This is a genomic window from Paenibacillus sp. cl141a (assembly GCF_900109305.1).
Lineage (GTDB): Bacteria > Bacillota > Bacilli > Paenibacillales > Paenibacillaceae > Paenibacillus_AQ > Paenibacillus_AQ lautus_A.
The window spans coordinates 115344-173014 of the sequence record NZ_FNZO01000012.1 but is presented as its reverse complement, the minus strand read 5'-3'; the positions used below and the strand labels follow the sequence as shown (position 1 = coordinate 173014).

Below are 57671 nucleotides of genomic sequence, written 5' to 3'. Positions count from 1 at the left end.
GATCGCTCAGCCGAAAGGTAAAACTGTAACGTCGGTCGATGATGCCGTAGACACTGCACAATCGCTGGGCTATCCTGTGCTCGTAAGACCGTCGTATGTACTGGGTGGACGCGCCATGGAGATTGTATACTCCGACAGCGAGCTTCTGAGCTACATGAAAGAGGCGGTTAAGATCAACCCGGATCACCCGGTTCTGATCGACCGTTACATGCTGGGCAAAGAAGTGGAGGTAGACGCGATCTGCGATGGTGAGACCGTGCTGATTCCGGGCATCATGGAGCATGTAGAGCGCGCAGGGGTTCACTCCGGCGACTCGATTGCGGTATATCCGCCACAATACTTGTCCCAGGACCTGAAGGACAAGATTGTCGAAATTACGATCAAGATTGCCAAAGAGCTCAACACACGCGGACTTGTCAACATCCAGTTCGTCATCTATAAAAACGAAGTGTACGTAATCGAAGTGAATCCGCGTTCCTCCCGGACGGTGCCGTTCCTGAGCAAGGTGACGGGCATCCCGATGGCGAACCTGGCTACGCAGGCGATTATGGGCGGCAAGCTGAAGGATCTCGGATATGAGGAAGGCATGTGGCCGGAAAGCGAGCATGTATCGGTTAAAGTGCCGGTCTTCTCCTTTGCGAAGCTTCGCCGCGTTGAGCCGACCCTCGGACCGGAAATGAAATCGACCGGCGAGGTGATGGGCCGCGACGTGAAGTATGCCAAGGCACTGTATAAAGGCCTCATCGGTGCTGGCATGAAGATTCCTTCAACGGGCGCGATCATCGCCACCATAGCGGATAAAGACAAAGCCGAAGCGGCTGCGCTGCTGAAAGGCTTCCATAAGCTCGGGTATAAAATCATCGCAACCGGCGGTACGGCGGCAGCGCTCAAAGAAGCGGGTCTTGACGTGACGACCATCAACAAGCTGTCCGAAGGCACGCCGAACATTCTCGATATGATCCGCACAGGCGAAGCGAACTTTGTCTTCAACACATTGACCAAAGGCAAAACGCCGCAGCGCGACGGATTCCGAATCCGCCGTGAAGCGGTAGAGAATGGCGTTGTATGCATGACCTCGCTCGATACGGTTCGCGAGCTTCTGACGATGCTGGAGACCATCAACTTCTCCTCTGAAGCGATGCCCGTTTAAAATCGAGAAGGAGGGGTACAGATGAACGCCAGCTACAATGAAATGGCGGGCCGCCTGATGGTGGCCCTGGATTACCCGGATGCCGAGCGTGCACAAGCATTGGTACGTCAGCTGGAGGGCATCCCGTGTTATATGAAGGTCGGCATGCAGCTGTTCTATGCAGCCGGTCCTGACTTTGTGAAAGAATTGAAAGCGAAAGGCTATTCCGTGTTCCTGGATGTGAAGATGCATGACATTCCAAATACGGTCAAAGGCGGCTCGCACAGCGTAACGCGGCTGGGCGTGGACATGTTTAATGTCCATGCCGGCGGCGGCGCGCTCATGATGCAGGCGGCAAAAGCCGGGGCGGAAGCCGCAGTGGCGGACACCCCGGGTCTTGCCATGCCTACGATCATTGCGGTAACGCAGTTGACCAGTACGAATCAGGATGTCATGAATAACGAAATCGGCATTCCCGGCCAGGTGGAGGATACCGTCGTGCGTTATGCTGAGCTGGCCCGGCAGTCCGGACTTCACGGGGTCGTGGCATCCTCTCTGGAAGTGGAAGCCATTCGATCCGCCTGCGGCAAGGATTTCAAAACCGTCATTCCGGGGATCCGCCCTGCCGGTGCGGATATCAGGGACCAAGCACGGGTGCTTACACCTGGGGAAGCGATCCGCAAGGGAAGTCATTACCTGGTTGTCGGCCGCCCGATCACCGAGTCCCATAACCCGAGACAAGCTGCAGAACAGATTATTGAGGAGATGATTCAAGCATGAGTACCATCGCGAATATTCCGCATCAGATCGCATCTTATTTGCTTAAGATCGAGGCCGTTTCCCTAAGACCTCATCAGCCGTTTACATGGACGTCGGGCATCAAGTCTCCGATCTACTGCGACAATCGCCTGACCATGTCCTATCCCGACATTCGCGATTACATTGCTGAATCGTTCGCGGCCGTCATTCGGGAGCAATATCCGGAAGCCGAGGCCATCGCCGGAACGGCTACCGCAGGGATCCCGCACGCGGCCTTCGTATCCCAGAAGATGAACCTGCCGATGTCCTATATTCGGGACAAAGCCAAAGGCCACGGCAAGGAAAACCTGATCGAAGGTTTGATCAAGCCCGGCCAGAAGGTCGTTGTCATCGAGGATCTGATCTCCACGGGCGGCAGCTCCCTGAAGGCGGCGCAAGCGGTCAAGGACGCAGGAGCGGAGCCGCTCGCGGTGCTCGCCATATTCAGCTATCAGCTGGATAAAGCGGTACAAGCCTTCGCCGAAGCGGGAATTCCGCTGCAGAGCCTGTCCAATTACGGTGCACTCATTGATGTAGCGTTATCGGAGAAACGGATTCAAGCAGAGGACGTGGAGCTCCTTCAATCCTGGAGATCGAATCCAACCTCCTTTGGCGTATAGATATTCTTCATCCTCAGGCCGCCGCCTCTGTGAACTTACACAGAGGCGGCTTTTTTGGTTCCCTGAAACAAGATAACGTAATATCAGCCGCGGGTTGACAGTCGAAGGACGGATCGTTACATTAGGACTGTAAGCGGCTGATTTAGCCATAGACATCCGTAAGCCGAATAGAAGGGATCTAATCTACCGATGAACGCAAAAAAAGAAGCGGTGCTTGAGGCCGGAAAGCGGTTGTTTCTGCAGCATGGGATTGTGCAAACCAGCATGGAGCAGATTGCCGAAGCTGTCCCCGTTTCCAAAATGACGATTTATAACTATTATCAGAGCAAAGAGGGTTTGCTGGATCATGTGGTAGATCGCATGGTCGAGGAAATGATGACGCTCTATCGAGGGATCATGGAGCAGGCCAAAGATCCGTTGGAGGCCTTAACCGTGTTCTACAGGGATCAGGAGAAGTTTTCGGCGCTCGTCTCGCAGCAATTTGTGTCGGATCTGGCCAAGTTTCCGGAACAGATGGACAAGCTGCTTGAATTCAATCAGAAATACGTTGTCCCGGAATTCGAAATGCTGATTTTTAAAGGCCAGCAGCTGGGACAGATCCGCAAAGACATATCCCCGCAGGTATTGGTCGCGTTTTTGACTTTTATCAAGGAATTTACGGCGCGAACGGAATGGTACCATGGTCTGGGCAGCTTGAATGCGGTCAGCGAACAACTGATGACAATTCTATATCACGGCATTATCCGGAAGGATGAGCCGCTTAATCCAACATAACCGCTCAAACATTCCAGAGGTGATTGCCAAAGCCCGGGAATGTTTTTTTTATATTTTGCCGCTTGATGGTTTGGGAACCGTCTGATTTGGGTATATGTTCCTATAAATTTAGGGCCAGGATTTGGTAGAGGGGAAGGATACGTCTCACCTATAATAGTAATGATAACTTCGAAAACAAACACAAACTAGGCGGGACTGACCGTAAGGAGGAGAGATCTTTGGAAATTCCGTCCAGGATCCAACTGACCGGCAAGCAATTCTTTGTATTAACCGGCATTGTCGGTGCGCGGGCTGTCATCGGGTTGGAGGACCCCTTTCGCGGAACGCTCTCGGAAGAGATGCCTGTCGAAGTAGCCAAGATTGAGCAGGAACTGCTGGAGAAGGGTTTGATTCAAACGGCCGATAACGAGCCGGTTCTTGTGCAGGAGCTCCTGGAATACATAGAAGTATGCAGCCAGACCTTGTTAACGATTCATATGAGGGTGGCCGATTCGGAGGAAACGTCGAAGGAGTGCTTCATTTATTACAGTTCCATCCTTGTCGTGAAGGCAGATATCGAAATCGGGCCAGGCGGCGAAAGGCTGTATGTGCTGGAAGAGCTGGGAACCCCTTCGGAGGCTTGGCTGAAGATCATCGGTTACCTGCAGCTGGAGGATCGAAAAAATCGCGATACAGGCTCACTGGCCTTGCCTAAGGGCTGGTTCCAGCAATGGATGAACGCCGAGCAAGGGGGGCAGGAGCCTCGGAAGCATTTGCTAGCTCAAGGCTATCCGGAAACGGTCGTTGCTGCCTTGGCTGATTGCGTCAGCCATCAGGAGAGATATGCTACCTTCACGGCATATTATTGTCCGGATCTGAACTGCCGGATTCAGGGAATCGAACTGTTACGAGGAGCGCAATCCAATTGGCTGATTCGCAACGAAGGCGAACAGGACCAAATATGGGGCGCTACGGTAACCGAGATCATCCGGGAACTCGGCGCGGTCATCGAGCGTATTAAGTGATAGACGTTGCATCCTGATCCCGCATACTGTAATTTTTGCCTTTTCGATCAATGACATGGAGGATTGTTAGCTATGACCAAAATACGTGTGGTACCTGAAATGCTGAACCAGCAGGGGGCAGCGGTATCTGATATTGCACGGGAAGTCCAAGCGCTTCAGGAGCGGATGCAGCAGCGCATCCAGAGCATGTCCTGGGAATCGCGTCATCGCGCCCAGGTAGAGCAGCGCCTTGCGCAATGCCGGGCCGCGTGCCAGTCGGTCGTAGGCCGTCTGGAGCAGAATCGCGGCCAGCTTGTGAAGAAAGCGGGGGATTTTTCGCAGACCGACCAATCACTCGGGAACAATCTGAATTTCGGCAAACAATCGGTCGCCCAGGTGAGTCCGCATCTGCTGCTTCAGGCGAGTATGGCACAGAACGGAAATAAGAAGACGGATCCGCCCGTGACGGCGGCGGGCGTCGAATTCAATGCGCTCGCGCCATTCGGCGGCACGGCGGATCAATGGAAGGGCAATCCGCTTGCGGCCGCAGGGGTATTGTTCGGAACGGCAACCGCATCGGGGACGATGTACAAATACTGGGATATGTACCGGAACGGCTTTGGCGTATGGCTTGAGAAAGACAAGCGCGGCAACATGCGTGCCAATGTGACGAACGGCATGCTTGCCAATATCCGCAAAAAATCCTATGCCGAGTACAATTGGCGGAATCACCCCCGAATTCCGAAATACGTCCTGCCCGGCGCAGCCGTGAAGGACTCGCTCAGCTGGAAGGGCGGCAAGCTTGGTTATGCTGGCATCGCCATGCAAACGGTGGGAAATCTGGTTACGAATATCAACGAAAACAAGAGCGGGACGAAAATAGCCGGAGACGCCGTCGTCGACGTGGGTGTCGGCGTGGGAACCGTGGTCGCTTCCGCAGCGGCTGGCGCTAAAGCTGGCGCGCTTATCGGCACGGCGGTCGGCGGTCCGATCGGCACCCTGGCGGGTGCGGCCATCGGCTTCGGCGTGTCGGTCGGCGCTTCCTATGTCATGGACGGCATCAAGTTCGCCGATTTTGACGGGGACGGGAAGAAAGATACCGTAACCGAAGGATTGAAAATGGGGGCGGAGAAGATAGGTTCTACGATAGCCGGATGGTTCAAATAAGGGAGTGTCATAGATGAGCACGAAGATTTCAGAAGAAGAACAGTTTCATTTCCGGCTAATCCCCGCTGAGCAGATTCGGGGCGGCATCGTATGTTTTTTATTCATTATGCTCATCCCCGCGCTGGTCACGCTGGCAGCGCCGATGATGTCGGTTTATTTTTATGCTGCGGCGGCAGTGTGGGTAGCCCTGCTCCTGTGGGGAATTGGCCTGAGCGTAAATCCGTACCGGTCTGAGGTCGGTTTTGTGCTGTACTTGGGGATTTACGGATTGGCGCTGGCGGTCACTTGCCAGCTGGCTATCTTGAAAATGATGTATGACATGGCCGGCGTCGAATCGATCGGATATGGACTTAGCTCGATCGCGGTGATGCTCCTGTTGCTCGTTGCGTTTTATGTTCTGCATGCAGGAGCGCTGCGGCAAGGGACGTACCAGTCCATGGAACGCAAAGGCGGCATAGGCAAAGCAGGCAAAGCAGGCAAAGCAGCCTTGCTGTTGGCAGGGATCGGTTACACAGGGTATTACGTCGTGGTTGCCGTTACCGGGGACCTTGGCGGATTCGTCATGGGCATGGCGGCTTTTTCCATCCTGTTGATTCTCGGCCTGTACATGGCCGTTGTGTTCATCCCTCGATATCGGTTCATCCAGAACAATATGGAAAAGCTGAAGGCTCATTATCCCGTGTTGGGATTGCCTAAGGAGCAGCGGAACGCCGCGTTTCTGAACAAAATGAATCAGGGCCGCGCCCCGGCGGCACCGCATCGTCAGAGTAAGAAAAGGAGAGGATCGTGATGACGCAACAACAGCAGCTGCTGCCAAACGGGTCGATCGTCATTTTGAAGGAAGGCGAGAAAAAGCTGGTGATCTATGGACGCAAGCAAATTTTGGCGCTTGAGCAGCCGCAACTGTTCGATTATCTGGCTTGTCCGTATCCGGAAGGGTATGTCAGCCCGGAGTTTGCTTACGTGTTTAACCATGAGGATATCCAAGAGATTATTTTTACGGGTTACCAGGACGAAGAGGAAGAACAATTTCAGGCCGTACTGGCTGAGACGAAGGCTACTTAGCTTGCCAGGGATTAAGGGAGGAGGATGAGGCGGATCTATGTCAGGACGTATAGAGGTATCGCCCGAGGAGCTGCGCCGCGCGGCGGCAGACATTCGCAGCGGGAGCGAGTACGGCGGGGAATTGGTCGCGAGGCTGTCCCAGGTCATTGAAACGCTGAATGCCGAATGGGAAGGCGTTTCCCAGCAGCGTTTTCGCACAGAGGCCGAAGAGACGAAGGCGCAATTGATGAATTTCATCCAGATGATGCATTCGATGGAGCAGGAGCTGATGAGCATCGCTGCTCGGTTTGCAGAGGCCGACGGCCAATAAGCGAATGGGTCATAACCCGAGACAACAATCAGCTTATACGTATCCCGGCGCGGTATACGGCATGGCTGATTGTTTTTATTATGGAGAGGGATGGAGAACTTTGGGGGACGGCGTTTTTTTTGTGGAAGTTTGGACATAATATGACAGCATTAGATTATCATTTCGGTAAGGAGCCGCATAGGATGAACTGGGTATATTACGGAAAGCTCTATACAAGCAAATTTCAGGCTGGGTGCTTCGCTAAACGTCTGGAGCAGGATGGCTGGCTGTTCGGGTATCATGATCCGCGGATAGTGGAGGTTTATCGTTCCAAGAAGGGGCGTTATGGCGTGCGATTCCTGCCTTGAGGAAATTCCATTAAAACAGTACTTGACTTGATGCAGGGGAATGGTGTATATTTATTCTTGTCGCTGTTTGATACAGCATTGACGCGGGGTGGAGCAGTTCGGTAGCTCGTCGGGCTCATAACCCGAAGGCCGCAGGTTCAAATCCTGCCCCCGCAACCAATTATTAAACGATGTATGTATGACGTCCTTATGTTTATGTGTACATGTATGTTCAGGGCCCTTAGCTCAGTTGGTTAGAGCGGTCGGCTCATAACCGACTGGTCGGGGGTTCGAGTCCCTCAGGGCCCACTTTATGAAAACCCTTGCGATGCAAGGGTTTTTTGCTGTTTACAGGACGGTTTGGCAGACGCCTGCAGATACTGAAAGTATAGGTAATACCCTTAACATTAGCACAATCTGATCATGATTGCCGAAATGTCCAGACTAAGACCGTCTATGTACATAAACTGTACCATTCCACAAAGCAAGGAGGTTAACATCAGTGAGCTACGAAAAAGGCGGTTACAACGGATACGCAAATCCTGTAGGAACTGTTCTGGTTTTGTTTATTCTCTTGGTTATTATCTTGGGAACTTTTTGGATTTAACTAAACACCTGAATGAAGCATCACTGGATTTAAATAATTCACCAAATTACGATACTGCACCCATGTGGTATCCCCAATTACGATAAACGGGGACGGCAACGTCCCCGTTTTTAGCATTTTCATTGTACTTAAACTGAACATTAAACAACGACACCGAAGAGATCAGTGTGGTCGTCTTAGGAACTGAAAAAAATTGTGACAAAGGCCAACAGGTCATAAGCGGTATAAGATTATGGTTCATACGCTGGGTTATCAGTGGATTTCGTTGATAAAAAGGAGGAAGCACAAATGCACAAAAGCACAGTATCAGGAAAGGCAAAAAATACGGTCAAACAACTGCAAACGCCTAGAAGACATAGCGGAATATGGGCAGGTAGCGTTGCAAAGGCAATGAGAACGGTGATTGCCGCACAGAGATCATTGAATGCACAAAATCCGGTTGTTATTAGTCAACAAACTAGAAGAATAAGTACGAACCGAAATTGGGTAAATGCACTAGAAATCGAGCGAAATCCGGCGTGGGTGGCGCCGCAGGCTGGTGAATCGTACGTTTGGGGAAGAAATGACCCAAACGGTCCTGCTGCTGTGGTCGCCAGAAGATTTACGATTAGAGACAATATTGAGAGAGCTAGCTTATTCCTGTCTGTGGATAACTTTGCCATCGTTTTAATCAATGGACGGTCGGTCGTTATCGACAACCCGCAGGGCAATGTTTCATTCTTTAATCCGGGAAGAACTTTTAATATCAGACGCTTCCTTCGGAGAGGCACAAACGATATCGTGATCGCCGCTTTTAACTTCCCGTCAAATGCAAACCGAAGCGGAGATAATCCAGCTGGTGTCCTTGCCCGTATCGAAATTGAACTCCGGTAGTAGCTCAAAGTATCCACCGGCTGAGAAGCGGCCCGTCGAGCGCGGCATTGAGATGCTATCGCTATATTAGCATTCCATCATAACGGAACCGCGGGGAAGTTTTCATTCTTCCCCCGATTCCGGTTGTGGCCGTTTCTTTTTTGTGCGTTTACTTAATTGCTTTGCTATGGTGTAGCCGATGAGATATGCAGCAGATGAGGTGTTTCCGTCGACTGTATATGGAACTAAGGACGCATCTGCAACGATCAAATCTTGAACCCCGTGTACCTTTCCTTTACGGTTAACGACTCCTCCTTCGGATAAAGGAGCCATCCGCAGAAATCCTTGTTGATGGTGATTGTGATCGAAATTTTCCTTGATAAATTCTTCAAGCCTGTCATCGTCATCGATGATATCAAATGTAGGGGATACGAGACGATATGAAGAATCAATCTGTTCCAACTCTATGGCAATATCTTTAATATACGTTCTATAAATTCTTTTTACCGCCTCCATGTCGTCTGGATTTGAGAGGAATCCCTCGTCTGCCAATACGATATTCAGCGGATCTTTGCTTTGTATCCGGATCGTCCCGTTGCTCTTGGGTCGCAAGTACAGAATCGCTATGGTCAATTCTTCCTCGGATCCGATGCCAATGAGTTGGACAGCTCGCTCATCCGGATCGGTGCCAGATGGATCCGGCAAGAAAGCTCCTCCCGTATAAAGTGCGTTGGGGTCTAGGGGAGGGAGAGGATGATCTTGTGAATTGGTAGCAAATACTGCGAAATTTAAGGTATGGTTTTTTAGCCGTTGCCCTACGTTTGGATTGTTGAAGATGACAGGGATTCCAGCCTTTTTCAGCATTTTGGCGGGTCCGATTCCTGACAACATCAACAACTGAGGGCTGTTGATCCCCGCCGAAATGATAACCTTTTTACGGGAATATGCATAGCAGCACTTGCCATCCTTCAAGTATTCAACGCCAATGGCCCGCTTACCAGAGAAAAGAATACGGAGAACCGTTGTTCGAAACTTCACCGTTAGTTTTCTGTTATTTACTCCCCGACCTGTTGCCGTCATAATATCACGAGACAGGAAGGCTGTGGAGGAGCTCTCCCTATCGCCATCAGGCTGTTGGTATAATTGCCAACGGGTGAACGGTCCCATGGGAGTATTCGGATCATTATAGTCAAGAATGGTCCGATAACCTGTTGCCCGCTCGATCGCAGTTGTCAGCTTGTGAGCCATCGGCGTTGGAGTTTCGGGTGCTTGCCGGATGTTAATTCTTCCTCGATACCCGTGTGCATGGATATTTGTGGTTTCCCCGTTATAATTCTCCAATGCTTTGAATCGTCGAATCGCTTTATCGGGTGACCATAGAGGTCCAAGCAGCCGTTCCCACTTTCGGAGCACGGCAGATGTCGGTCTAACATATTGTTCTCCGTTGATTGAAGAACCGCCTCCCGAGAGACGACCTGTCGTCCATTCGAATGCGCGTTCATCGAGTTCCTCTTGGGGGATGCCTTCTCCCTGCCAAAAGTAGTTCGGGAAGAACATTTCCTCAAGCTCAAGTGCAAAGGTTGAATCCTTAATCGGTTTGTCTTTGTCTTGGTTTCCGCCCGATTCTAAAACAAGCACGGAAGTTCGCATGTCATCAGTAAGTGTCTTCGCGATAACGGCTCCTGCCGGGCCTGTGCCTACCACAATGTAATCATAAGTTGATTTTTTCTCCATTAAAGCACTCCTTTTGGAAATGAACTAATTCAGAATATTAATTTGCTCTGAGAACGGTGCCTAATTTGGCAACGTCCAGTTCCGATCAGCGAGATTTGTATTCGGGGACAACTTACGGTACATTTTAATGGAGTCGTTAGGGACATGTACTTCCAAACGCTGAGGCTGGTGGGAAGCAGTTCATTTTCGTACATAGGATGGGGGATCAAGGTGTCAGAGTGGGTATTGAATCAGTCTTGGGGACTGCCCGTGTTGCTTGCCTTCTTAGTGATCGTATTCGTATTCGAGTCAAGGAAAGCTTTTAAGGCATATCAAGAAAAAAGACGGTTTGAACTGGGATGGGCCCTATTGTTTGCGCTTGTGGCTTTATTGGCGATTATAGTCCTGGTGGCTTATTAATACATAACGAAACCTAAAGACCCTGCCGGAAGTTTACGGCAGGGTCTTGTTCTGTCATTGTCTAAGACGGGAGATTATGTTGTTTCAGCGTATGATTATCGCTCATTCATGACAGCTTCCGTAGCAGCCCAGGCTCTGCCGGCACGCATGGCTAAGAAAAAGCAGAGGATGAGGACGATCGAGGCAGAGATGTATGGGAAGTTGATGTCCAAATCAAACAGATAACCTGCGACAAGGGGGCCTGCAATGTTCCCCAGACTGGTATAAGCCGAGTTCAGGCCGGCAACGTAGCCTTGCTGATCCTTTGCCAGCTTGGACATTTGCGTGCCGATGGCAGGACGCAGGATGTCGATTGACAGGAAGACAAGGAACGTCACAAGGAAGATTAGCCAATATTTATGCACAAGCAGCGTTAACAGAATGCAGATTCCCGCTGTGAGCAAGCTGAGCGTAATGACTCTTTTCTCGCCGAACCGGTTCAGGATCCAGCCGAATATCGTTGCCTGCACGACAGCGCCCGCAATGGAGCCAAACGTGATGATCATGGCGATATCTTTAGGAGTGAATCCGAATTTATGATCCACGAACAGGCCGAACACCGTTTCATAATTGGCAAGACCGAACGACAGAACAAATACGATGATCAGACTTAGGAAATACGGTTCCCTGAACGAGTGGACCAGCTGGACCGGAAGGCTCTCCTGTTTCCGTCCCAGAACGGTAGATGCTTCTTGCTTGGCGGATGATTCCGGAAGCAGCAGGAGCGTCACCACAGCCGCAATGCCCCCGGCTACGGCTGCAGCGTAGAAAGGAACACGAATGCCAAACTCGGCGATGAAGCCCCCGATGCCGGGGCCGATAATGAAGCCTGTCGTAATCGCTGCATTAATGAATCCCATGCCCCGGGCACGCTCCTCATTGGAAGTGACGTCAGCCGTATAGGCCATGACGGCGGGCATGATGAGGGCGGCGCCGATGCCGCCCAGCATTCTTGCCGCAAACAGCAGCGTCGGCGTGCTGGCGGCTCCGAATAACCATTCCGATATGGCGAATACAATCATGCCGGAGATGATGATTTTTTTGCGGCCCATGATATCGGACAATCTCCCCGCAAGCGGCGAGAATAGCAGCTGCGTTAATGAAAAGGCGGCAACCAGCATGCCCACCGTGCTTCCGCTGATATGCAGCTCCGTCATATAGGTAGGCATAATGGGGATGACGAGCCCGATGCCGGTGAAAACTAAGAATATATTGAACATGAGGAGCAGAATGGCTCCATTGTTTCGCAATAGTAATGACATGATGATTCCTCCAAAGATAAAAAACGATTTAATGATGGTTTACGTTTTTCTTACTATACTGAACGTTCGGTTTATAATAGAGCATAAAAAAGAGAACGTGTCATTTATGATTTCTTTTCGATGCCGTGCAGGAATACTTGGATGGCCGTATGATAAAGGGCAAGCGGATTTTTTACCTTCGTAATGCGGGACATTTGGCTTAAGCCCACGATGAGGCTTTCAAAAATGAGGGAGAGCTGCTCCACGTTATGATTCTCAAATTCCCCATGATCAATCCCTTGCTGCAGCAACTTTTGATTGAATTCCAGGTGGCTTCGGATAATCCGTACGATTCGCTGCTCTACTTCCTCGGACACGTCTCCATTGTTGTTCATGAATTCGTCGAGAGCTTTGGAGAAGGGGTGGTTCAGATCATCAAACACCAGCTGGTCGGCAATTCCGTACAATTTACCGACGGTATTGGTGTATTGCTGCTCCTTGCTGCTCCATTTCTGTTCCCACTCGAGGTCCCATTCCTCGATCAAATACAGAAACAGCCCTTCCTTGCTTTTAAAGTGATAATAAATATTCCCTTTGCTGCTGCCGGTGGCTTCGACGATCTCCTCGATCGACGTTGATTTGTATCCCTTCTGCATAAAAAGCGCCTTGGCGGCTTCGGCAATGCGTCGCTTGGTATCTTCAGTTTGTTGTTGTTTTTTGTTCACGCACGCACCCCCTTATCCTATAGGCTATCGTCAAATATGCATATACTGAACGTTCGTTCTGTATCTTAACAAATGGGTTTAAAATATTCAAGAGAAAATTCTCTCCGGCGCTCCGGGGTCGAAGCCTGTCCTAAAAAAAATAACCGTTACCTCCAATAGGCAGCGGTCATTGTCTCACATGCGGACGGCTTATTAATGGTTGACTTCGATGAACTTGCGTGATTTCTCATGGTAGGACATCAGCTCGGATACGGTAACAAATGAATAACCTCTTTTTTGCAGCTCCGGCAAAATCACCTTGAGGGCTTCAACCGTCTGCGTACTGCTGGGTACAAAATCGTGCATAAGTACGATATCGCCGTTACGGGCGTTGTCCAGAACCTTTCGGACGATGCGGTTGACGCCGGGCTTTCGCCAGTCGAGGGTATCCTGGTGCCATGACCACAATACAGTCAGCATCCCCAAATCCTTGCTCGTTCTGACAATGGTTTCATTATAGCTGCCCCCGGGCGGGCGAAACAGTACAGTTTTCATGCCGGTGGCTTGATAGATCGCATCTTGCGTTTGATTCAGTTCACTTGATAACTTCGTGACGTTAATATTGTGAAAGGGCGGATGCGTATAGGAGTGGTTGCCGATTTCATGTCCTTCCTGCAGCTCCCGCGCGACGATGTCGGGGTGTTTCTCCACCCGGCTGCCTACAACGAAGAAGGTGGCTTTAGCGTCATACCGCTTTAACAGATCCAGAATTTGAACGGTGTTATGCTTGTCCGGGCCGTCGTCAAAAGTGAGGGCGATCACCTTGTTCTGCGTGGGCACTTCCCACACGATCTCGCCGCGCTCCTCATAATAATCTCTGCCTTTGGAGGCGGAAGGCACGTGCTCCGCATGCACTTGGCAAGGATAACCAAGCATCAGCGCAAGAGCAAGCAATGAAAAGGCTGAGCATGTTCGTTTTTTCATGGCGATGGGTTTCCTTTTCTTCTGTTGTTCTAGTCTCCGCATGATAGCACGCGAGCTTCATTTAGGATGCACGATCATCAAAGAAATTATTCTATAGGAAGCTCTCGCGGGGAAAGCAAGCGCGTCAATTGCGAAGGAGCCCCTGGATTGCTGTCAGTTCCTGCATGTAGAGGAATCAGGGCGATGGCGCTGGTCCATCGAGAAGAATCGTGCTTGCCCCGGGGTGATGCGAAAAATTATGAGTTTCATATATTGACATCATATGGTTGTACATGGTATTATCGATTTTGTCGCTAAGACGAAATGTGCACACCTGGATTTCGGGATGATCTCGCAAAATATTGCGGATTCCACGCGTACCTTCGGGCTTTTCAAGTGAACGTGAACGACGCTAGGAACATGCGCGGATACAATATGCCGGGGTGGCGGAATTGGCAGACGCACAGGACTTAAAATCCTGCGGTAGGTGACTACCGTACGGGTTCGACCCCCGTCCTCGGCATTATAACAGCGTCTGGTATGATGCAAAATAAGTCGGCCCCTGTATGGGTGCCGGCTTATTTTTTAAATCGACGCAAATTCATTAGCGGGCGTTGTTCCTGCGGACCTAAGCGGAAGATGCCGCGTCCCGATTAAAGTGATCGCATTTCTTTTATGATTCCATGCTGACCTGCGTGAGGAGGAGGGAGAGGAGACATGCGGATGTTTAACAATGATTGGGACCTTATCCTGCAGGGAGAAGTGGATAAGCCTTATTTTCAAGCTTTGATGGAACGGGTGGATGAAGAGTACCGGCGCAGTACGGTGTATCCTCCCAAGGAAGATATATTTCGGGCTCTGCAGCAAACATCGTACCAATCGACGAAGGTCGTTATTTTGGGACAAGACCCTTATCACGGTCGCCGGCAGGCGCAGGGACTGAGTTTTTCCGTCTCGCCCGGGGTTGCGATTCCTCCGTCTTTACGCAATATACATAAGGAGCTTTCATCGGATCTGGGGATTTCGGCTCCGAATCATGGATCCTTGCAATCATGGGCGGATCAGGGAGTTCTGCTGCTCAATGCCGTGCTGACGGTTCGCGAGGGCGAGCCGAACTCCCATAAAGGCATCGGGTGGGAGACCTTCACCGATACGGTCATCGCGAAACTGAATGAACGTGAAAGGCCCATGGTGTTTATATTATGGGGCAGTTATGCACAGAAGAAAGGTTCCTTCATAGACCGAAGCCGTCACAAGGTGCTTGAGTCCAGTCATCCGAGCCCGTTTGCAGCGCACAAAGGATTCTTCGGCAGCCGTCCATTTTCAGCATCGAATGCTTTTTTAATGCAAGAGGGTATGAATCCGGTGAAGTGGGACATCCCGAACACGCCGGACGATGGAGATGAATAATCCGCGAGAGGTGACCTTCATGAAGCATTGGATTGGTCGTCATGTTGTCATTCAGCGTCTAGACGGGGCGAAAAGCACGGTTGAAGGTGTGCTGAAAGGGTGGGATCCCGTTCAGGAGAAAGTGATTCTAGGCCCGGGCGAGCTAATCATTCCGTTTCGAGCGATTCATAGGATTATGCCGAGGAACTCCTATCCGGCCCTGAACTCCATCGGTTATGTCGTGAGTCATACCATTCAATTCGATAATGCCGTTTATTTTGGGTCCTGCGTCATGGTATGGAGGGGCAACCAGCTGGTGTCTTCCCAGGCTATCCTGACATCTCACGATGAGGATACCGTCACACTGTCGAATGGCACGATATTGCGTAAGGACGAGCATGATTTCGTGGTTCGATCCCTGCGCGGCAATGCGTGATTCTTTTAAAATAAAGGATGTCCCACTAGCCATCGCAAAGTTGGCGGGGGCATCCTTTTTTGCTGTGAGGCGCCATCATGCGTCCTCTACTTTTTCGGCGAGGAACAGCTCGTAAATTCGCACCGCAATAATTTTGATGATCATGTAGGCCGGAATGGCTAGCAGGATGCCGAGGAGTCCGAAGAAGTCGCCGCCTACAAGAATGAGGACAACCGTAGTCAGCGGGTGAATATCCAGCTGTTTCCCGTAGATGACGGGTGTCAGAATATTATCTTGAATCTGCTGGGCGATGACAATGACCACAACGGACCATATCGCGATGGAAGGCGATTCGATAAATCCAATGATGACGACAGGAACGGTCGCCAGCAGCGCACCGATATACGGGATGAAATTCAAGAAGAAGGAGATCACCGTCAAGAGCAGGGAATAGGGCAGTCCGATAATCAAAAATCCGATATAGATCATGACGCTAAGTATAAGATTCAGGATCACTTTGCCGATAATAAAATTGCTGAGTGCCGTATCGATCTCGCCCAGCACCTCCTGGCCGTCGCGGCGGTATCGTCTGGGCAGGACGCTGAGCAGTCTTGGCGGGAGCTTGCTGCCTTCCTTCAGCATGTAGTACAAAATGATTGGAATCGTAGCGATAATGACAACGACGCCGGATACAACGGAAATCAGGTTATTGATGGAATTGCTGATCCATGTGATGATCCGGTTCATGTATTCCGTCAGGGAGGTAGACAATTCGGATTCCGTTGGTATATAGCGGGACCAGAATTGATTTTGTTGAAGCTGGTCGATCTGCTCCTCCACGCCCTCAACCAGGAAGGGGGCGTTGCTGATGAAGTTTTCGATCTGTTCACGGAGCGTCGGCCATACGACGATGCCAAAGATCGCGCAGAGACCGGCAAAGACGAAATACAGCATCAGGACGCCGATGGATCGTTTGATTTTGCGCCGCTCCAGGTAGTCCACGATCGGCCTGAGCAGATAATAGAAGAAGCCGGCCATGGCCACCGGAACGATCAGCATGTTGAACATGGAGACGATGGGGCGAAACAAAAAGCTGATTTCGGTTCCTAGGTAGATGATTAAGAGCAGCGCGATTATGCCGAAGCATGTCCTGAAATATTTGCTCTGCATCATGGGCAATCCCTCCATAACAACGAGTAGGTAAAATACACGGGTACCATGTAACATTTGTATTTAACCAATTTGGAGGGATTTGAAATCACCAGTTTATGTTATTAGTTACGTATGGTGACCCTGGTATGGATGGGCACGAGGGAAGCAAGCTCCACCACGTCCTCGTTATACATCCGAATACAGCCATGGGAGACGGAGCGTCCGATGGATGAAGGGTCATTCGTGCCATGGATGCCGTAGTGGGGTTTGGACAACCCTAACCAGTAAGCCCCAAAAGGACCGCCGGGATTCGGTTGTTTGTTGACGATGGTGTAATTGCCGGGAGGCGATTGCGTAGCCATTTTGCCGATGGCGACCGGGAACGTGCGTACCACGATGTTGCCGTCGAGCAGGTGCAGCTGAAAGTCGGACAAATCGACAATAATGCGGTATTGAGGCATGATCATCCATCTCCTTCAAGATTCAAGCTATGAAAAAAGGGGGGGATCGGCCCCAAAATGGTCTAAAATAGGCAAATTACACCTTCATGACTTGGTAGAAATTTCATCCGTTGAGGACGGTTTGCCGATGTTATATTTAATATGTTAAGCAGTTACAACGTTTACACCAGGAAGGGGAAGCCGATGTCTCCCGCAAGGCTATATCTAAAATATATTAAAAATAATATGTTCACCAAGATGCTGCTGTTAATCGCCCTGATTGCGGTAGTTACCATCGTTACCTTATCGTTTCTTATGTATTACTTCTTGTTTCAATCGGCCGTCCGCAGCGAGCTGGACATCCAGCGGAGCGCGGTGGAGCGGGTGGAACGACACCTGAATCAAAAATACGAGAATGCCCAGTCCTATGTGAACGACTTATACCGCAACAGCTCTTTGGGCATTGATACTTCCTATTTCCTCATGAACTCGTTTAACGAATATATGGCGAAGCGAATGAATCGGATCGCGGGCGGGGGGCAGTCCAATTCGGACAGCGTAGTCGCTTATTTCAAGCAGAGGCTTGACGACGATCCGGATATAGAGAATATCATGCTGTACAGCGCGGAGAAGCAATATGTCTACGTGTACAAGCAGGGCAGCATGACAAGGCTGTATCAGGCGAATGCCACGCATTCCTACATTCCCGACGTGATGGCGCTCGAAAGCCAGAGCGTCACATTGCCGAATCTATGGATACGCAAGCTCGCCGGAGACGTGACCTTGCCGTTGTTCTCGATCCGAAGCCCGATTAATGATATGACCACTTACAAAAATCTGGGACAACTGCTTATTTTGTATCGAACGGAAGCGCTGGATGCCGTGCTGAACAACAGCAACGATTCCCTGAAGGGCTCCGTCCTGGTATTGTCGGGCGACGGCCGCGTGATGTTTGACTCCTCCGGCAAATATTACGGCGAGAAGTATCCGTATGCCGACCGGCTGCTGAATTCCAAGGAAACCGTGACCCTCGATGAGGAATCCTATATTACAACGGCAGCCCATAATCAGGCAGGCTATACGGTGGTGGGCATCACGCCCAAGCGCGAAATCGCGGAATCGTTCCATGGCTTGCAGAGCACCATTATCATTGCGGCCCTGCTATGCATCGTGATTGCGGTGTCCATCCCTTCCCTGATGATCGTCAATTACTCCAGACGGACCGATAACATTATCCGTTTTATGCGCAAGGTCGAGAAGGGAGAGTTCGTGGCCCGGATGCAGGATACCAAGGACGATCAGCTGGGGCAAATCGCAGGCAGCTTCAATGAAATGCTGGATGAGCTTTCCCGTTACATCGATAAGGTGTATAAAGCGGAGATTAACCAGAAGAACGCGGAGCTGTCTGCGCTGCAGGCGAGAATCAACCCGCATTTTTTATACAACACGCTCGAAGTGATTCGAATGAGGGCCCTCTCGCAGGGGGCGCAGGACGTCGGCGATATGATCTACAGCTTGTCGATGCTTTTCAAGAATATCGTTCAGCATAAGTCCCACTACACGCTGAAGGATGAGCTGGAGGCGTGCAGACTTTATTTGGAGCTGTTTCGCATTCGCTATAAGGACAAGTATATTTACAAAATGCACTGCGACGATCAAATCAAGCATGTGCCGATGATCAAAATGTCGCTGCAGCCGCTGATTGAAAATTATATCGTTCACGGCCTTCGCAGCGATCAGGACGACAACTGGCTGACCATCAACGCGACGCAGGAGGATGACGAGGTCCATATCGAGATCAAGGACAACGGGAAAGGGATCCCGCCGCAGCGGCTCGAGGACATCAAATCCCGGCTGGATGTGGCCGAGTCGAGCGGAGAATCGTTTGGTCTGCGGAGCGTGAATGAGCGATTAAAGCTGACATATGGAAGTTCATACGGAATGGACATCCAGAGTGAGCCGGGTAACGGAACGACGGTGACAGTGAAATTTCCGGTGACAGAGAGGAAGCTGAATAACGATGTATAAGGTATTTATCGTGGACGATGAGCCGTTCATTATAGAGGGATTGGTTGATGTCGTGGATTGGTCGAAGTATGGCATCGAGGTGGTCGGTCATGCGGAGAACGGCCGTCAGGCACTGGAGAAGATGTCGGTCGTCCCGGTCGACATTCTTATAACGGATATATCGATGCCCGTGATGACGGGGCTTGAATTGATCGAGGGGGCACGCAAATTAAACCGTAATCTGAAGGTGATTATCCTGAGCGGTTTCGACGACTTTGCCTATTTAAAGGAAGGCATGCGGCTAGGGATCGAGAATTATCTGCTCAAGCCGATCAACCTCAAGGAACTGGAAGAAACGATTGCAAGCACAACGGATAAAATGAACAAGTCCAGAAGGGAAATGAGACTGGACGAGTATGACATCAATATTTTGCGGAGCAACATCCTGTATCGCTGGATCACCGACCGGATCGAGCCGGAGGAACTGGAGGAGCGGGCGACCCTTCTGGGGTTGAATCTCAATTTGCCCTATGTTATGGCATCTATCCTGAGAGCGGACTTCACGCCGCTGGAGAACTGCCTGTATCAATTAATGGACCAGGAGCCAGGTGTTCTGTATTTCCGGGACAACGACGGCGATCATGTGGTCATCTTCATGATGAAAGACCCGGATACGGAAAAAGCGAGGGCAATCCGCCTGCTGCAGCAGGTGCGGGAGCAGTGCTATGAAGAAGAGCTGAGCATCTCCCTCGGCAGCGTGGAGAGCCTTGGCGGGAATTACAAGGACAGTTATCTCCATGCCAAGGAAGCCCAGGAATACTATCTTGTTCTGGAGCAGCCCTCCTACGTGGATTATGTTGATGTTCAGGCCAAAAAGGGAGAAGCGGCGGAATCCTATTCGATACAGTGGCCCGAGTATGCCAAAGGCATCGCCGGAAGGGACAAGCAGGTGCTGTTCGATCTGATCGACAGCGATTTTGACCGGCTTCGCCACACCCAGGGAATGAACCCGACAACCTTGAAGAGCATCGCGGTCGAAATGGTCATTCGCCTGAAACTGGAGCTGAACGATATCCAGTATACGGCTGCCCCTGATTTCGTGAAAAACACGATTACCGATATTATGGATTCCATATCGAGCGACGATCTGATCACTGCGGTGAAGGATGGGGTCGGCGGGCTGGTCGATTCGCTCAACAATGATGTGAAGAGTCCTGTCATCCAGCAGATTCTGAATCATATCCAGCACCATTACAACGAGGATTTGTCATTGAAGGTGCTGGGAGCTAACTATCATATCCATCCGGTCTATCTGGGTCATCTGTTCCATAAAGAGACGGGAGAAAACTTCACGGAGTACATTAACCGGTACCGGATTGAGCGGGCCAAGGAGCTGCTTCGGAACTCTTCGACAAAAGTGCAGGATATCGCAAAAAATGTCGGTTATTGGGAAACCGGTTATTTCTATAAACAGTTCAAAAAATTCGTCGGCGTATCGCCGAGGGATTTTAGAGGGATGCTCTGATTGATAGAATCAGAGCTTTTTTCTTTATTTTCACCATAATACCTTTAATTTTTCGCCTATGTGAAACTGCTTTCATGGGATAACCTTATAGGTGTAGAGACACAAGGATTCAAAAGGGAGGATAAACATGAGTAAATCGAAAAAGAAATGGCTCCTGCCGCTAACGCTTTTATTGTCCGCGTCCATGCTGTTGTCTGCATGCGGAGGCAATAAAGAAGAAAGTGCAGGAAACGGCGGGGGAACTGCCGAGAAACCGGTTGAGCTAATCTGGTACACCATCGGTACACCTCAAAAGGATGTTGACAAGGTTGAGGCAGAAATCAATAAATACACTGCTGAGAAGATTGGTGTAACCGTTGACATGAAAATGATCGACTTCGGGGATTACAACCAGAAGATGCAGGTTATGGCAGCTTCCGGCGAACCGATGGATATCCTGTTCACGAGCTCATGGGCGTTCGATTATGTGCAGAACGCACGTAAAGGCGCATTCATGGAATTGGACGAGCTGATCGAAAGCCACGGAAAAGGCATTAAGGAAGCAATCGATCCGGCGTTCCTGGAAGGTTCCAAGGTTGACGGACACAACTATGCGATTCCGGCCAACAAAGAGCTTCCTGCTCAAGAAGCATGGCGCTTTAACAAAACATTGCTCGATAAATACAATCTCGATATTTCGAACGTAAAATCGATGGAAAGCTTGGAGCCGCTGCTCAAAACCATCAAGGAAAACGAACCGAACGTCGTTCCTTTGGCCATCAGCAAAGACTTCGGACCATTGCTTCCATTTGACTACATCATCGAAAAAATGCCAATGGCCGTATACCTGGACGACAAGGAAGAACTGAAAGTCGTGAACTTCCTCGAAATGCCGGAAACGATGGACATGCTTAAGTTGATGAACAAGTACTACAAAGCGGGATACATCTCCCCAGAAGCTGCAACAACAACTTCGACGCAAGATCTGATGACATCCGGCAACTGGTTCACGGACCGTGCGGCTACACAGCCATTCGCGGACAACCTGTGGAGCCAAAGCTACGGCTATCCGGTCGTATCTACTCCTGCCGGCGATGCAAACATCTTTAACTGGTCGGTTATGGGTTCGATGCAAGCGATTTCCGCAAACTCGAAATACCCTGAGAAAGCAATGGAGTTCCTGAACCTGCTGAACACCGACGTATATCTTCGAAACCTGGTTGACTCCGGTATCGAAGGCGTGCACTACAAGAAGCTTAGCGAGAACGTCATGGAAAACTTGCCAGAATCGAAAAACTACGACATGCCTACTTTTGCGCTTGGCAATGTCATGCTGACATACTTGAATCCTGAAGATCCTGAGAACAAATGGGAAGAGTTCAAGAAGTTTAACGAGTCCGGCCAGCCTGCTCCACTTCTCGGTTTCAACTTCGATCCAACCAAAGTATCCACAGAGCTCGCTGCTGTCAACAACGTAAAAGAAGAGTTCTGGGCGCCGCTGATGACAGGTACCGTCAATCCTGAGGAGTTCCTGCCAAAAGCGAATGAAAAGCTGAAAGCTGCCGGTCTGGATAAGATCATCGCTGAAGCACAAAGCCAAATTGATGCTTGGAAAGCAAGCAAGTAATAACAATGCATGAAGCGGTCTGCCTGCCCTAAGGGGCAGCAGGTGCCGCTGCATGAACAAGGACGGGGCGGCGGATGTTCACCGCCCTTCTTTTGTTCATTTCATGCACATCACGAGGAGGGGTAAGCGTGAGAGCAATCGGACAGTTTTTCAAAAATATTATGACGAATAAGGCCATGCTGTTCATGGTTTTGCCGGGGACCCTGTGGTTTCTCTTATTCTCATATTTGCCCATGTTCGGGACCATTATTGCATTTAAGGAATACCGCTTTAGCCGAGACGGGTTCTGGGCAAGTATCGTTAATAGTGAATGGGTAGGATTCCAAAACTTTAAATTCCTGTTCAGTACCAACGATGCTTACATCATTACGCGCAACACCGTTCTTTATAATTTCGTGTTCATCATATTAGGTCTCATTCTATCCGTAGCACTGGCTATCGTATTGTCTGAAATCGTGAACAAGAAATTGGCGAAAGTCTATCAAACCGGCATGTTTCTGCCGTACTTCCTGTCCTGGGTTATCGTAGGTTACTTCGCATTCAGTTTCCTGAGCATGGATAAAGGGATGCTGAATCAGATTCTGGGCTGGTTCGGCATGGAGCCGGTTCAGTGGTATTCCGAAGCCAAGTATTGGCCGATATTCCTGACGTTGATCAGTTTGTGGAAATCCGTAGGTTATAACAGCGTCGTCTACCTGGCGGCGATCATGGGGATCGACAAATCCTTGTACGAGGCGGCGATGATTGACGGAGCGAACAAATGGCAGCAGATTAAAGCCATCACGCTTCCGATGCTGAAACCGCTGATGACCATTTTGACTCTTCTTGCGATCGGTAAAATCTTCTACGCTGACTTTGGTCTCTTCTATCAAGTGCCAAGGGATTCGGGAACCTTGTATTCCGTAACGAACGTCATTGATACCTATGTATATCGCGGTCTGAAAACAACGGGCGAGATCGGCATGAGTACTGCTGCGGGTCTGTACCAGTCGGTTGTCGGATTTATTCTGGTTATGGTATCCAACTATATTGTTCGTAAATACGACAAGGATAACGCATTGTTCTAATCGATCAATCATCAAGAAGGGGGTATGTGATGTGTTCAAATCGAAAAGCAAGATGAAAGATTTCCATCAGCTTTCATCCGGGTGGAATGTCGTATTCAACCTGATTGCCGGTATTTTCTCGTTCCTGTGTGTATTTCCGTTCCTGTTCGTTATGATCATCTCATTTACAGACGAAGGCTCACTGGCCCGAAACGGATACCAAATCTGGCCGGAGAAATGGAGTCTTGAAGCTTACAAATACGTATTCCAGACAGGCGATACGCTTCTTCGTTCTTACGGCGTAACGATCTTTGTCACGGTCGTAGGTACGCTGCTCAGTCTGTTTATCATTTCGCTTTATGCTTATGCCATCTCCCGCAAAGGGTTCAGATACCGGAACTTCTTCTCGTTCTTCGCATTTTTCACGATGCTGTTCAACGGGGGGCTGGTGCCGACTTATATCGTAGCAACGCAATTGCTGGGTCTGAAAGATTCCATCTGGGCTTTGATTCTGCCTTTGGCGCTCAACGCCTTCTATATCATGATTCTGCGTACGTTCTACAGCACCAGCGTGCCGGACGCCATCATCGAATCCGGTAAAATCGACGGTGCGAGCGAGTTTAAGATTTTCTACAAGCTGGTATTGCCGCTATCCCTGCCGGGTCTGGCTACCATCGGTTTGTTCAGCACGCTTGGGTATTGGAACGATTGGTTCAACGCATTGCTCTACATCGACGATCCGAACCTGGTTCCGCTGCAATCCATGCTCATGCGGATCGAAACCAGCATGCAGTTCATCCTGCAGAACTCGCAGAACTCATCCCTTAGCATGGCCGCTCTTCAGAGCATGCCGCAGGATACTTCGCGGATGGCGATGGTCGTTCTGGCAACCGGACCGATTATTCTGGCATACCCGTTCTTCCAGCGCTACTTCATTCAAGGTCTGACCATCGGCGCGGTTAAAGAATAAATTCTTCAAGTACCGGAGGGTATAAGATGACTTATAAAGATCCCCGTAAACCCATTGCGGAAAGAGTGGAACATCTGCTTGGCCTGATGAACGTGGAGGAAAAGGTGGGGCAGTTGATCCAGCCGTTCGGCTGGAAGACCTATGAGGTGAATGAAGGTCAGATTACATTAACGGATTCATTTAAAGAGCAAGTTAAAAATGGCGGCGTCGGATCCCTTTACGGGACCCTTCGCGCCGATCCATGGACCGGTGTAACACTTGAGACCGGTCTTTCTCCGCGTGAAGGAGCGGAAGCCGTCAATCACATCCAGCGGTACGCCGTTGAGCAGTCTCGACTTGGCATTCCGATCCTGATCGGGGAAGAATGCTCGCATGGTCACATGGCCATCGGCGGCACGGTCTTTCCGGTGCCGTTGTCCATCGGGAGCACGTGGAACGTGGATTTATACCGCGACATGTGCCGGGCCGTCGCGCTGGAAACACGCAGCCAGGGCGGCGCGGTCACCTATTCGCCGGTGCTCGACGTCGTGCGCGATCCAAGATGGGGACGTACCGAAGAATGCTTCGGTGAAGACCCGTACCTGATCAGCGAATATGCGGTCGCATCGGTGGAAGGCCTTCAGGGCGAGTCCCTGGACAGCCCGAGCAGCGTTGCGGCGACCTTGAAGCATTTCGTTGGCTATGGCAGCTCGGAAGGCGGGAGAAATGCCGGCCCCGTGCACATGGGCACGCGTGAGCTGATGGAAGTGGACATGCTGCCGTTCAAGAAGGCCGTGGAAGCGGGAGCGGCCTCCATTATGCCCGCCTATAACGAGATTGACGGCGTGCCTTGCACCGTCAATACGGAACTGCTTGACGGCATTCTCCGCAAGGAGTGGGGGTTTGACGGCATGGTAATCACCGACTGCGGCGCCATCGATATGCTGGCCAGCGGCCATGATACCGCCGAAGACGGAATGGATGCCGCTGTGCAGGCCATCCGCGCCGGCATCGATATGGAGATGTCGGGCGAGATGTTCGGCAAGCATCTTCTGAAGGCTGTCGAGTCAAACAAGCTGGAGGTCTCCGTATTGGACGAGGCCGTACGCCGTGTATTGACGTTAAAATTCAAGCTCGGATTGTTCGAGAATCCTTACGTGGATCCCCAGACAGCCGAGAACGTGATCGGCAGCGAGCAGCATGTCGGACTTGCCAGGCAGCTTGCGGCAGAAGGCATCGTTCTCCTTAAGAACGAAGCAAAGGCTCTGCCGTTATCCAAGGAAGGCGGCGTGATTGCCGTCATTGGACCTAATGCCGATCAGGGATACAATCAGCTTGGAGACTACACCTCTCCTCAGCCGCCGGCAGCCGTGACCACCGTGCTTGGCGGAATCCGCGCGAAACTGGGAGAAGAAGCGCAGCGCGTATTGTACGCTCCGGGTTGCCGCATTAAGGACGACTCCAGGGAGGGCTTTGAATTCGCATTGACTTGTGCGGAACAGGCCGATACCGTGGTTATGGTGCTTGGCGGTTCAAGCGCCCGCGATTTCGGCGAAGGCACGATTGATTTGCGCACAGGGGCCTCGAAGGTCACGGACGATGCTTTAAGCGACATGGATTGCGGCGAAGGCATTGACCGGATGACGCTGCAGCTATCCGGCGTTCAATTGGAATTGGCCCAGGAGATCCATAAGCTTGGCAAGCGGATGATCGTGGTGTACATCAACGGCCGTCCGATCGCGGAGCCGTGGATCGACGAGCATGCCGATGCGATTCTGGAAGCATGGTATCCTGGACAGGAAGGCGGACATGCGGTAGCGGACATTTTGTTCGGGGACGTGAATCCGTCCGGCAAGCTGACGATGTCGATACCGAAGCATGTCGGGCAGCTGCCGGTTTACTATAACGGCAAGCGGTCACGCGGTAAGCGTTACCTTGAAGAGGATTCCCAGCCGCGTTATCCGTTCGGATACGGGCTTAGCTATACCGAATTCAGTTATTCGGATATTCGAATCACTCCGGAAGTGATCGGAACGGACGGTACGGCCGTTGTTTCCGTGAACGTTACAAATAGCGGTGACTGTGAAGGGTCCGAGGTTGTACAATTGTACGTAAGCGATGCCGCCAGCAAATATACGAGACCCGCCCGTGAACTGAAGGGCTTCCAGAAAATTTCCCTGCAGCCCGGAGAGCGGCGCAAGGTGGAATTCACGATCGGTCCGGAACAGCTTCAATATATCGGTCAAGATTACCGGCAGGTGGTTGAACCCGGGTTGTTCCGTGTTATGCTAGGCAGGCATGTGAATGATACGCTTAGTGCAGATCTGACCGTACAGGAGGATTAATCAATGGAACGTATTCGACGCTTTATACGCGAACTGTCGGAGCGGCAGTGGCTCGAATCGACGGAGCTTCGAGATTGGAACATTACCCGGTCCACTTACGTGGTTCCGGGCGTGTACGAAGAGACGGCCCCTTATCCGGAGGGGCAGAACTTCAACAGGTTTCCGAGCACGCAGGGGACAACCTATTTCTTTCGGAGGAATCTTGAGTTACCCCCGCAATGGGCAGATGGAGCGATTGGGCTCGTGTTTCAATCCGGGGGCGAGGGGCTGCTGCGCATTAATCGCGCGTCTTATCAGGGATTGGACCGGAATCATACTTTTGTTACGCTGGATCCGAAGCGCACCGGAATGAACATGGAGCTGGAGATCGAATTGTTCGATCCGATTCCGGAGCCGGTCGACCCGCTGAATCAGCAGGCTGTCATTCAGCCACCGATTACCCGTGTACAAAGTTTGCTTGTCCGCGTAAACGTGCCTGTCCAGAGCCTGATGTACACCGCTACCGTGATCCGGGATTCGCTTATCCTGCTGCCGGATACGGATATGCGGCGCATCCGCATGATGGAGGCGCTGTATCAGGCCATGGATCGCTTCGTAGGCTTGAATGACGCTGCCATTCGGGATGGTGCCGAGGTGACCGCGATTGAGCATGATCTGAAACAGTCGGTCGCAGCCATAGGCGGCCATGCCGAAGGCACCGAGCATATGGTAGGCCAGTCCCATATCGACATCGCCTGGCTGTGGCCCGTTCGGGAAACCGTACGAAAAACAAGCCGCACCTTCTCCACGATGGATGCGCTGATGAGCGAATATCCCGAATTCAAGTACGCGCAGAGCCAGCCGCTGCTGTACCAATTCCTGAAGGATCACGATCCCGAGCTGTACGAGAGAGTGAAGGCCCGAATCAAGGAAAGGCGCTGGGAGCTGGTCGGCGGGATGTGGGTCGAACCGGACCTGAACATTCCGAGCGGGGAATCTCTCATGCGTCAAATGCTGTACGGGCAGCGCTTCTATCAAGAAGAGTTTGGCCTGACATCGCATATCGAATGGCTGCCGGATACGTTCGGATACTGTGCATCCCTGCCTCAAATCTTGAAGCATGGCGGCATTCGTTATTTCATGACAACCAAGCTTGGCTGGAACGATACGAACGTGTTCCCATACGATCTGTTCCATTGGGTCGGAATCGATGGAACGCCGATGCTCTCCTATCTGAACCATGGTGTGAACGAGAACACGCTGCCGAAGGACGTTCACGAGCATTGGCAGTCGTACCGTCAAAGAGCCGTTCATCCGGAGCAGATGTTGCTGTATGGACACGGCGACGGCGGCGGAGGCGTAACTCGCGAGATGCTGGAATACATCAACCGGGCCGAGCTGATGGTCGGTCAGCCTGCCAGCAAGTACAGCACGGCTGCCGAGTTTTTTGACAGGATCGACGCAGCTCAGCCGCAGCTGCCGAAATGGCGCGGGGATTTATACCTGGAGCTTCATCGCGGCACCTATACGACGCATGCACGAAACAAGCGCCATAACCGGAAAGCGGAAATCCTGTTCCGCGAGGCGGAGCTATGGAACACGGTAGCTTTCCCGTCGATGGACAACGAGAAGAAGCAGGGCATCGTCAGCGAGCTGCATGACGGCTGGAAGCTGATTTTGCTGAATCAATTCCACGATATTATTCCGGGTTCTGCGATAACGGAATCTTACGTGACCTCCGAGAAGGAATACGCAGAGGTGTTCCAAAAAGGAAATCATAGCCTGGATCTCGGGCTTCAGGTATTGGCGGACCAGGCCGATACAGAAGGAGAAGGCGTTCCGTATGTTATCTTCAACGGACTTGGATGGAGACGAGACGCCGTCATCTCGCTAGAAGTAGAGCCTGGTCTTGCGCCGTACGATTCGGATGGGGCGCGGCTGCCATTCGATGCCTTATCCGGAGAGAACGGCGAAACCTCGCAGCGCTTGAACGTTCATGTTCAAGGCATCCCGGCCTTGGGATACACAACCATCTGGTTGAAGCCTTCGGTAGGAAACGGAAAGGCAGCGGAGAAGTCTACTATAGTGTTCGCAGATTCTTGGGAAACGGATTACTATATGGTCAGCTTTAACGAGCGCGGCGAAATCACGAGCCTGTGGGATAAAGAAGCACATCGGGAAGTAATCAAGCCGGGCGAAGCCGCGAATCGGTTCCACTTCTTCCATGACCGTCCGACGCTGTGGGATGCGTGGGATATCGATACCCGCTACGAGGAGCAATCCGCCGGCGATGCCGAGCTGATCGAGAAGAAGCTGGTGTCTGCGGGCGAAGTCCAAGATGTGCTGCGTTTCCGCTGGCGCATTCATCAGTCGGAGATCACGCAGGATATGATTTTTTATCATCATGACCGGCGGATCGACTTCAAGACGTTTGTCAGCTGGAACGAATCGCATAAATTGCTGAAAGTCGGTTTCCCGATCGGCGTCGTTGCCGAGAAGGCCACCTACGAGATTCCGTTCGGTACCATTGAGAGACCGACCCATCGCAATACGAGTTGGGAGCAGGCGCAATATGAAGTCTGCGGACACCGCTTCGCGGATGTGTCGGAGCATGGATACGGCGTCAGCCTGATCAACGACTGCAAATACGGATATGACGTTCAGGACAGCACAATCCGGCTGTCGCTGCTGCGCGCGCCGAAATGGCCGGATGTCACGGCGGATTTGGGAGAGCATGAGTTCACGTATTCCCTTTATCCGCATAACGGAGACTGGAGAAGCGCCGGAATCGTCCGCAAAGCAGCCGAGCTTAATCATGATCTGCCATGGGTGAGAACAGGTTCGAAGAAGGGTTCGCAGCCTGCCGTGCATTCGTTTATTCCGTTCGAGAGCGATCACGTTATTCTGGATACCGTTAAGCCGGCAGAAGACGGCACGGGGTACGTCCTTCGGATGTATGAGTCCGCGGGCGGCCGGGATGCGGCAACAGTGAGCTGGCCTTATCCTTGCGAAAGGGTCCATCTATCCAACGCCTTGGAAGAAGAACTCGAACAACTGGATATCGCGGAAGGAAGGTTAACCCTTCAATTCCTGCCGTACGAGATCAAAACCATCAAATTGACCACACAACATACTTAGTCAAAGGAGCCAGAACAAATCATGGAACAATTCAGACTCCCCAAAATACCAATGCCGGAGCTAGAGCTGCCGCAATCGATTCAGGCGGTTTTGCAAGAGGCCGAGGAAAAGCTGGCGCACCGTCCCAAGCTGCTTCAGCTGTTCAAGAACACGTTCCCGAACACGCTGGAAACGACCACCAAATTGATGGAGGATGGCACGACGTTTGTGATCACCGGCGATATTCCGGCCATGTGGCTGCGCGATTCGGTAGAGCAAGTGATCCATTACATTCCGTTTGCCAAGAACGATCCGCAGCTTCAGCGGATTTTAAGCGGATTGATCAAACGCCATTTTCAATATATTCATATCGATCCTTATGCCAATGCCTTCAATGAATCGGCCAACGACTGGCACTGGAACACGACCGACGAAACGGACATGTCGCCATGGGTATGGGAGCGCAAATTCGAGATCGATTCGCTGTGCTTCTCCGTTCGCCTGGCCTACCTGTACTGGAAGGAAACCGGCCTGACGGATGTGTTCGACGCCAATTTCAAGTCGGCTATGATCAAAATCATTGAGCTGTTTAAAACCGAACAGCACCATTTCGAGAAATCGCCTTACCGTTTCACGCGGGATAACGGAATTCCAACCGATTCCTTGCGCAACAACGGTCTCGGCATGCCGGTCAATTATACAGGCATGATCTGGTCGGGCTTCCGTTCAAGCGACGATGCCTGTGATTTCCACTACAACATTCCGGGGAACATGTTTGCCGTTGTGGCCCTTCGTCAAATGCAGGAATTCGCGGAATGGGTATTCCGGGACATGAAGCTGCTGGATGAATTGAAACGACTTGAAGCCGACGTGGATCACGGAATTCAGCTGTACGGCATCTATCGTCATCCGGAGTTCGGTCCGATCTACGCCTATGAAACGGACGGTTACGGAAATTACTGCCTGATGGATGATGCGGGCACTCCAGGATTGATGTCCATTCCTTATCTGGGATATTGCTCAGCAGATGATCCGATTTACCAGAACACCAGACGGTTCGCGCTCAGCAAAGAAAATCCTTTCTACTACGAGGGGACCGTTGCCAAAGGCATCGGCAGTCCGCACACGCCGCCGGATTATATCTGGCATATGGCCTTGTCGATGCAGGGGATTACGGCGCAGACGGCTGAAGAGAAGCTGGAGATGATTGCGCTGCTGGAAGCGACCGATGCCGATACCGGCTTCATGCATGAAGGTTTCCACGCCGACGATCCGAAAGTTTTCACCAGATCGTGGTTTGCCTGGTCCAACAGCCTGTTCTCGCAATTGGTGTATCAGGCGATGAAAGCAGGGATTCTATGAGCGAGCGCCTGATTGTATTCTATGATCCGTCCTTTCCGGCAGCAGAAGCTGCCGGTTTGCCGGGTAACGCCGCGGCTCTGAATGCATTCGATGCGGTGTGCGGTGCCGAGGACCTCGCTGAAGCGCTGGCATCGTCAGGCGGACAAGGTGCAAGCTTTGTCAATTTGCACGCGCCTTATTTTCCGAAATCCGCCTGGAGAGCGATTCTGGATTTTCTGAGAAACGGCGGCGGCTTGGTCAGCGTTGGCGGCGCACCCTTCAAGCGTCCTGTCCGCAAAGAGGACGGCGCTTGGGTGGTGGAACACGAACAGACGGCGTACCACCAGCAGCTTCATATTCATGAGGTGCTGCCTGTGGACAGCGGGCGTGTCGATCATTTGATTGCAAGCGACGTTATACCGCTGATGGAGAGCAGCCGGGAACGGTTAACTGTCAGCGATACGTGGAATTTGGTTCCGCATGTCACCAAGAGCAGTGATCTGCCTCACCAAATGGGATCGGCCGGGCCGATGGATACCCGGATTTATCCGCTCCTTAAGGGAAGCACGGCGAACGGGAGAGAGGTCGCCGCTCCGGTTGTTCTATGGGAAAATGTCGGCGGACCTTTCTTGGGCGGACGCTGGCTGTTTGTGAATCAGACGCTCACCGCTTCCTTCTGGGAACAGGATGGAGGAGCAGAGGTTCGCCGCTGGGCGGCATTCTGCGCGAAGGGGATTACCGAACTGTGGATCAAGCCGAATTATGCGACCTACGAGTCCGGCGAGCGCGCGATTCTGACCCTGCAGGCGCAAAGGCTTGGCCGGAACCTGACGGTTCATGAGCCGCAGCACTGGACGTTCCGCATCTCTGTCAAGCACGACGGGGATGAATCTTCCGAATGGAATCATACCGTTACGGTGGACGTGACCGGGCAATTTCATGTACAGCGCATCCCGGTCGCGCTCGATATCAAGCGGGGAGCTTATCGCGTGGTGTGCGAAGCCGAAGGGCCAGACGGAGAAATCCGCAGGCTGAGACAGGGCTTCTGGGGAGCTGATCCGCAGCTGCTGCAGGCAGGCTCGCCTGTAACCTGCAACCGGGATTACTTCATCAAGGACGGCCGTCCCATGCCGGTTGTCGGCATGACGTACATGACGTCCGATGTCGCGCGTAAATTCCTGTTCCTTCCGAATACGGATGTATGGGATCGTGATATGGCGCAAATGCGGGGTGCCGGCATCAACTGGATCCGCACCGGCATTTGGACCGCGTATCGCAATATTATGCAGGTGGACGGGCATGCATCCGAGGAGGTTATGCGTTCGATTGACGCCTTCCTGTTAACGGCGAAGAAGCATGATCTGCAGGTAACGTTTACCTTCTTCTCCTTTACGCCGGAGACATGGGAAGGCCAGAATCCTTACCTCGATCCGCGAAGCGTGGAAGCGCAGAAACGTTTCATACGTTCCATCGTGACAAGGCACAAAGACACGAAGAATGTGGACTGGGATCTGATCAACGAGCCTTCCATGTTCGATCCGCCGCAAATTTTCTCGGACGGACCGCGTTCGGCGAAGGATCCGTTCGAGCGGCAGGCTTATGTCGATTGGCTGAAGAAGCGTCACGGCTCGATTGAGCGTTTACAGGAACGCTGGAACATGACGGCCGATCAGCTGCCGGGTTTTGACTCCGTGGTTCCTCCGGAGCCTCAAGCCATTAATTTTGACGTTCAAGACATGCACCAGGGAAAAAAGGGCGGGCAATGGCTCGATTATGTATTGTTCTCCATGGATATGCATAACCGCTGGGCCAAGGAATTATATGAAGATATCAAAGCGGTGTGCCCGGACCATATGGTGACCGTCGGACAAGACGAGGCGCTTGGCGCACAGCGTCCATCCCCGTTCTTCTATGCCGAAGCCGTGGACTATACGACGGTTCACTCCTGGTGGTTCAACGACTATTTGATCTGGGACGGCATCTTTGCCAAAACGCCGGATAAACCGAACCTGATTCAGGAAACGGGCATCATGTACGTGGAAACACCGGACGGCCGGGCGAAGCGGAGCGAAGCCGAGCTTCGAAACCTGCTGGAGCGCAAGTATGCTTACGCCTTCTCTACCGGTGGCGCAGGAGCCATTCATTGGATCTGGAACACGAACTTCTACATGGATAATGCCAATGAATCGCATATCGGAGCTGTCCGCGCCGATGGCACGGAGAAACCGGAAGCGGACGTATCGTATCATTTCGGCGCCTTCATGGAAGATATCCGGGATTTGTTTGCAGGCCGGAAGCTTGAAGAGACCGCGGTCATCTTCCCTTATTCCAACGATTTCTCCAACCGGAAGCTTGCGTTTGAAGCGACGACGAAGGCGACGCGCGCGCTTGCTTACGAGCTGAACGTACCGTTCCGTGCCGTTGGGGAATATGATTTAAGCTCGCTGCGCAGCAATCCGGCGAAATTCATCATTCTGCCGAGCGCCCACAATGTGGATGACCAGGCGTTTGCCGAATTGATAACGATCGTGGAGAAAACGGGAGCCACGCTGCTCCTGACCGGTCCGATCGGTCTGGATGCTTACTGGCATCCGGTTGAACGCATGACCGCAGAGCTGGGCGAGCGCAAGCTGGCAAATGTGCGCCGGGAAGAAAGCTTGCGCTTAGGGGATCGTGCATGGCCGGTTTCATATGGGCACCGCAAGATTGCCGAGCTGAGCAAAGAAATTCCGGCAGGCCGCGAGGCTAAACCGGCAGACGCAGCCGGCGACTCGATCGTGGACGTGAAGCTTGGGGCAGGACGTCTGCTCTGGAGCCCGCTTCCGGTAGAATTAAACGACCGGATCGACGTCATTTCCGCTTTGTACCGGCATGCATTGGAGCTGTCTGCAGCCGACACGGAGCTGATCTGGAATCAAGGCGGAGAACATCCCGGCGTATACGGACGCAAAGTAACGTTTGAAGAAGGAGCGCTCTTCGTCTTCGGCTCAGAGCAATCGTGGGATACGAACGTCGAGGTGAAGGATCCTTCAACCGGCCGTATCTATTCATTCGTGCTCGAGGCGGATCGTTCGATCTTGTTCGCAGTGAATGCGAGCGGCGACCTGTTATCGGTGTACCGTCCGGATGAAGTCGAAATCACCGTATCGAAAGGCTAACATAAGGGGGACTAAGTAGAGATGGACCAATCCAGAAAGGCACATATCATTTCTCATACTCACTGGGACCGCGAGTGGTATTTGCCGTACGAAAAGCACCATGTGCGGTTAATCGAGCTGATGGACAGCTTGCTTGAGACGATGGAAAAGGACTCGGAATACCGCAGCTTTTTCCTTGATGGCCAGACGATTATTATCGAAGATTATTTACAGGTAAGACCTGAGAAAAAAGAACAGCTGGAGAAGCTGATCACGGACGGCCGGATCATCATCGGTCCTTGGTACATCCTGCAGGATGCGTACCTGACCAGCAGCGAAGCCAACGTGAGAAATATGCAGATCGGGCACCAGGACGCAAAGCGTTACGGCACGGTTGCCAAAATTGGTTATTTCCCTGATACGTTTGGACTTACGGGACAAATCCCGCAGCTGATGTTCCAGTCCGGCATCGATAACGCCTTTTTCGGGCGGGGCGTGAAGCCGACGGGCTTTAACAATACCGTCTCCGACAGCGGTTATGAATCTTCGTTCTCCGAGCTGATGTGGGAAGGTCCGGACGGCTCCAAGGTGCTGGGCATCCTGTTTGCCAACTGGTACAGCAACGGCAACGAAGTTCCCGTGGATGAGGCCGAGGCGAAGGCGTTCTGGGACCGCAAGCTGGCGGATGCCGAGAAGTACGCTTCCACGCCTGAGCTGCTGTACATGAACGGTTGCGACCATCAGCCGATTCAGACCGATCTTCCGGAAGGCATTCGTACAGCGAAGAAGCTGTATCCGGATACGGAGTTTATCCACTCCAATTTCGACGATTACTTGAAAGCGGTCCGCGAGAAGCTGCCGCAGGATCTTTCCTCCGTCAAAGGAGAGCTCCGCAGCCAGCGCACCGATGGATGGGGAACGCTCGTGAACACCGCTTCGGCGCGCGTATACCTGAAGCAGATGAACCAGCGCGGCCAGACGCTGCTGGAAAAAGTGGCCGAGCCGCTGGCATCCTACGCCAGCCTGCTTGGCAAGGAGTATCCGCATCATCTGTTCACCTATGCGTGGAAGACGCTGATGCAGAATCATCCGCATGACAGCATCTGCGGCTGCAGCGTGGACGAAGTTCACCGCGAGATGGTCACTCGCTTCGAGAAAAGCGCCCACGTAGCGGAAAATATCGTGGACGACAGCGTGCGCGTCATCGCGGATGCGGTGGACACGACCGGATTCGAGCAATGGGGCACCGATCCGCTGCCGCTGGTCGTATTCAATACGACCGGTTGGGAACGCAGCGGCACGGTCAGCATCGAGCTGGACGCGAAACGCCTCTATTTCCGGGAAGGCTATTCGCTTGAGGAAACCAGCCGCCGGATGAAGGAAGTCGACTTGTCCGGCCGCGTGCTGGTTAACGCTCAAGGTCAAGCCGTGCCTTGCACCGTTGAGGACCTCGGACTTCAGTTCGGGTACGATCTGCCGGACGACCGTTTCCGCCAGCCGTACATGTGCCGCCGCGTGAGACTGACTTTCGAGGCAAGCGACATTCCTGCCATGGGCTTGACTGCCTATGCTTGGGTGAAGAGCGAAGTGAAGCCTGCCGAGGCGGGATCCCTGATCAGCCAGTCGAACGTGTTGGAAAATGAGCTGATCAAGGTCGAAATCCAAGCGGACGGTTCCTTCTCCCTGACGGATAAAAAGAACGGACAAGTATACCGCGATCTGGGCGTTTATGAAAATACCGGAGACATCGGTAACGAGTATATGTACAAACAGCCGGACGGCGAAGTTCCATTGACAACCAAAGGACTGACCGCCGAAATTACGGTTCTGGAAGACACGCCTTACCGGGCATCCGTTGAAATCGTTCATAACTGGTCCATTCCGGCTATGGCGGACAGCAAGCTGGATGAAGAGCAGCATGAGCTTGTGTATTATCCGAACCGCAAAGCGCAAAGATCAAGCGAGATGGTGCCGATGCGCATACGGACCGTGGTCAGCTTGAACCGCAGCGGCAAAGGCGTGGAGATCGAAGCCACGTTGGACAATCAGGCGAAGGATCATCGGGTGCGTGCATTGTTCCCGACCGATTTGGAGGCATTTTCCCATTACGTGGATTCCATGTTCGAAGTGGCGAAACGGGATAACGAACCGGCTGCCGAATGGGAGAACCCGAGCTACACGGCTCATCAACAGGCCTTCGTGGACGTTACGGCGGCTGCGGCAGGATTGACGGTGGCCAACCAGGGCTTAAACGAGTACGAAGTCCTGCGGGACGGTCGGAATACGATTGCCGTTACGCTGCTTCGCTCCGTAGGCGAGCTCGGCGATTGGGGTTACTTCCCGACGCCTGAAGCCCAGTGCATCGGCGTTCATACGGTACGTATGGAGGTCATTCCGCATCAGGGCGACGGCATCGCTTCCGGCGCTTATGCCGAGGCTTACCAGTTCCAGATTCCATGGACGGCTGCCCAGACCGGCGTTCATAACGGGCAGGTGGCTTCCACCTCTGCGCCGTTGGCATGGAGCCGCGAAGAGCTTGCATTCTCTTCCCTGAAAGTGAATCCTAACACAGGGGACTTGATGCTGCGCTGGTTCAATATGGCAGGCACAGATGCTGAGCTCGCGCTGACATCTTCCCTTCCGTCCCAGGGCGTGTATAAGAGTAATATTCTGGAGGAAGAGGGAGCGGTTCAAAGCTTTGACAATCATGGAAGCTTTACGCTGCCGGTGAAACCTTATGAAATCTTAACGCTTGGCGTTAAAGTTTCGGCCGAGTAAGTTTCGATCAACTATACGCCGGGCATGGTGATCCATCCCGGCTAGCAAAAGCCCGATTCCGAAATGACAGGGATCGGGCTTTGCTGTCTTGCAAAATGATAGTCAGAATCTCAAAAACAGAATGGAGGTATGGAGATGAAGATTTATTTTGATAACCTGCCGGAGAAGCTGCTTGAAGGGGTTGGCGAGCTCTCGGGCATATTGGATATCCGCATCACGGAGGGAGAGGGCCTAAAGATTCGGGTCATACAGGCTCCAGGACCGATTCAATTGTCATTAAAGGATGGGCAGGGGACGATCCGATACCAGGAGAAGATTCACTTTTTCCGTGCTTTAGGGGTGTTTCTGGAGCAGGCGAGGGAGCGTGACCGGTTCGAGCTGACCGAGGAGCCCAGGTTTGACTTCAACGGCACGATGATTGACGTTTCGCGCAATGGCGTGCTTAAGGTTCCGGTGATCAAGCAGTTTATCCGCTATATGGCTTTGATGGGGCTGAACGGGCTGATGATGTATACCGAGGATACGTACGAGGTGAAAGAGCAGCCGTATTTCGGTTATATGCGCGGCCGGTACACGGCTTCGGAAATGAAGGAATGCGACGATTACGCGGACCTGTTCGGCATCGAGATGATTCCGTGCATCCAGACCTTGGGGCATCTGCAGCAAGCGCTGAAATGGGGCTATGCCGCGGATATGAAGGATCATGCGGATATTTTGCTTGCAGGCGAGCCGAAGACGTATGCTTTCATCGAACAGATGATCACCACCGCATCCGGGATGTTCCGTTCCAAGCGGATTCACATCGGGATGGACGAGGCGTTTCAGGTCGGGCTTGGCAAGTATTTAAAATTGAACGGGGTCCAGGACCGGTTTCAGATTATGAATGACCATGTCAGCCGGGTGCTTGCCATTACCGAGCGTCTCGGACTCCGGCCGATGATCTGGAGCGACATGTATTTTAATTTGCTGGCCAACGATTATCAAGGTTCGCTGTACAATCTGGATGCGGATTTTTCCGACGATAATATAAGCCGCATTCCCCAAGGCGTCCAATTCGTGTATTGGGATTACGGACGTAGGGATGAACAGGGGTATGAGCGGCTGTATGAGAAGCATATGAAGCTGGGCTCCAAGCCGATTTTTGCCGGCGGCATTCATATGTGGAACAGCATTAGTCCGAACAACGGCAAGACCTGGATGACCAGCCATCCTGCCCTGCGCGCCGCCAAAACGAAAGGGATCCGCGAAGTCATCGCAACTGCCTGGGGGGATAACGGAAACGAAACCAACCACCTGGTCATCCTGGCGGGCCTCCAGCTGTTTGCGGAGCATGGGTACGGAGACGATATCAGCGACGAGCTTCTGGCAAGAAGGCTTGCCGCTTGCACGGGCATCGATTTGTTCGGATCGCTGAACGCACTGAAATATATGGATGAGGTTCCCGGCGTGTCGGAGGGAAATCACTGGATGGCCAATCCCTCGAAGTATTTGTTGTGGCAGGATCCTTTGCTGGGACTGCTGGACAAGCATGTGGAGGGGGAAGCGGATTCCGTGCTGCCTGGACATTACGCCGGGCTGGAGCAGAGATGGCGGGACTGCAAGGAACAGTACCCGGCACCGTTTAACCGCCTTTATGATTTCTATGAAAAATTGGCCTCGGTCCTCGTTATCAAGAGCACCCTGGGCGTTAAGTTGAAAAGGCTCTACGACACAGGCAACAAAGACCGGCTTGCTGAGCTTGCTTCCGCAGCGGATTCTCCGTTAAACGACCTGAAGCGGCGGATCGAGGCATTGCGTTTATCCCACAGGGCGCTTTGGATGAGCACGTATAAGCCATTTGGCTGGGAAGTGCTGGATCTCCGCTACGGCGGGCTTCTCGCGCGAATCTCCTCTACGCAGGACCGCCTTTCGGATTATGTGGGAGGCGTAGTCGAGGAAATCGAGGAATTGGAAGCCGACCGGATGCTCTTCGACCAGAATGGTCTAACCGACAGACCGCTGGAGGTTAATGTAACCTATCAGGCGGCCGTGACGGCGTCGAGCTTCATCTAATGAAAAAGCTGCTCTTCCAAGGTCACTGTAGACGCGTGGAGGGCAGCCTTTTTTCTAAGGGGCTTGGTTATGGCTTCTCCCCTTGTGTTTGTTCTTTCTCGTAGGCAATCAGCGTGATCTCTTTGCCCGTCAGCTCGGCAATTTTGGTTTCGGCGTCTTCAATTGCCTTCAAAGTGCCTTCATTTCCATTGAGCGCAGCGATTTTGTATTCATCCGAATGGATATCCATGGTGAACTCCCCCCTTGGCTGGTTATTTCATGTTATATAATGATAAGGTATCCTTTACAATACAGTTACATACCTGGGGGTGGGATTCATGATTCAATTTGAAGGACTGCACCATGTGAGCTTGGCGGTGCGCGACCTGGAGAAGGCGAAGTTTTTTTACTCGGACGTTCTCCAGTTTCGGGAGCTGCCGCGCCCGCCGTTTGATTCCAAAGGGGTCTGGTATGCCGTCGGGAACCAGCAGCTCCATCTGCTGGAGCATCCCGTCAGCGATACGCTGCGGGAGCGGGGCATCGATACAACGGACGGGCATTTCTCGATCTGGGTGAAGAGCTACCGCGAAACCAAGGAATGGCTGGACCGGATGAACGTCGAGTATGTAGCCAAACCCGACAGCGTAGCGGGCTTCGCCCAGATATTCGTGCTCGATCCGGACCGCAACATTATTGAATTCGGAGCCGAGTACGGCTCGTAAAACGCTAAACCTAAAAAAGCCAAACACTTGTGCAGTGTTTGGCTTTTTCATGGTCGCGCCTTATTTTTGGATGAGGACGGGGGTGTTCATTTTTACCTTGTCGTAGAGCCATCGCACGTCCTTGTTGTGCATCCGGATACAACCCGCGGATACGTATTTTCCGATCGAATTCGCGTTGTTGTTACCGTGGATGGCATAAGCGTAACTGGTTCGGCCGTTCACTTTCACACTGATGCCGAGCCAGCGGTCCCCAAGCGGGTTGCGCGGGTCTCCTCCCTTGATGCCTTCCTTGTAGTACGGTCTGTTCTTCACTTTTTCGTGGATTTTGAACAGTCCTTCCGGCGTATAGGAGGGCTTTTTGCCGGTGGCCACGGGGAATGTTTTTATGACCTTGCCTTTTTCGTAATACGTCAGCTTGTTGGTGGATTTGTCAATGACGATAAACTGTGCGTACTTGGTATACTTACTGTCCAGCTTCTGTCCTGCTGCCGCACCTTGAGTAACGGAGGGGAGAAAGAATACGAGCAGTAAGGCGAAGACCAGTATGCGGCCGATGCCCTTAATGATGTCCGATCACCTCTTTTCGTTCTCCCCCATATATATGCGGGGATTCGCGAATGTTGACGGAAATGTGCAGCCGCCGGAAAATAGAACAAGTTGTTTTCAAAGATCGAGCGACAGGGGCATTATGGGGCATTCCATCCAAAAAATGATAGTATCATGGCTGCGCTCAACTTGTCCTTTTCAGGGACTTTGCTGTAAGCGATCAGCGTAAATTACTGGAGGGCGTTTGAAAACGACATGAGTGTCGTTTATAATATGACATGAAAAACGACACCGGTGTCATTTTAAGGTCGAGGGTGGGGAGCATTATGTGTCCAAGGGTCAGCGACGAATACAAGCAGCAGAAAAAGCTTGAAATCTTGAGGGCAGCCAGGCGCGTCTTTATTAGGAAGGGTTATACCCGCACCGTGATGCAGGACATCATGGAGGAAGCCGGCATGTCCCGCGGCGCCGTGTACGCGTATTTTGGCAATGTGGAGCATGTTTTTCTGGAGGTTCTGCGTGATGACGATCAGGAGGCGCTCCGTTTTTTTGAACCGGATTCGCCACATTCGATATGGAAGCAATTGTTGGACTGGATCAAGAAACAGCAGGAGGACATCTCGCTGATCCATCACTCGCTTGTACTCGCCAGGGCGGAATACTTCCTGTCTTCCTCTTATGATCATGCGAAGCAAGAAGATCCCTATATTACCGAGCGCTATCAGATTACGGTCGAGGCTCTGTGCGGGGTCATCCGGAAAGGGCAGGAGCAGGGGGAGTTTCGGCCGCGTCTGGAACCGGAAGCCATCGCACGGTACATGATCTCGTTTCTCAACGGACTCATGCTGGATACCTTCCAGCTTGGGGCTGGGGTGACTTGCGTGCCGGAGCAGCTGGAGTCTTTCCTCTACTCTCTCGGCGAAATGCTAAATCCGATAACCATAGAATCATGATGACAGAAAGGGGCTTATAGCAATGCTGTTTGATTCTGCTAGATTGTCTTGTCGAAAAATGACCATGGATGACACGGAGCTGTATCATACCTGGCGCAATGACCTGGAAGTGATGCAATCCACCAGTCCCAGCTTGGATATTTACCAAATGGAGGAGACCAAGGACTTCGTTCAGCATGTGATCCGCGTCACTCCGTCCTCGAAGAGCTATCTGATCCAGGCGAAGGAAACAGGCCAACCGATCGGCATCATGTCGTTGGTCGGCATCGATTTCAAGAATCGCAATGCGGAATGCATCATCGACATCGGCGATAAGAATTATTGGGGCAGGGGATACGGCTCGGAAGCGATGAAGCTGCTGCTGGATTATGCCTTTTTGGAGCTGAATCTGCACCGGGTAAGCCTGAGGGTGTTCTCTTTTAACCATAAAGCGATCAAGCTGTATGAAAAAATCGGCTTCGTCCACGAAGGCAGCTCCAGACAGAGCTTGTACCGGAACGGGGCCTGGCATGACATTGTGCACATGGGGCTTTTGCAGAGCGAGTATACCGCCAACGGTTGATTTTCCCGCGCTTCCATAATAAGGTAGGTGTATGACGACAAAAGAGGGAATGGGAGAATCAATCATGTCCGAAAATGAAGTGTTATCGATTGAAGACCTGCGCATGAAATATGATAACCGTTATGTATTGAACGGGATTGATCTGAAGGTCAACCGCGGCGAGATGATAGGATATATCGGTCCGAACGGGGCGGGAAAGAGCACGACGGTTAAAATTATGCTTGGGCTGGTTGAAGGGTATACGGGAACGGTCCGCATATTCGGCCAGGACATTTCCGACGGGAATGTCGATTATAAACGGAGAATCGGGTATGTGCCCGAGGTGGCGGAATTATACGATCAGTTAACGGCCGCGGAATATCTGACTTTTATCGGCGAATTGTACGGACTTACATACGATGCTGCGGATTATAAGGCAAAACATTTGATGGACTGCTTTGATTTGGAAAAGGCTTACCATGCTCGGATCGCCACGTTTTCAAAAGGAATGCGGCAAAAGGTGCTGCTGATCTCGAGTCTCTTGCATGATCCGGATCTCTTGTTCCTTGATGAACCCTTAAGCGGGCTGGATGCAAACAGCGTGATGGTGGTCAAGGAGGTGCTGGCGCAGCTGTCGGCACAGGGCAAGACGATTTTTTATTCCTCGCATATCATGGACGTCGTCGAGAAAATCAGCAGCCGGATCGTTCTGCTCGCAGACAGCCGGGTGGTGGCGGACGGAACGTTTAAAGAGCTGCAGCAGCATTCCCATGAAGGGTCGCTGGAAGAGGTGTTCAATCAGCTGACGGGCTTCAATGACCATGCCAGCATCGCTGAGCGGTTCGTATCGATCGTTCGGGAGGGAAGCTGATATGGCGGGCCCGGAAGTTTCATTTCGAATGCTGAAGCTGCTGGATCGGTTCCAAGGGGGTATCTCGAGAATGGGCGTCGATTATGAAACGCTGCGGCGGATCCTGCATGTCAAGCTGCTGATGGACTCGAGGCGGGCACCCGTCATATTATCTTCAAACAGCCGGAAATCTGTAGAGCAGGACAAAAACCTGTTTGTCAGTTCCCTCTGGCTGTATGGCTTAATCGGGCTTGTCCTGACGCCGTTTGTGTTCTGGAGCGATCCGGAATATCTGATGCCGATGAGCATCCTGTCCGCTATCCTCATGTTCCTGATCATGACCTCCATGATTTCGGATTTCTCCTCCGTGCTTTTGGATGTGCGCGACCGCAGCATTCTGATGACGAAACCGGTCGACGGGCGCACGGTCGGCGTGGCCAGATCGATTCATGCGGGTATTTATTTGCTGCTTCTGACCGGAGCGCTATCGGCTGCTTCACTTGCCGTGGGGCTGTATAAGCATGGCGTGCTGTTCTTTCTGATCTGCATCCTTGAGCTTATTTTGATGAATATGCTCATTCTGGTGAGCACCACCTTGATTTATCTGGTGCTGCTGAAATATTGGGATGGAGAGAAACTGAAGGATCTGATCAATTATGTACAGATTGGGCTTTCCGCCACGCTGGCCATCGGCTATCAATTCGTGATCCGTTCGTTTGATCTGATTGATTTCAATTTGGTATTTACGCCGGCCTGGTGGCAGGCTCTGCTTCCGCCCGTATGGTTTGCGGCTCCATTCGAATGGATGTTCGGCGAGGGGAGCGGGTGGCTGATCGTCCTCTCCTTACTGGCCGTACTGGTTCCGATTCTGCTTATGGTGGTGTACCTTCGTTATATTCCATCCTTCGAGCAGTATCTGGAAAAGCTGGCGCATAGCGAAGCGGGAAAAGGGCGGGAGCGCGGTCGGTTTGACAGGCTTTTGGCCAAAATCGTATGCCGGTCCCGCACGGAACAGGCATGTTTCCGGTTATCTGCCAGCATGCTGAAGAACGAGAGAGAATTCAAGCTGAAGGTGTATCCTACGCTCGGGTTGTCCGTGCTGCTGCCCTACTTGTTCTTTTTCTCCACGATCCGTAATTCCTCCCTGGCGGAAATCGGCAGGGGATCGTCGTACTATGTGCTGCACGTCATGCTCATCATGATTGTAACCGTCGTGATGATGTTGAAATTCTCCGGCAAACCCAAGGCCTTCTGGCTGTTTGGGGCGGCCCCGATGCCAAGCATGAGTCCCTTATATCAAGGAGCTTTAAAAGCCTTTGCCATAAAAATGTTCCTGCCGTTGTTCACTGTGAATGCGATCGTATTCCTGATCATATTCGGTATTCGGATTCTCCCGGACGTTCTCATCATTCTTCTTACCGGCTTGGTGCTGATTCCTGTGTCGGCCAAGGCGATGCTGCGCCATCCGCCGTTCTCCCAAGCGTTTAATATGGCTCAGCAAAAAGACGGCTGGTGGGTGCTGCTGTTCATTATCGTTGTCGGCGGGTTATGCGGCTTGCACTATTTAAGTAGCACGGTTACCTACGGTATATCGGCCTATATCGTCGTGCTGCTTGTTGCCAATGGATTGGCTTGGACTAGGCTGTATAAGTGACTGCTTTTCTCATACACAAAAACATTCCGGCTAACAAGGCGCATCCTTTTGAAAGGTTGGGGACGAGAACGGAATAAAAGGGGAGGGGCATCCGGCGGATGCCTCTTCTTGGAATACAGATTAGTTGATCCTAACTTAATATCTAACCGTGTAAGGTTTATGTCAGAATAAAATAAATTCTGTCGTTCCTTGATGGTTGAACAGGAACGTAGGTTCGTATATAATAGAGTTATATCTAGTTATCTCCTTTTATAAACTCTACACTTCATAGATCCATGATGGATTCCCCCACATATGTATTTAATTACCTGTTGTTATGGCTACATGGCCTTATATAATCGACATAGATGATGATGTCAGGATGTTACGCATTGTGCGACACGAGTTTATTCTGGCTTAGTCATGTTCATAAGGTCGTGGATTCTTGATCATTGATGCTCGTTTTTTGTTTTGCGGATTGAACGTTGCAGTGTTTGCTTCGTTTTGGCGTTATAAGTTCCAGGCCGTTGTGCTTGGTCATTGTATACCAGCCGGAGCTATTGACGTCGTTCGATGTTATTGCATTTTTCATCAGAGCTTCCAGACATATAAGAAATGGCAGGCGCCATAGGAATTGACCTCAAGAACATGCATCATTCAGGGACGACTCGATAGAATCTGAGGCTGAAGATATACGTTTCTTAGAGACGTTATAACCATTCAGCTCAGCCAGGATGAATCGGGAAGTGGCGTTGTACACATTAAACCATTTCTTTACGGTGTAGGGAGGAAATCTTTGAATGGGAGCTATTTGGTTTATGGTGTTTTCGACTTTTGAAACACTGGCGATTTATTCACTGATCATGACATTGCTTAGATTTAAAACAACGGAGTACATATGGCAAGCCCTGCTGGTTATGATCCTTGCCAATCTACAGAGTTACATCATGCGGAATGAACTCTCGCTCGATTTTCTTGCCCCGCTTATTACGGTAATGATCTTTGTGTTCTTGTTCTCGGCCATCATTAAAATTCCAGTCATTTGGTCGGCGATTTGCACCATTATAGGCTATATGTTTTACGCGTTGATTCAAACCGTATATTTGACTACGGTGTTCGGATCGATCAATGCCATTCAGACCGATCCTGCCAAAGGTTACATCCTTCAAGTTCTGTCAGGAGCGACGGGACTGCTGATATCCTGGTTGATGTACAGGTTCGGTATCGGGTTTAAGTACGACCTGGAGAAGCTACGCATTAAATTTGAACATATTCTGTTGATCGCTTTAATTATCGTCGTGCTGATATTAATTGCCATTCTGTTTTACCTCAACCGCCTGTGGCTGCATCTTCTCTTCTTTGGAATCACATTTGGAATCTTCTTGTATTATGCCATCAATACAGAGGAGCGGGAGTCTTATGATCATAGAAGGACTGTCAGAGCGGATAGCGGAGAGGATCAAACGTCAGGTTCCTGATCATCCGTCCTCCGTTCCTGTTTTGAAGCACGCGCTCGCCATTCTATTCAACGTGATGTTCATTGTCGTATTCACGCTGCTTATTTCGATCTTCTCGGGTAACGTGAGAGAGGCGGTCATAGCCTTGACGGGCTTCGCAATACTGAGGCAATTCTCGGGAGGGTATCACCTTAAGACGGGGGCCGGCTGTATTGCGTTCACGACAGCACTGTTTACCTTGGTGACTTTTGTTGATATGGGGATTGCAGCTGTGCTCGTTATGAATGCGCTTAGTCTGTTGCTGGTTATGCTCTTTGCTCCCAGCCGAATCGAGAGACAATCCCGGATACCGAGCAAGCATTACTCTAAACTCCGCTTGATTAGCTGCTTCATCGTGATGTTCAATTTTGTCCTTCAGTCCCCAACATTGGCTGTCATATTTTTAATCCAGGCTATCAGTTTATTACGATGGAAAGGAGGACAAGCTCATGTTATGGATCCATAAGATTCGTCATCGTTATTTTTCGTTCATTGCATCTGCACTGACGTTGGTAGCCGTATTTGTCGTTAATACTGCAAGTCCCGTATTTGTGTACAGCGGAGAGACGCCGGAAGAACTTTTGAAGTAAATCTTGATCCAAATATACGGGGACTGGGGTACTCCAAATTTGTGGTGGGTTCATGGTTGTTGAATGAAATATGTATGGATCGTAATAGCCGGTGCCGGTTGGCGCCGGTTTTTATGATGCTTGAGGAGGCTACAGCTGAAATCATAGTGGTCGGATCCATCGAGGCTTCAAACATCGCGAGTTTTCTAGTAATGGATGCCAAGCCAATTAGGGTAAAATTGACATTGGTAAAAGAACGAGTGTTCGCATATAATACAAACAAACGTTCTTATCGAAGGTGGGTGCATCATGTTTGAGAAATATCTGGAGCAAACCGTAGAAATCATATACGAAGACCGTAAGGGCAACATTACCCAGCGCAAAATACAGATACACAGCGTTAAGGATCAGCGGATTCGGGCAACATGCCTAGAGTCGGGAAAGCCTCGGGTATTCAATGAAAACAACATCCTGTCCTGGAGGCCCCAGAAAGGCAGAGGTTCGCATGCTTCCTGATCTGGAACGAAAACTGCTCCGAATTTTGATCAACTATCCGGCGCATCGCAGCCGTGTCCCGACCTTGCGGTTACTTAAGTACCTTACGGGGCGTAAACCGAACGAAATTATGGAGGGTATAGCTTCATTGGAGGAACAAGGCTATATTATGTTTAAGAACAAGCGGGATTTGCAGAGCCTGATTGTGCTGAAAGAAGAGGCACAGCACGTTCAAAGAGTGGAAAGAGCTGCGGATTACTGGACGACACATTGAGTCGGCAGGAGGTATAGAGATGCCTGTGCTTAGAGATTGCACGGATGAGGGGACACGAGCCGAATTTCATTTTATATCCCGTATCCCTGGAAGGTACGAAGGGTGCCAAATCAACTTTAAATTTTATTTCGGTTGGACGAATCATAATTATATTACAGTAACTGCGGAATTTCCGTTGGACACACTGAATGGATTCAAATTAGATGGATTATATATGTCATTCGAAAAACATCTTTATCAATTAAGCTGGAGAAGAGCGAATCGGAAGGTATTTATGAGTTGGGCTTTTTTGGGTCTGATCAAGACTTCACGCTTACAGCTGATATAGACTCTGTCAGAAAGTTTGGTTCTCAATTTAAGTTGGAATGGAATCAAGCACCGATATTCGATTGATTTTTGCGTTTTTGGTAAGGGACAAAAGCCGGGTACCTGGCCCTCTTTTTCCCCCATCGTCCCCCGAGACTCGCTATACGCAGAAAAGCACGTCATACGTGCGACCGGTGCCTTTGAAAAGACCTACAAACCTATGAGACCATGCTTGATGATACGCTGTCTACGCTAAGTGAGAGAGAAAGAAGTGTATGTACGGTTGGACGAGTATAAAGCTAAGAATTCATGAATAAAGAGGGAAGAACGTGAAATCGTAACATGAAATCGAGGGTAGCAGATTGGATTGTTCTTGGGAAAAAGCGGTGGCACAAGAAAGAGATATCAACATAGTAACTTGGGCTGCATCTGCTTGAGGTGTAGCGAAAAAAGAAGGGCTTTTCGATGGCAGCCGCCCCGGAGATCCTTTGATTCGAGAAGAGGCGGCAATCGTCTTCCTCCGTTTGGAAAAAGTATTCTCCAGAAATTTGTTTTAGAGTCACATTATTAATATATGGTCACTTATGTATAAGCTTGGGGGATTAACTAAGTGTTTTGCTTAATTTCCAAGCCTATTTCGATTGCGGCTTGAATGGAGGAAGTTTTTAACGTGAGGGAGTTGGTTGCTGCCCCATTATATTTTTTTGATGATGTACCTATGAAAATGATTAGCGAAGTGGAATTCTGTGAATATACATGAGAGTAGTAGCCCGCCAACTACACTCAGGTTTTATTCCCTTCTATAAAAAAAGAAGAAGCTGTCGCGCAGTCATTTTTATGGCTTTTGTGACAGCTTCCTCTTTTTGTACGGTGTCATATGCTCCATTTTCCGTCCGCATTGACGGGAAGGAGAAAAAAACGTGGATAACAGAACCCGTGATATCCATGTGGTCAGCGCAGCATCGGTAAAAAGAACCTCGCTGGCTTAGGCTAGCGTTTTTTTTTGTTAATAAGAATATTGGCCCTAGCATTGCTTGAGTTTTTGAATACTTTGTATCGAGATCGTTGAAAGGAGGAGTCCTCATGGGTGAAGTTGGTTACGAAGGTGGATACGGCGGTAAAAACTCAGTCGGAGCAGTTCTTGTTCTCTTTATCTTGTTGGTCATCATTTTAGGTTCTTTCTGGGTATAATACTCCCCCGGATGACAAAGACCCTACGTGATTTGAACAGTTGTATTTATGTGAGAGGATCCCTACCGGCTTAGGCTAGCGGGGGTCCTTTTTCTTTGTCTTCTATCGGTGAAGTAGGGTATTAACAGCCTCCTGATCGATTTTACCCAGTAGCAAATCCTTTTCAATTGTTAAAAAGATCAGATATCCAAATGGCATGTATCTCTTTCGGAGCAGCGAAAAGACAAGTTTCTAGAGAGGTATAGGGAACAAATGAAGGAGCTTGATGCAATTGTTAAGAAATCGCGCTATATTATTAATGTTCCGGCAATGGTTTTAAACAAGAATGAAGAAGACGATTCAGATGATGTGATGGGGACGTTACATATGCACGCTGATTTTTTGAATGATTTTATTAATGAAATCAATGCTAAAGTTCCTGATTTAATTTTAACACTTGACGATTGGGAATTTGTACATGCACTTGATACAAATATTAAAATCTTGTCCGGATTTAATGCGTACTATCGCCATATAGATAGATATATAATGAGTGACGGTGTCCCAAGAATGAGGGATGTTATTCATAAATACTTACAAAAAGCTGAACAAATACATCTAGACCTTGATCATCATCAGGAAGTACTTATGGGTAATTATTATGAAATGCAAGATAGAGAATTCTTTAAGTCTAGAAAATAAAGTTCGTAAAAATCGGACTCCACAGCATTCCCTATCTTGTGCCCAGTTCCGCATTCTCACACGTGCTCTAATCCGCGGCTCGACGTAGACGAAATTGCGGTCCTCTCCGATAACTGACGATTATAACCTTTTTATGCGTAGGATTTGCGCCTAGCTCGAAAAAACCGGCTGGGCGCATTTTTGCGTTATCAAGTGCGGGTACGGGGCCGCCCTATTCTAAAAATAGACTGGACAAATGCGACGATCGACAAAGATAAATTCGGAATAAAATATACATAATTATACCATATAATGGTACAATTGTACTATATACACCAATAATATCTAAATGATACCATTAATATATAGTTAATGTAAATTAACTTTTATAAATATTTGGAGGTGTTAGCGTGGTTAGAATGGGAAAAAAAATTGTAATATTCTCTTCGATCATTGCAGCTTTTATGACTGTAGCAGCGCCAGTATCTGCAAGTCCTATCTCACAGACAGAATCTGAGATAACGCCTCAATATTGTAACCCATGTAAAGTAAAAGCGGGTTATATGTACCCAAAAAGTCAGTATAGCAGAGACTATTTCACGCCATTACATTACATTACAGTTGATGGAGTGGAGTACTTTTTTTGGTACATAGATGATGATAAATCTACAGCAACACATTGGTATACTGTTTGGAAAGAAGAATAACGAAAAATCCTTGGGGTTTGAATAACCTCAAGGATTTTTTGGCATACATAATAAGTCTGGGATGTAACAAAATTGCGTAAATGTTTTAACATCACGTATGGATTCTCTTAAGGGAACTGCCCCTATCAGTTAATGTTGATAGGGCTTCTATTTTTTACTAATCAAAGAATTAATTCATTCGCCAGCAACATGCCCTTTCCTCTATTTTACATTGATACAAGAACTAATGTTCGCATATAATGCAAACGCAGGTTCCTGTTTTATTAAAGGATAGGTATAGATTGAGGTCACGGCAGCATGTTGTTATGTTGGTGGACTGCCAATCTTTTTACGTCAGTGTGGAAAAAGCCGAGCACCCGGAATATAAGAAACCGTCCCTTGGTGATTGCTGGTGATCCAGAAAGGCGCCCAGGCTTCTCCAGACAAATGAAGATGGATGACCCTTCCAGCATCACCATGCAAGTATACCGCTAGGCCTGCAAGTTGTTGTCGGAGCATTGTGATGGCCTGTCGGGAGAGACAGATGGCGCACGAGCGAACAACCGATGCCCTAAATATGGAAATTCAATAAGAAGGTTATAGGCGTAGACCGTAAAACAGCGGTCCGTGAAATCCAAAAGGCGGGGTATGCTACCGATCCAAAGTATGCTAATAAGCTGATCACAATTATGGATGAGTACAACCTGTATCAATACGATACGGTAAAAGGAGATGCGGGGAAGGTGCCTGATCAAAAAGAACGTGATATTAATGTGGTAAGTCCATGAGCGGCGGGAACTTGGGAAGAGATGACCAAGAACGGTTATTTAGACGGCACGTTGCCAGGGCTCTTAATCACAAGAGAACAAGCGGCTGTATCTAATCGATTGCGCAAGAACATTCTTAAGCTCATCGGAGGTAATACAGGACGAATCGTGGAGTTAGAAAAACAACTTCAAGCCATTGAAGCCGAGAAATAAGTGAAGACCCTACCAGTTATGTGCTGGTAGGGTCTTTTTTACGTAGGTCTTTTGATTGAATTGATTACTTAATGAGATAGGAAATTATAAAGTAGCAAATGAAGCCTAGGACAAAAATTAAAATCAATTTTAATATCTTCATTCGACTTCCTTTTTGTAATGAATTTGTATAACAAACACTCTTGTATTATTAGCTTAACTTTATCACTTTTAAAAAATATCAGCCCCCTTATCCATAAGGGGGCTGATCAAGATCAGTAATAACCTAACCGAAATTATTAAAAGCTTGAGAAATTAAAAAGTAACAGAGGATCAGAACAATTACTATGGATAAAACAACCGCCAAAATTATTTTAGTAACTTTATTCATTTAGTTCCCCTCATCATGTTGTATTCTTCTCGCTAATATTACAATTGTCTTGAATCTCCCCCGGAGTTCCCTGCAACATCGCCCCAAGTGTGTAATTCATGGGTCCCCACAACCATCCCGAATTCCTTCCAGATGAAGTTCCACTTCATTGTAGCATACTTAAAAATTTTCCGCTTGTTATCAGATGTATATGGATTGCTTTCTTTAATTGAAAGGTCAAGCAATGGAATGTAGTTTTTTACAACTTCACATCCATGAGATACTATGCCAACTATTTCACTGTAGTTTGTTTTTACTTCTTTAACTTCATATCTAACGTAAATTGTAGCTTGTACAACGTCTAGTCCTTGAACTGTTGATACTGGATTCACACGAGCGGTGTAATATCTGACGTCTCCAACGGCAGCAGGGGAAATTTCATTTTGCTCATCAATACGTATCTCTGTAGCCCCATCATGTATAACCAGAGTTCCTTTTTCTTCAGCCGCAACTTGAAATCCGGTTACAATCTCATTTACCTTCTCAGGATCGCTTATAATATCAACGAATTCTTTTTGTTTTTCATATGGCAATGCTTTAAATTTTTCGAGGAACTCGAGAGGTGTTTCCTCATCAGAATTATTCGCGATGCTGAAGTTCGAAAATGCTTCTGCTCTTTCCTCAAGGTATTGAATGTATTCTTCTGGAGTATCAATATCAGCAGGTGAAAGCCCGCTAGTTGCTCCTACGGTAGCAGGAAACAACCCAAAAACCAAGACGACAGCTCCGATTAGACCAAGTAACTTTCTTTTCATAAGTGATAGTGACTCCTTTTAGATTATATTTTCTTGAACAGCAAATTATTCTCTGGTCCCCCTTTACAGCTTTTTTTGCGTCAATTTTGCGGCAACAAATAAACTCGTTAGGGATAGACATGCTCTTAAAATTAGAAAAAAGCCCTTGCTACGCAAGGACTCTTAGTGATGATCTGTAGTGGGCTCGAACCACTGACCCCTACCCTGTCAAGATAGTGCTCTCCCAGCTGAGCTAACAGATCATGAAATATTTAAAAAGGTAATTCATATATTACCAGCAGACAAGGCGGCTGTCAATGGTTTAGTCGTTATAAAATACCACGTTCCGGTTCAGACTAAATACAGCATGATTTTGCCAATGAAGGAGCGTGAATGGCATGACAGGTGGGAAATCCTATCGTTTCAAACGAGCAGGAATGGTGTTTTCGTTATTGGCGGTATCTATGGCGGGCGGCGGCTGCAGTGTCCCGGAAAGAACATCGGTGCAATTGGAGCCGCTGCATGCCCCTGCAGCGCCCGTGATGCTGGATGTGTATGGACGTTCCGTGGATCAGGACGTATATTCCAAGCAGGGAAACGGGGCGCTGGAGCCGGTATCCCCGATGGATGCGGCAGACACGTTAAGGGATCTCCATCCATAAAGAGCTCCAGGACGGCTTTGTGCCTAAAACGGCGCCAACCATCATGATGATCTCTGCACGAACAGTGAGCAGAACAAACCGCCGGCTGGCAGGCTGGCGGTTTGTCGTAAGACGGCCGATGCTATTCCTCATCCCATTTGCGGGAATAACCTTTTTTGATCGTCCAGAAGGTGGGATAGATGATCAGGGCAGCAATGACCACAGCCCAAAATATCGTGGCTCCCATGCTCATAAAGGCAATGCTCCTTTCATGAAGACGTTAGCTTCTACTACTATACAGGAAAACGAATATTTTGTATAATATCTCGACCTGCGATATCACGAGGAATTGATTCTACATAAAGAGGTGTTGAAATGGCAGCAGAAATCATCAATGTATCAACGGAAGAGCAGTTGCAGCAGGCGCTGGATATCCGAAAGGATGTGTTTGTCCTAGAACAGAAGGTGCCGATCGATTTGGAGATCGATGATTACGACCGCCTGGAATCGGATGCACACCATATCTTGATCAAGTCGGAGGGGCAGTACGCCGCAACCGGGCGTATTACCTATTACAATAAGGATTCCGCCAAAATGCAGCGGATCGCGGTCCGGAAGCCGTTCCGTTCCAAAGGGATTGGCCGTGTGCTGATGATGGCGCTGGAAGCGCAGGCTCGTGAACTAAAGCTGCAATATTCCGTGCTCGATGCACAGGTGCAGGCAGAGGCCTTTTACCGCAAGCTGGGGTATGAGACGATTTCGGACGAGCCGTTTGATGATGCAGGCATTCCCCATGTTCGAATGAAAAAGGAATTGTAAGCTTCTAACCAAACCAAACAAGATGCCGGTCATTCCGCATCGTCCCCAAAAAAGAAAAGACCTCGAGCCGGCTCGAGGTCTTTTTGCGCATGAATTAGAACGTCGGCAAATTGTCAAGGTTGTTGCTGGGATCGCCATCCGCATTGGAACGAAGATGTTCGTCTCCATCACGTCCACGGAATACGTTCAGGTTCTTGATTTCCTTATTCTTGGCCATCTGTTGGGCCGTCTTGTAGTCTACGACGCTGCCGTTATCCAGCTTAAGTTCGATGATGTCGCCATCACCATTTTTGCGTACGCCTACAACTTCTTGTTGTCCTTGATCCATATGAATCGCCTCCCGGCCTTATTATTCCCGGGAAGCCTCGTAAACTATGCATTGACGTTTATTGAACTACAGTTCGTATACCCGCTGCTGCTCCACGAATTCCATGTTTCCGGTCTTGCCGATGAAAGCTTCGACCTCATCACTGTAATGCATCAGATAGGTACGCTCCTGAATTTCTTGGGGCAGGCTGAGCAGTTCATCGAGTGTCGTGTGCACCTCGCCCGGGCCCTGCAGCTGGCATTCATGCAGAATTACTTCGCAATCCCGTTCCTTCACCAGTTGCTTCAGCAGGATGGGGTCGAATACCATGTCCGCGCTGTAAAAAATCCGATCGTTCAAATATAGCGAATAGCTGTCTTTGCCCGGAATATGCTGCGTATGAATCAGCTCCACCGAGATTCCGGATGAAATAGCGGCCTTCACGCCCGGTTTCAAAGGATGCACGTCAAATACATCCTGGAGGGAAGAAATATGTCCCTGCTGATATAAGCCGCCCTTGAGTGTATGTTCCCATATCGGTTCCACCAGCGCTTCAGCAATATAGAGCGGGAGTTTGCGATTGTATTTCATCTTCATAATAAATGCAAGCTCCTCCAGCCCGCCAACATGGTCGGCATGAATATGCGTGATGAGCACGGCGTCCACATCGTTAAACGTCTTATTCATCTGATGCAGCGCCAACGGGGCAGTGATTCCGCAGTCGATGAGCAGCGTGAAATTCCCGTCATGTATCAGTGCGTTATTGTTATAGTAGTTCTTGGCAAACGCACTGCCGGTGCCAAGCATTTGCAATGTTAGTGTCAATGGATGAAACCTCCTGATGAAATGATGTATAGTCCAAGTATGCTTATGTGTATTTTAACGAATTTCTTATGTATTTACACGGAGTATATGCTTGAAACGGAGCCTTAATGCTGCAAAAATCGTGATAAGATCAAGCCTTGAACCACGAGAAAAAAATTTTACCACAAAGTGCAAAATTGTCCGCAACTTGTTTTTTGACATGTAGTATACACATATAACAACAAGAAGAGCCAATGGAGGGAACGTATGAAATGAAGTGGAAAAAAGTGATGGCATGTATGCTAGTGCTCTCTTTAATGGGTGGCAGCACCCTTTTGTTTGCGGATTCTGTCAATGAGCGTGTTCGGGTTTGGCTGAACGGACGCGAATTGAAGGATGGCGGATATTTGATTGATGGCAAAACCTATGTGCCGGTCCGGGAATTTGACGGGGCTGTGGACTGGAATTCGGCGAATGGACAAGTCCAGGTCGTCAAACCGAATGTGCATATTTTTCTCTTTAAAGGAGATACTGTATTCGGCAACGTAAACAAAGGCAAGCTGAAATTCAATGTATTTAGCCAGGTAGACAGCTTAAACAACAATATTCATGCCGTAAAAGTAGCGATTGAGGATCCTTCGGGCAATATCAAGGACATCCAGTCCCAGGAAGTGAAGGACCGCAAGGATAACTTCTGGTTCCGAACCTATGATTTCACGTACGATTTCAAAACGGCCGGCAAATACTCGGTAGGCTTTTATGTAAAAGTCAAATCGGATGACGGTTTTGTGAAAGTTGCGGAGAAAGTGATTACCGCCCTAAATTGATGGGGCCATAGCCGCTTGGCAAAAATTGACCTGAAGAAGCTATCCGTGATACGATACGAAAGTATGATAATTTAACCGAAGTGAGGTTTTTTCAATGAGCGAACACAAACATGAACACGGAGATGCTTGCGGCTGCGGTCACGACCATGACCACGACCACGAACATGAAGAGTTTGTGCTGACATTGACGGATGAAGAAGGAAAAGAAGTAGAGATGGTTCTCGTGGAGACATTTGATGTCGGCGAGAAGCTTTACGCGCTTTTGCTTGAACGCGAGAATCCGGAAGCGGACGGCGTCATTCTACGTATGGAAGAAGAGAACGAGGAAATGGTTCTTTACAATATTGAGGACGAAGACGAATGGAATGAAGTAGAGGCGGTTTACAACGAACTGGTCGCTGCTGCAAACCAGGAATAACACTCCTTAACGAAAAACCCGGTGCGAACCACTCGCACCGGGTTTTTTGTAGTTGCTGCCTTAGAATATAGGATCCGTTTCCACGATGACTTTCACATTCTGAATGCTGCGGTCCTCAGGACCTTTGACAGGCAGGCCGACATCGACATGATCGGTAATGTAATCGATGTTTTCTTGGGAAATCACTTCGCCCGGAAGCAGGATCGGAATTCCCGGCGGGTAGACATAGATGAATTCGGCAATAATGCGTCCGGCCGATTCCTTGAACGGCACGACCTCCGTATCCCCATAAAACGCATCGCGGGGAATGAGGGACAGTTGCGGAATTTCCGGCGTTTTCACGACCAGCTCATTAATTTCGTTCACGTGCATGTACTGGTCCGAAAGCTCGCGGAGCGCCGTCAGCAAAATATCGATCGTCTCCCGGTTGTCCCCCGGTGTAATGAGGCACAAAATGTTGTACATATCGCTGAGCTCCACTTCAATATTGTAGTGGTCCCGCAGCCAGTTCTCGGTTTCGTATCCCGTAATGCCAAGATGGCGTACATGAACCGTCAACTTGGTCGGATCATAGGAGTACGTTGCTTCTCCGCCCAATATTTCCTTCCCGAAGCAGTACAGGCCTTCGATTTGGTTGACTTCGTTTCGTGCATATTCCGCCAATTCAATCGTCCTTGCAGCCATTTCCCGTCCATGCAGCGCCAGGCTCCGGCGAGAAGTATCCAGCGATGCCAGCAGGATGTAGGAGGTCGACGTTGTGGTCAGCATACTGATGATGGTCTGCACGCGGTAAGGATTGATGTATCCGTTTTTGGTGTTCACGTTCAGCACGGAGCTTTGGGTCATCGATCCGCCGAGTTTATGAACGCTGGTGGCAGCCATATCGGCACCGGCTTCCATCGCCGACATCGGAAGTTCTTCATGAAAATGGATCAGAACTCCGTGCGCTTCGTCCACAAGTACGGGAACGTTGTAGCTGTGGGCCAAATCGACGATTTCCTTCAGGTTAGCGCTCACCCCGAAGTACGTCGGATTGATGACCAGTACGGCTTTGACGTCAGGGTGACGCTTTAGCGCTTTCCGTACGGAGCTGATGGTGATCCCGTGATCGATCCCCACATTGGAATCCTGGGCAGGCGACACGAACACAGGCTTGGCACCGGTAAAGATGATGGCGGAAAGCACGGATTTATGGACGTTGCGCGGTACGATGATTTTATCGCCGGGCGAGCATACCGACATGATCATGGTCATGATCGCTCCGCTTGTCCCTTGGACACTGAAGTAAGTGTGGTCGGCACCGAATGCGTCGGCGGCCAGCTTCTGGGCTTCTTCAATGACGCCTGTAGGCTGATGCAAATCATCCAGCGGCGCTATATTGATCAAATCTATAGAAAAGGCGTTATCCCCTATAAATTCCCTGAATTCGGCATCGGTGCCGAGGCCCTTCTTATGTCCCGGAATGTGAAATTGCACGGGGTTTTTGGCCGCGTGTTCTTTCAGCGCGGTGAAGAGCGGTGTACGACTGTGGTCCATGGACGCTGTCACAACCTTTCCTTATGTTTATTTTCTTATGATTTGTCGGTTTCTGTTTTTATATAAACAAAATTGAGTATAGCAAAATAGGGGGGGAATGCAAGAAGAATGACCGGCTTTTTTTGCACGGCCCGGCAGCGCTTCATACTTTATACATATAAAGGCGGAGGGATATGTTCTTCATCGTTCCTTCATTAAAGTATCATCCATAAGATAAACGTCTATCGACGTACTTTCTCAGAAGACAGACCGCGGTTAAAGGAAGTTTTTCTTGCGATTATAGAATTGTTCAGCTTCGCTGAAAAT

At 50.1% G+C, this 57671-nt stretch carries 56 protein-coding genes and 4 tRNA genes (1 of these 60 only partly in view); 47 read left to right on the top strand and 13 right to left on the bottom strand.

Annotated elements, in window-relative coordinates; translation table 11 throughout:
* From carB to BMX45_RS25850, 13 genes are all read left to right on the top strand, one after another.
* A protein-coding gene (gene carB / locus BMX45_RS25905) for a carbamoyl-phosphate synthase large subunit (protein ID WP_090913062.1) crosses the window boundary here: on the top strand, positions 1-1150 show its final stretch. 2057 nt of this gene lie to the left of the window's left edge; only the last 1150 of its 3207 coding nucleotides appear in the window; the start codon falls outside the window, past its left edge; it ends in the stop codon at positions 1148-1150.
* A gap of 21 nt (positions 1151-1171) precedes the next feature.
* Positions 1172-1909 (top strand): orotidine-5'-phosphate decarboxylase, encoded by a 738-nt coding sequence (pyrF, locus tag BMX45_RS25900; RefSeq protein ID WP_090913060.1) that lies wholly within the window; start codon positions 1172-1174, stop codon positions 1907-1909.
* Positions 1906-2547, top strand: coding sequence for an orotate phosphoribosyltransferase (gene pyrE / locus BMX45_RS25895; protein ID WP_090913058.1), 642 nt, complete (start codon positions 1906-1908; stop codon positions 2545-2547). Before pyrF ends, pyrE begins: the two co-directional genes overlap by 4 nt.
* Before the next feature lie 189 nt (positions 2548-2736).
* Positions 2737-3321 carry a TetR/AcrR family transcriptional regulator gene (locus BMX45_RS25890; protein WP_090913056.1) on the top strand — a complete coding sequence of 195 codons (585 nt, stop codon included), beginning with the start codon at positions 2737-2739 and terminating at the stop codon, positions 3319-3321.
* Positions 3322-3539: 218 nt separating this feature from the next.
* Entirely contained in the window at positions 3540-4325 is a 786-nt protein-coding gene (locus tag BMX45_RS25885) for a hypothetical protein (protein ID WP_090913054.1), read from the top strand.
* Positions 4326-4397: 72 nt separating this feature from the next.
* Positions 4398-5471 carry a WXG100 family type VII secretion target gene (locus BMX45_RS25880; RefSeq protein ID WP_090913053.1) on the top strand — a complete coding sequence of 358 codons (1074 nt, stop codon included), beginning with the start codon at positions 4398-4400 and terminating at the stop codon, positions 5469-5471.
* 13 nt (positions 5472-5484) lie between these two features.
* The gene (locus BMX45_RS25875) at positions 5485-6261 is read left to right on the top strand and encodes a hypothetical protein (RefSeq protein ID WP_090913051.1); all 777 of its coding nucleotides are present in this window, start codon (positions 5485-5487) and stop codon (positions 6259-6261) included.
* Complete coding sequence (locus BMX45_RS25870) at positions 6261-6536, top strand: DUF4176 domain-containing protein (RefSeq protein WP_009589601.1); 276 nt, start codon at positions 6261-6263, stop codon at positions 6534-6536. The genes BMX45_RS25875 and BMX45_RS25870 overlap by 1 nt, the downstream gene beginning before the upstream one ends.
* A 37-nt stretch (positions 6537-6573) precedes the next feature.
* On the top strand, positions 6574-6846 hold the full coding sequence (locus BMX45_RS25865) for a WXG100 family type VII secretion target (RefSeq protein WP_090913049.1): 273 nt from the start codon (positions 6574-6576) through the stop codon (positions 6844-6846).
* Positions 6847-7028: 182 nt separating this feature from the next.
* Positions 7029-7193, top strand: a complete 165-nt coding sequence (locus tag BMX45_RS31465; RefSeq protein ID WP_217648131.1) for a hypothetical protein — start codon at positions 7029-7031, stop codon at positions 7191-7193.
* An 82-nt stretch (positions 7194-7275) separates the two neighbouring features.
* Positions 7276-7352 (top strand) — tRNA-Met (locus BMX45_RS25860).
* 55 nt (positions 7353-7407) lie between these two features.
* Positions 7408-7481, top strand: a tRNA-Ile gene (locus tag BMX45_RS25855).
* Between the two features lie 586 nt (positions 7482-8067).
* Positions 8068-8652 (top strand): hypothetical protein, encoded by a 585-nt coding sequence (locus BMX45_RS25850; protein ID WP_090913047.1) that lies wholly within the window; start codon positions 8068-8070, stop codon positions 8650-8652.
* A gap of 102 nt (positions 8653-8754) precedes the next feature.
* Here BMX45_RS25850 and BMX45_RS25845 read toward each other — a convergent pair whose 3' ends face one another.
* The gene (locus BMX45_RS25845; protein ID WP_090913044.1) at positions 8755-10365 is read right to left on the bottom strand and encodes a GMC family oxidoreductase; all 1611 of its coding nucleotides are present in this window, start codon (positions 10363-10365) and stop codon (positions 8755-8757) included.
* A 144-nt stretch (positions 10366-10509) separates the two neighbouring features.
* On the opposite strand from BMX45_RS25845, the gene BMX45_RS25840 reads away from it, so the two are divergent.
* A complete protein-coding gene (locus BMX45_RS25840) occupies positions 10510-10764 on the top strand; it encodes a hypothetical protein (protein WP_090913042.1) in 255 nt (84 codons plus the stop codon).
* Positions 10765-10859: 95 nt separating this feature from the next.
* On the opposite strand, the gene BMX45_RS25835 is transcribed toward BMX45_RS25840, so the two are convergent.
* The 3 genes from BMX45_RS25835 to BMX45_RS25825 form a co-directional block, all read right to left on the bottom strand.
* The gene (locus BMX45_RS25835) at positions 10860-12065 is read right to left on the bottom strand and encodes an MFS transporter (protein WP_090913040.1); all 1206 of its coding nucleotides are present in this window, start codon (positions 12063-12065) and stop codon (positions 10860-10862) included.
* Between the two features lie 104 nt (positions 12066-12169).
* Positions 12170-12769, bottom strand: coding sequence for a TetR/AcrR family transcriptional regulator (locus tag BMX45_RS25830; protein ID WP_090913038.1), 600 nt, complete (start codon positions 12767-12769; stop codon positions 12170-12172).
* 192 nt (positions 12770-12961) lie between these two features.
* Positions 12962-13684, bottom strand: coding sequence for a polysaccharide deacetylase family protein (locus BMX45_RS25825; RefSeq protein WP_254778267.1), 723 nt, complete (start codon positions 13682-13684; stop codon positions 12962-12964).
* Positions 13685-14148: 464 nt separating this feature from the next.
* Between BMX45_RS25825 and BMX45_RS25820 the strand changes: the two genes are divergently transcribed.
* From BMX45_RS25820 to BMX45_RS25810, 3 genes are all read left to right on the top strand, one after another.
* Positions 14149-14234: transfer RNA gene (locus tag BMX45_RS25820), tRNA-Leu, on the top strand.
* 200 nt (positions 14235-14434) lie between these two features.
* A complete protein-coding gene (locus tag BMX45_RS25815; RefSeq protein WP_090913124.1) occupies positions 14435-15121 on the top strand; it encodes a uracil-DNA glycosylase in 687 nt (228 codons plus the stop codon).
* Positions 15114-15536 (top strand): hypothetical protein, encoded by a 423-nt coding sequence (locus tag BMX45_RS25810; RefSeq protein WP_254778262.1) that lies wholly within the window; start codon positions 15114-15116, stop codon positions 15534-15536. Before BMX45_RS25815 ends, BMX45_RS25810 begins: the two co-directional genes overlap by 8 nt.
* Before the next feature lie 75 nt (positions 15537-15611).
* Here the strand turns inward: BMX45_RS25810 and BMX45_RS25805 are convergent, their stop codons facing one another.
* Together BMX45_RS25805 and BMX45_RS25800 are read right to left on the bottom strand one after the other, a co-directional pair.
* Positions 15612-16688, bottom strand: coding sequence for an AI-2E family transporter (locus tag BMX45_RS25805; RefSeq protein ID WP_090913034.1), 1077 nt, complete (start codon positions 16686-16688; stop codon positions 15612-15614).
* Between the two features lie 101 nt (positions 16689-16789).
* The gene (locus tag BMX45_RS25800) at positions 16790-17128 is read right to left on the bottom strand and encodes a L,D-transpeptidase (protein ID WP_036671045.1); all 339 of its coding nucleotides are present in this window, start codon (positions 17126-17128) and stop codon (positions 16790-16792) included.
* A 225-nt stretch (positions 17129-17353) separates the two neighbouring features.
* Here BMX45_RS25800 and BMX45_RS25795 point away from each other — a divergent pair, with 225 nt between their 5' ends.
* From BMX45_RS25795 to BMX45_RS25745, 11 genes are all read left to right on the top strand, one after another.
* Positions 17354-19135, top strand: coding sequence for a sensor histidine kinase (locus tag BMX45_RS25795; RefSeq protein WP_368087182.1), 1782 nt, complete (start codon positions 17354-17356; stop codon positions 19133-19135).
* Entirely contained in the window at positions 19128-20639 is a 1512-nt protein-coding gene (locus tag BMX45_RS25790; RefSeq protein WP_090913030.1) for a response regulator transcription factor, read from the top strand. The genes BMX45_RS25795 and BMX45_RS25790 overlap by 8 nt, the downstream gene beginning before the upstream one ends.
* 127 nt (positions 20640-20766) lie before the next feature.
* Positions 20767-22245 carry an ABC transporter substrate-binding protein gene (locus BMX45_RS25785; protein WP_015734274.1) on the top strand — a complete coding sequence of 493 codons (1479 nt, stop codon included), beginning with the start codon at positions 20767-20769 and terminating at the stop codon, positions 22243-22245.
* A gap of 137 nt (positions 22246-22382) precedes the next feature.
* Positions 22383-23312, top strand: a complete 930-nt coding sequence (locus tag BMX45_RS25780; RefSeq protein ID WP_175320733.1) for an ABC transporter permease — start codon at positions 22383-22385, stop codon at positions 23310-23312.
* Between the two features lie 52 nt (positions 23313-23364).
* Entirely contained in the window at positions 23365-24261 is an 897-nt protein-coding gene (locus BMX45_RS25775; RefSeq protein ID WP_036666173.1) for a carbohydrate ABC transporter permease, read from the top strand.
* Positions 24262-24287: 26 nt separating this feature from the next.
* Complete coding sequence (locus BMX45_RS25770; RefSeq protein WP_090913028.1) at positions 24288-26585, top strand: glycoside hydrolase family 3 N-terminal domain-containing protein; 2298 nt, start codon at positions 24288-24290, stop codon at positions 26583-26585.
* Between the two features lie 3 nt (positions 26586-26588).
* Positions 26589-29702 (top strand): alpha-mannosidase, encoded by a 3114-nt coding sequence (locus BMX45_RS25765; protein ID WP_090913026.1) that lies wholly within the window; start codon positions 26589-26591, stop codon positions 29700-29702.
* A gap of 21 nt (positions 29703-29723) precedes the next feature.
* Positions 29724-31043 (top strand): glycoside hydrolase family 125 protein, encoded by a 1320-nt coding sequence (locus BMX45_RS25760; protein WP_015734277.1) that lies wholly within the window; start codon positions 29724-29726, stop codon positions 31041-31043.
* Complete coding sequence (locus tag BMX45_RS25755; protein WP_090913024.1) at positions 31040-34180, top strand: alpha-amylase family protein; 3141 nt, start codon at positions 31040-31042, stop codon at positions 34178-34180. The genes BMX45_RS25760 and BMX45_RS25755 overlap by 4 nt, the downstream gene beginning before the upstream one ends.
* Positions 34181-34201: 21 nt before the next feature.
* Entirely contained in the window at positions 34202-36937 is a 2736-nt protein-coding gene (locus BMX45_RS25750; RefSeq protein ID WP_090913022.1) for an alpha-mannosidase, read from the top strand.
* A 135-nt stretch (positions 36938-37072) separates the two neighbouring features.
* Positions 37073-38989, top strand: a complete 1917-nt coding sequence (locus tag BMX45_RS25745; RefSeq protein WP_090913020.1) for a beta-N-acetylhexosaminidase — start codon at positions 37073-37075, stop codon at positions 38987-38989.
* Positions 38990-39056: 67 nt separating this feature from the next.
* On the opposite strand, the gene BMX45_RS31460 is transcribed toward BMX45_RS25745, so the two are convergent.
* A complete protein-coding gene (locus BMX45_RS31460) occupies positions 39057-39218 on the bottom strand; it encodes a hypothetical protein (RefSeq protein ID WP_015734281.1) in 162 nt (53 codons plus the stop codon).
* A gap of 88 nt (positions 39219-39306) precedes the next feature.
* Between BMX45_RS31460 and BMX45_RS25740 the strand changes: the two genes are divergently transcribed.
* Positions 39307-39690, top strand: a complete 384-nt coding sequence (locus BMX45_RS25740) for a VOC family protein (RefSeq protein ID WP_090913018.1) — start codon at positions 39307-39309, stop codon at positions 39688-39690.
* Between the two features lie 60 nt (positions 39691-39750).
* Here the strand turns inward: BMX45_RS25740 and BMX45_RS25735 are convergent, their stop codons facing one another.
* Positions 39751-40125, bottom strand: a complete 375-nt coding sequence (locus BMX45_RS25735; protein WP_302847930.1) for a L,D-transpeptidase — start codon at positions 40123-40125, stop codon at positions 39751-39753.
* Positions 40126-40562: 437 nt separating this feature from the next.
* Here BMX45_RS25735 and BMX45_RS25730 point away from each other — a divergent pair, with 437 nt between their 5' ends.
* From BMX45_RS25730 to BMX45_RS31455, 14 genes are all read left to right on the top strand, one after another.
* Entirely contained in the window at positions 40563-41189 is a 627-nt protein-coding gene (locus BMX45_RS25730) for a TetR/AcrR family transcriptional regulator (RefSeq protein ID WP_090913014.1), read from the top strand.
* 22 nt (positions 41190-41211) lie between these two features.
* Positions 41212-41751 (top strand): GNAT family N-acetyltransferase, encoded by a 540-nt coding sequence (locus tag BMX45_RS25725; protein ID WP_090913011.1) that lies wholly within the window; start codon positions 41212-41214, stop codon positions 41749-41751.
* A 64-nt stretch (positions 41752-41815) separates the two neighbouring features.
* Positions 41816-42601 carry an ABC transporter ATP-binding protein gene (locus BMX45_RS25720; RefSeq protein ID WP_090913009.1) on the top strand — a complete coding sequence of 262 codons (786 nt, stop codon included), beginning with the start codon at positions 41816-41818 and terminating at the stop codon, positions 42599-42601.
* A gap of 1 nt (position 42602) precedes the next feature.
* Positions 42603-44234 (top strand): hypothetical protein, encoded by a 1632-nt coding sequence (locus tag BMX45_RS25715; protein ID WP_090913007.1) that lies wholly within the window; start codon positions 42603-42605, stop codon positions 44232-44234.
* Between the two features lie 779 nt (positions 44235-45013).
* Entirely contained in the window at positions 45014-45691 is a 678-nt protein-coding gene (locus BMX45_RS25710) for a hypothetical protein (protein WP_090913005.1), read from the top strand.
* A complete protein-coding gene (locus BMX45_RS25705) occupies positions 45633-46175 on the top strand; it encodes an accessory gene regulator ArgB-like protein (RefSeq protein WP_051425425.1) in 543 nt (180 codons plus the stop codon). Before BMX45_RS25710 ends, BMX45_RS25705 begins: the two co-directional genes overlap by 59 nt.
* Positions 46159-46299: a cyclic lactone autoinducer peptide gene (locus BMX45_RS25700; protein ID WP_090913003.1), complete on the top strand. Its 141-nt coding sequence runs from the start codon at positions 46159-46161 to the stop codon at positions 46297-46299. The genes BMX45_RS25705 and BMX45_RS25700 overlap by 17 nt, the downstream gene beginning before the upstream one ends.
* Before the next feature lie 288 nt (positions 46300-46587).
* Positions 46588-46794 carry a hypothetical protein gene (locus BMX45_RS25690; protein ID WP_090912998.1) on the top strand — a complete coding sequence of 69 codons (207 nt, stop codon included), beginning with the start codon at positions 46588-46590 and terminating at the stop codon, positions 46792-46794.
* The gene (locus tag BMX45_RS25685; RefSeq protein WP_090912996.1) at positions 46784-47047 is read left to right on the top strand and encodes a helix-turn-helix domain-containing protein; all 264 of its coding nucleotides are present in this window, start codon (positions 46784-46786) and stop codon (positions 47045-47047) included. The genes BMX45_RS25690 and BMX45_RS25685 overlap by 11 nt, the downstream gene beginning before the upstream one ends.
* A 1389-nt stretch (positions 47048-48436) precedes the next feature.
* Positions 48437-48544 carry a sporulation protein YjcZ gene (locus BMX45_RS31620; RefSeq protein ID WP_192569185.1) on the top strand — a complete coding sequence of 36 codons (108 nt, stop codon included), beginning with the start codon at positions 48437-48439 and terminating at the stop codon, positions 48542-48544.
* Positions 48545-48796: 252 nt separating this feature from the next.
* Positions 48797-49225 carry a hypothetical protein gene (locus BMX45_RS25675; RefSeq protein ID WP_090912994.1) on the top strand — a complete coding sequence of 143 codons (429 nt, stop codon included), beginning with the start codon at positions 48797-48799 and terminating at the stop codon, positions 49223-49225.
* A 389-nt stretch (positions 49226-49614) separates the two neighbouring features.
* Entirely contained in the window at positions 49615-49911 is a 297-nt protein-coding gene (locus tag BMX45_RS25665) for a hypothetical protein (protein WP_090912992.1), read from the top strand.
* Positions 49912-50465: 554 nt separating this feature from the next.
* On the top strand, positions 50466-50678 hold the full coding sequence (locus BMX45_RS32285) for a glucosaminidase domain-containing protein (RefSeq protein WP_368087183.1): 213 nt from the start codon (positions 50466-50468) through the stop codon (positions 50676-50678).
* A 21-nt stretch (positions 50679-50699) separates the two neighbouring features.
* Positions 50700-50870, top strand: a complete 171-nt coding sequence (locus BMX45_RS31455; RefSeq protein WP_175495205.1) for a hypothetical protein — start codon at positions 50700-50702, stop codon at positions 50868-50870.
* A gap of 408 nt (positions 50871-51278) precedes the next feature.
* Here the strand turns inward: BMX45_RS31455 and BMX45_RS25660 are convergent, their stop codons facing one another.
* Both BMX45_RS25660 and BMX45_RS25655 read right to left on the bottom strand, forming a co-directional pair.
* Complete coding sequence (locus tag BMX45_RS25660; RefSeq protein ID WP_090912990.1) at positions 51279-52034, bottom strand: hypothetical protein; 756 nt, start codon at positions 52032-52034, stop codon at positions 51279-51281.
* Positions 52035-52203: 169 nt separating this feature from the next.
* Positions 52204-52276: transfer RNA gene (locus BMX45_RS25655), tRNA-Val, on the bottom strand.
* 135 nt (positions 52277-52411) lie between these two features.
* On the opposite strand from BMX45_RS25655, the gene BMX45_RS25650 reads away from it, so the two are divergent.
* Positions 52412-52675, top strand: a complete 264-nt coding sequence (locus tag BMX45_RS25650; RefSeq protein ID WP_090912988.1) for a hypothetical protein — start codon at positions 52412-52414, stop codon at positions 52673-52675.
* 354 nt (positions 52676-53029) lie between these two features.
* Positions 53030-53473: a GNAT family N-acetyltransferase gene (locus tag BMX45_RS25645; RefSeq protein ID WP_090912986.1), complete on the top strand. Its 444-nt coding sequence runs from the start codon at positions 53030-53032 to the stop codon at positions 53471-53473.
* Between the two features lie 94 nt (positions 53474-53567).
* Here BMX45_RS25645 and BMX45_RS25640 read toward each other — a convergent pair whose 3' ends face one another.
* Together BMX45_RS25640 and BMX45_RS25635 are read right to left on the bottom strand one after the other, a co-directional pair.
* On the bottom strand, positions 53568-53801 hold the full coding sequence (locus BMX45_RS25640; RefSeq protein WP_036665947.1) for a DUF3892 domain-containing protein: 234 nt from the start codon (positions 53799-53801) through the stop codon (positions 53568-53570).
* Between the two features lie 66 nt (positions 53802-53867).
* The gene (locus tag BMX45_RS25635; protein WP_090912984.1) at positions 53868-54605 is read right to left on the bottom strand and encodes an MBL fold metallo-hydrolase; all 738 of its coding nucleotides are present in this window, start codon (positions 54603-54605) and stop codon (positions 53868-53870) included.
* A 251-nt stretch (positions 54606-54856) separates the two neighbouring features.
* Between BMX45_RS25635 and BMX45_RS25630 the strand changes: the two genes are divergently transcribed.
* Together BMX45_RS25630 and BMX45_RS25625 are read left to right on the top strand one after the other, a co-directional pair.
* Positions 54857-55411 (top strand): copper amine oxidase, encoded by a 555-nt coding sequence (locus BMX45_RS25630; RefSeq protein WP_015734300.1) that lies wholly within the window; start codon positions 54857-54859, stop codon positions 55409-55411.
* 94 nt (positions 55412-55505) lie between these two features.
* Complete coding sequence (locus BMX45_RS25625; RefSeq protein WP_009589641.1) at positions 55506-55829, top strand: DUF1292 domain-containing protein; 324 nt, start codon at positions 55506-55508, stop codon at positions 55827-55829.
* 60 nt (positions 55830-55889) lie between these two features.
* On the opposite strand, the gene BMX45_RS25620 is transcribed toward BMX45_RS25625, so the two are convergent.
* A complete protein-coding gene (locus BMX45_RS25620; protein WP_090912983.1) occupies positions 55890-57365 on the bottom strand; it encodes an aminotransferase class I/II-fold pyridoxal phosphate-dependent enzyme in 1476 nt (491 codons plus the stop codon).
* Positions 57366-57671 lie beyond the last annotated feature (306 nt).

Bases quoted from the DNA above. Each gene is read 5' to 3' on its own strand.
- BMX45_RS25875 (WP_090913051.1), top strand. From the start codon at position 5,485: ATGAGCACGAAGATTTCAGAAGAAGAACAGTTTCATTTCCGGCTAATC.
- pyrE (WP_090913058.1), top strand. From the start codon at position 1,906: ATGAGTACCATCGCGAATATTCCGCATCAGATCGCATCTTATTTGCTT.
- pyrF (WP_090913060.1), top strand. From the start codon at position 1,172: ATGAACGCCAGCTACAATGAAATGGCGGGCCGCCTGATGGTGGCCCTG.
- BMX45_RS25765 (WP_090913026.1), top strand. From the start codon at position 26,589: ATGGAACGTATTCGACGCTTTATACGCGAACTGTCGGAGCGGCAGTGG.
- BMX45_RS25645 (WP_090912986.1), top strand. From the start codon at position 53,030: ATGGCAGCAGAAATCATCAATGTATCAACGGAAGAGCAGTTGCAGCAG.
- BMX45_RS25760 (WP_015734277.1), top strand. From the start codon at position 29,724: ATGGAACAATTCAGACTCCCCAAAATACCAATGCCGGAGCTAGAGCTG.
- BMX45_RS31620 (WP_192569185.1), top strand. From the start codon at position 48,437: ATGGGTGAAGTTGGTTACGAAGGTGGATACGGCGGTAAAAACTCAGTC.
- BMX45_RS25720 (WP_090913009.1), top strand. From the start codon at position 41,816: ATGTCCGAAAATGAAGTGTTATCGATTGAAGACCTGCGCATGAAATAT.
- BMX45_RS25755 (WP_090913024.1), top strand. From the start codon at position 31,040: ATGAGCGAGCGCCTGATTGTATTCTATGATCCGTCCTTTCCGGCAGCA.
- BMX45_RS31465 (WP_217648131.1), top strand. From the start codon at position 7,029: ATGAACTGGGTATATTACGGAAAGCTCTATACAAGCAAATTTCAGGCT.
- BMX45_RS25815 (WP_090913124.1), top strand. From the start codon at position 14,435: ATGTTTAACAATGATTGGGACCTTATCCTGCAGGGAGAAGTGGATAAG.
- BMX45_RS25775 (WP_036666173.1), top strand. From the start codon at position 23,365: ATGAAAGATTTCCATCAGCTTTCATCCGGGTGGAATGTCGTATTCAAC.
- BMX45_RS25740 (WP_090913018.1), top strand. From the start codon at position 39,307: ATGATTCAATTTGAAGGACTGCACCATGTGAGCTTGGCGGTGCGCGAC.
- BMX45_RS25725 (WP_090913011.1), top strand. From the start codon at position 41,212: ATGCTGTTTGATTCTGCTAGATTGTCTTGTCGAAAAATGACCATGGAT.
- BMX45_RS25705 (WP_051425425.1), top strand. From the start codon at position 45,633: ATGATCATAGAAGGACTGTCAGAGCGGATAGCGGAGAGGATCAAACGT.
- BMX45_RS25805 (WP_090913034.1), bottom strand. From the start codon at position 16,688: ATGATGCAGAGCAAATATTTCAGGACATGCTTCGGCATAATCGCGCTG.
- BMX45_RS25865 (WP_090913049.1), top strand. From the start codon at position 6,574: ATGTCAGGACGTATAGAGGTATCGCCCGAGGAGCTGCGCCGCGCGGCG.
- BMX45_RS25825 (WP_254778267.1), bottom strand. From the start codon at position 13,684: ATGCTTGGTTATCCTTGCCAAGTGCATGCGGAGCACGTGCCTTCCGCC.
- BMX45_RS25710 (WP_090913005.1), top strand. From the start codon at position 45,014: ATGGGAGCTATTTGGTTTATGGTGTTTTCGACTTTTGAAACACTGGCG.
- BMX45_RS25785 (WP_015734274.1), top strand. From the start codon at position 20,767: ATGAGTAAATCGAAAAAGAAATGGCTCCTGCCGCTAACGCTTTTATTG.
- BMX45_RS25870 (WP_009589601.1), top strand. From the start codon at position 6,261: ATGACGCAACAACAGCAGCTGCTGCCAAACGGGTCGATCGTCATTTTG.
- BMX45_RS25850 (WP_090913047.1), top strand. From the start codon at position 8,068: ATGCACAAAAGCACAGTATCAGGAAAGGCAAAAAATACGGTCAAACAA.
- BMX45_RS25660 (WP_090912990.1), bottom strand. From the start codon at position 52,034: ATGAAAAGAAAGTTACTTGGTCTAATCGGAGCTGTCGTCTTGGTTTTT.
- BMX45_RS25625 (WP_009589641.1), top strand. From the start codon at position 55,506: ATGAGCGAACACAAACATGAACACGGAGATGCTTGCGGCTGCGGTCAC.
- BMX45_RS25700 (WP_090913003.1), top strand. From the start codon at position 46,159: ATGTTATGGATCCATAAGATTCGTCATCGTTATTTTTCGTTCATTGCA.
- BMX45_RS31460 (WP_015734281.1), bottom strand. From the start codon at position 39,218: ATGGATATCCATTCGGATGAATACAAAATCGCTGCGCTCAATGGAAAT.
- BMX45_RS25685 (WP_090912996.1), top strand. From the start codon at position 46,784: ATGCTTCCTGATCTGGAACGAAAACTGCTCCGAATTTTGATCAACTAT.
- BMX45_RS25675 (WP_090912994.1), top strand. From the start codon at position 48,797: ATGAAGGAGCTTGATGCAATTGTTAAGAAATCGCGCTATATTATTAAT.
- BMX45_RS25730 (WP_090913014.1), top strand. From the start codon at position 40,563: ATGTGTCCAAGGGTCAGCGACGAATACAAGCAGCAGAAAAAGCTTGAA.
- BMX45_RS25690 (WP_090912998.1), top strand. From the start codon at position 46,588: ATGTTTGAGAAATATCTGGAGCAAACCGTAGAAATCATATACGAAGAC.
- BMX45_RS25890 (WP_090913056.1), top strand. From the start codon at position 2,737: ATGAACGCAAAAAAAGAAGCGGTGCTTGAGGCCGGAAAGCGGTTGTTT.
- BMX45_RS25745 (WP_090913020.1), top strand. From the start codon at position 37,073: ATGAAGATTTATTTTGATAACCTGCCGGAGAAGCTGCTTGAAGGGGTT.
- BMX45_RS25800 (WP_036671045.1), bottom strand. From the start codon at position 17,128: ATGCCTCAATACCGCATTATTGTCGATTTGTCCGACTTTCAGCTGCAC.
- BMX45_RS25810 (WP_254778262.1), top strand. From the start codon at position 15,114: ATGAATAATCCGCGAGAGGTGACCTTCATGAAGCATTGGATTGGTCGT.
- BMX45_RS25795 (WP_368087182.1), top strand. From the start codon at position 17,354: ATGTTCACCAAGATGCTGCTGTTAATCGCCCTGATTGCGGTAGTTACC.
- BMX45_RS25845 (WP_090913044.1), bottom strand. From the start codon at position 10,365: ATGGAGAAAAAATCAACTTATGATTACATTGTGGTAGGCACAGGCCCG.
- BMX45_RS25640 (WP_036665947.1), bottom strand. From the start codon at position 53,801: ATGGATCAAGGACAACAAGAAGTTGTAGGCGTACGCAAAAATGGTGAT.
- BMX45_RS25620 (WP_090912983.1), bottom strand. From the start codon at position 57,365: ATGGACCACAGTCGTACACCGCTCTTCACCGCGCTGAAAGAACACGCG.
- BMX45_RS25790 (WP_090913030.1), top strand. From the start codon at position 19,128: ATGTATAAGGTATTTATCGTGGACGATGAGCCGTTCATTATAGAGGGA.
- BMX45_RS31455 (WP_175495205.1), top strand. From the start codon at position 50,700: ATGACCAAGAACGGTTATTTAGACGGCACGTTGCCAGGGCTCTTAATC.
- BMX45_RS25650 (WP_090912988.1), top strand. From the start codon at position 52,412: ATGACAGGTGGGAAATCCTATCGTTTCAAACGAGCAGGAATGGTGTTT.
- BMX45_RS25835 (WP_090913040.1), bottom strand. From the start codon at position 12,065: ATGTCATTACTATTGCGAAACAATGGAGCCATTCTGCTCCTCATGTTC.
- BMX45_RS25750 (WP_090913022.1), top strand. From the start codon at position 34,202: ATGGACCAATCCAGAAAGGCACATATCATTTCTCATACTCACTGGGAC.
- BMX45_RS25715 (WP_090913007.1), top strand. From the start codon at position 42,603: ATGGCGGGCCCGGAAGTTTCATTTCGAATGCTGAAGCTGCTGGATCGG.
- BMX45_RS25840 (WP_090913042.1), top strand. From the start codon at position 10,510: ATGTACTTCCAAACGCTGAGGCTGGTGGGAAGCAGTTCATTTTCGTAC.
- BMX45_RS25770 (WP_090913028.1), top strand. From the start codon at position 24,288: ATGACTTATAAAGATCCCCGTAAACCCATTGCGGAAAGAGTGGAACAT.
- BMX45_RS25630 (WP_015734300.1), top strand. From the start codon at position 54,857: ATGAAGTGGAAAAAAGTGATGGCATGTATGCTAGTGCTCTCTTTAATG.
- BMX45_RS25880 (WP_090913053.1), top strand. From the start codon at position 4,398: ATGACCAAAATACGTGTGGTACCTGAAATGCTGAACCAGCAGGGGGCA.